Here is a 44,860-nt window from a genome sequence, read left to right as displayed (position 1 = left end):
TCCAAGCAGATCGGTGATACTCTCTCATCCCACGTGGATGAGGGGGTTGACGTGCCTGTTCCTGTCGGGACCTACTACCGGATCTCTGAGGACATGGTGGGGGACGCCAAGGGCGTGAAGCGGCAGCGAGAAGACTGCCTGAACCTCGCCCGGCTCCGCCGCTGGGACCCAGTCCAGTACGAGGACAACGACCTGTCGGCCTACAAGCCCACTGTCGTGCGCCCCGACTTTGAGCAGATGCTGAAGGATCTCGATGCCGGGATCATCAAGGGCATTGTCGTCTATGACCTGGACCGCTTCACCCGCCAACCGCGGGAGCTGGAGCGCACCATCGAGATCTACGACCGGCACCCCGGGCTGATCTTCGCCAGCCTTCAGGGCGACATCAACCTCATGACCTCCGACGGGCGCACCATGGCCCGCGTCTTGGTCGCCTTCGCCAACAAGGCCAGCGCCGACACGGCGCGGCGCGTCAAGCGCAAGCAGGAGGAACTTGCCGTCACTGAGGTCAAGCTCGTCCACGGCGGCCGTGTCCCGTACGGCTGGATGCCGGACGGGGAGACCGCCGACCCGGAGGCCAAGAAGGAAATCCTCAAGGCCCACGAGCGCATCATGGCCGGCGACCGAATCCACGAGATCCGGGATGACTGGCTGGCCCGGGACGTGATCCCCAGGTCCCGAAGCGGCAAGCGCTTCGGGAAGGACGGGGGCCTGCAACACTCCACTGTTACGCGCGTACTGACCAATCCGGCTCTCGCCGGGATCAAGGTCTACCGCGGGGAGGTGCTCCGAGAGGAGCACGGCAGCCTCATCAAGGGCTCCTGGGAGGCCATCTGCACACCTGAGAGGCTGGAGGAGGTCACGGCGGAACTGGAGGGGCGCACGCCCCCCCGCAACCCGAACGTGACCCCTTACCTGCTCTCGGGCATCGCCCGGTGCGGCAAGTGCACCGGGCCCATGCGGGGCCAGTACCGCAAGGACCGCAAGGGCAACCGCGTCCCCGCCTACTGCTGCCATCAAGAGAAGGGCGGCTGCGGCGGCATCAGCCGCAAGGCCGAGCCGATCGACGAGCTGATCATCAGCCTCGTCCTGGCGGACGAGGAGCGGGTGAAGTCCAAGGTCACCACCAAGGCCCCCACCTGGGAAGGCGAGGCGGAACTAGCCGAAGTCCAGGGCGAGATCAGAGAACTGATCCAGGCCAAGAACGACAAGAAGATCAGTGTCTCTACGCTCATCCAGCTCATGCCTGACCTGGAGACCAAGCGTGACCGGCTTCTGGCCGAGCAGCGCCGGGCCAGAGCAGCCCGGCGTACAGCTGAGGTCATTTCCACAGCCAGCCGGGACGCCTTCGATGCTCTGCCCACCATCGAGCGTCAGCGTGCACGCATCCTGCAGAGCATCCAGGCTGTGATCATCCATCCAGCCGGGAAGGGAGCGGGACCCAAGTTCAACCCGGACTTGATTGAACCCATCTGGGCCTGAGCCCAGAACACACCAAGAGCCCTCGGGAACTCCCCGGGGGCTCTTTGCATGCCCGGAGGGGGCCATGACCAGCAAAGACGTCAGTATCGGACGCCATCCGGCGGAGGCGGGAGTCCGTCCCCCGACGGAGGAGGAGCGGATCTTGGGCCAGATCGAGCGGGGCGAGGTCATCGCCGGCCCCGAGGGGGCCCGCAGGATCGCCGCCATCCACCAGGCCGCTTACGGGGCGGTCTGGGATGAGTGAGCCGGACTGGAAGGCCGATCTCCGGTCGATCGTGGACTTCTGGGTGGGGGGCGACTCCTTCCTGAAGGCAAGCGCCCTCAGCGACCTCATGCCCCACATCGAAGCCGCGTACAAGCGTGGCCTGGAGGCGGGCCGGAGCCGGGACGGCAGCCGCCTGGTGCAAGAGAACGAGCGGTTGCGCCGTGAACTGGAGCTGGCGCACCAGAGCAAGAGAAGAGAAGCGATATGTCCATCGTGCCTGTCTGCCCTGGATGCGGCCGGGTCTACCCCTGCGTCTGCGGATGACGGGAGGAGCGGATGAGATGGCGAGCGTTGGCGTTCTCCCTTGGCATGGGCCTGGGCGTCCTGATCGGGACCCTGTGGAGATAGAGCCGCTGTACGACCCCGAGCGGCGTTGGCAGGACCGCGGCAGCTGCCGGTGGGCAGACCCGGAGATCTTCTTCGCGGGAGGTCCGCAGCAGGTCAGCAAGCGCCCCGCGAAGACGGTTCTTGCCATATGGGCCGAGGCCAAGGAGGTCTGCCAGAAGTGCCCCGTGCTGCAGGAGTGCAGGCGGGACACCTTGGGCGAGGAGTTCGGCGTCTGGGGCGGGCTGGACCAGTGGGATCGCTTCCTTCTGCGCAGGAAGCTGCCGAAGCAGGCCATGCGCTGGCCGGCTGAGAAGCGCTTGGCCTGGGGCCAGATCCTGGCCGAGTGCCGCGATGGCGGGATGCTCTGGAAGGACATCACCCGCCAGACGGGCATCACTCTCAATCTCGGCGAAGAGCTGGAGAGCGAGTGGCGGGCTCACCACGAGGCCCTGCAGAAGCAGGCCGCGGCCAAGGTCGTGGACCTGCCCCTGCCCGAGTTGGACGACAGGCAGCCGGGCTTCCCGGACCAGCCCGGCCGGGCTCATGCCTGGGTCCGCCACAACGGGCGGATCTCTGACGGCTGGTACCGGGGCCAGACCGATGACGGGGCCTGGTTCTTCATCACCACGTACTCCGGCCGCGGCAACGTCAACAAGTGGTTCCGGGCTGAGGACGTGCGGCTGTACCAGCCGCAAGCGGTCGTGATCCTGACCTACGAGAGGAGGCCCGACCATGCCGGAGACTCCGCAGCCTAGGGCGCCCGTGCACATCTCCCACAGCGCCAGAGAGACGCTCACGCGCTGCGCGAAGAGCTACTTCCTTAAGTACCTCGCCAAAGCTCCCAAGCGGCCCGCCCTGTGGCTTGCTGGAGGCTCCGCCGTGCACCAGGTGACGGAGGTCTACGACCTCAACGTCATGGCTGGCGGCGAAAAGCTGAACGTCAAGGCCGCCTGGGACACCTGCTTCGACTTCCAGCTTTTCGAGGCTCGCGAGCGCGAGCCCAACGAGAACATCTGGGCCAAGTCCAGCGCTGAGCCCATCGAGGTCTGGCGGACCATGGGCCTGGGCTTCGTCCGGTCATACATCGACTGGCGCGAGCGCTCCCCCTGGGAGATCTGGACCACACCCGACGGCGAACCCGCCATCGAGCTGGACGTCTCCGGACGCCTGCCTGGCTGCCCGGTGGAGATCAAGGCGTACCTGGACCGGGTCTTCTGGGACCCGGTCTTCAAGAAGCACTGGATCGTCGACCTCAAGAGCGGCAAGAAGCCGCCCAAGAACGCGGACCAGTTCGGCACGTACTCCGCCCTGCTCAAGGTCAAGTACGGCTTGGACGTGGACATGGGCGTGCCCTTCATGAACCGCAAGGGCACGGTCGGTAAGCCCTTCGACCTGACCGAGTACACGCCCGAGTTCGTGGGCGAGATCTTCGGCAAGGCGTGGGAGGACGTCCAGGGCTACCTGAAGTCGGGCCAGTGGCCCGCGGACCTCTCGGACTGCTTCCTGTGCGACGTGAAGGCCGCCTGCGCGGTCATTGGCGGACCTCTGGCCCCGCAGTACGACCCGGCGAGTCCGGGCCATCCATCCAACACCCCCTCTTACTGAGGAGAGGCATGCATTTCCTGTTCATCGTCGGCTTCGCCCTGATGGCGGTCGGCTTCCTTCTGCTGTGGTCCGATCGCACCCTTCGCATCTCCGTGCCGGTCTCGGCACTGGGTGCCGCCGTCCACGGCGTCCAGTACGCCCGTGAGGGCACCTGGGGCTGGGCCGTGCCCGTGGGGGCCATGGCGGTCCTTGTGGCCGTCACGTGGGTGTACAAGCTGCGCCAGGAGAACTGATGGACCCCACCGCATTGCTGGGGCCTCTGGCCCTGGCATCCATGGCGCTCGGCTACATGGCCGGGCGCCTTTCTCTTGTCTCCATGGCGCTGCTCTCGTCCGAGAAGGACGAGGAGTACGTCCCGCTGGACGACCCGCGGCGAGACCCGGGCTGGTGCCACACGCACGACATGCACCGGGACGACGAGGACGAGTGACCAACTGTGACTGCGGCACCTGCTGCGACGCGTGCGGCCATTACCCGGGCTGCATCCGCTTCGAGGTGCCCGAGGAGGACGATGCCGATCCTTAGCCTCTGCACGGGCTATGGGGGGCTGGACATGGCCGTTGAGGCCCTGACTGGTGACAAGGTCGCTTACGTCGCGGACAACGACGAAGCGGCCTCTCTTTTGCTCGCGCACCACTACCCCGAGGCGCCGAATCTCGGCGACATCGAGACGTACGACTTCACGCAGCTGTACGGCCTGGTCGACAAGGTCGTGGCCGGCTTCAGCTGTCAGGACATCAGCAACGCCGGCGGAAGAGAGGGCATCAATGGAAGTCGGTCCAAGGTCTGGAAGGACGTCTGCCGGGCCATACGCGATATTCGACCTGAGTACGCGTTCCTGGAGAACGTCGGGGCGATCAGGTCGCGGGGCCTCAACGTCGTCGCTGAAGACCTGGCCAGCGTCGGGTATGACCTCTGGTGGACGACTCTTCGAGCTTCCGACGTGGGAGCCGCCCATATCCGGCTCCGATGGTTCGGCATCGGTGTTCCCCACGCCGACCGCCAATCCCTGGCGGTCGGGCGCCTCGAACCTGCACGGGGTCAACTCCAGGCCGCTGAACGAGGTGGTCTTGCTGCTGAAGACGCCCACGGCGCAACTGGGCCGCAACGGCTCAGCGCAGCACCCGGACAAGCGTCGCGGGGGGGGGCATGGCCCAACCCTCGACGATGAGGTCTCCTTCCTTCTTCCCCACGCCGACAGCGGCGGACGGGACGGGGGGCCCGGGGACGAGCCCGAGCCGAAAGGGGGGCATGAACCTCCGGACAGCCGTTACTCGCCTACCGAATGGTGGGGCGAGTACCTGCCCGCCATCCGGAGATGGGAACGCCTGATAGGCGTACCGGCTCCGGCCCCGACGGAGCTGGGACCACGTGGGGGCCGTCGACTGACGGCCTCTTTTGCTGAGTGGCTGATGGGCATCCCCGGTCATGTCACGGACGTGCCGGGCCTGACCCGCGCTCAGCAGCTCCACAAGATCGGCAACGGCGCCATGCCTCAGCAGGCGTACGTGGCCTATGACCACCTGCTTCACCAGATCCACGCACTCCGTTCGACCGAGAAAGAGGCAGCATGACGGACACCATGCCCGAGCAGACCACCGACGAGCAGGACTGGACCGGGCCGGAGACGGACGCCACCTACCCCGAGTTCCCCCAGAACCCGCACAACCACCGCTACACGATCTCCATCGACGGCCGCGGCCCGATGCTCGTGGTCCGCGCCAACACCGCGGCCGAGATCACGGCAGCGTCCGAGGAGCTGGAGAACGCTGAGGTCGGTGCGGCCATAGGCCGCGCCTGGGCCGCCTTCAAGGCCGGTGCGGCTCTGGGCAACGGCCTGGGCGCCACGCCTGTGGGCGCTTCCCCGGCCCCCGGGGCCGCTCAGCAGGTCGCCGCGGGGTACCCGACCCCGGCGCCGGTTCCGCCAGCCATGCCGGGCGTCCCGGGCCAGGCCCCCGCGGCCTGGCAGAACGCCGGGGCCCCGACGCCTCCGGCTCCGCCGGCCCAGGCGCAGACCCCGCCGGAGTACGCGCAGTCCGGCTGGTACCGCCTGAACGTGCCCTTCAAGCAGAAGGGCGTGTTCGACGGCATCACGGCTCAGTACCAGATGAGGAAGGGTCGCCCGTCCGAGGGCGGGCAGTTCTCCTTCAACAAGGCGGACAAGTCCTGGTACGTGGACCCGCGGTACGCGGGCGCCTTCGACCAGTTCCAGCCCGTGCCTGCGTAATTGGTGCATTGCCCCTCCATCTCCCTGGGCGTCACACTGGGCGTTCCAGGGAGGGGAGAGGGACATGGCATCACGATCAAGGAAATACACGACACGCGAGGCGGACCCTACGGGCCGCTTCCGTCCGCCCATGACCAAGGAGCAGGAGCAGCGCGCAGCGGAGCTTCTGAAGGCCATCTCAGGGCCTTCCCCGGCTGAGCGCTACCGCTCGCCGGACAGCAAGCACGGGCTGCGCATGCCGCCCGCCTTTTCAGCGAGCGCCGTCCTGGTCTTCTTCGGAATCATGCTGTTCCTCTGGCTCGACAGGATCACGATGTAGATGCTCACGCTTTCGCGTTCTGTGACGCGGGCGGCCAGTGGCAAAGAGCCACTGCCGCCCGCTTTTGCGTCCTGGGTCAGCCAGGGAATCAAGTTCCGCCGGTCCAGCGTCAGCATGCTAGCCGGGGTACCCGGCTCCCATAAGACCCGGATCATGCTCAACGCCGTTGTGAACATGGGCGTCTCGACGCTCGCGTTCTCGACGGACAGCGATCAAGACACGGTCAGCTCCAGGCTTCTGGCCAAGGCAACGAACACGCCCACCGCGGTCACGGAGGAGTGGCTGAGGACGGAACCGGAGAAGTGCGCGCGACTGCTCGCGCAGTACGACTTCCTTCGCTGGGATTTCCGCCCGGACCCGAGCCTGGATGACATCTGGCACGGCCTGTACGCCTACCACGAGGCCGAAGGCCGGTACCCAGACCAGACGGTCATCGACATCGCCTCGGACGTCGGTCACGACACCGGGGATGAATGGGGGTCCCTCCGGGACCTCATGCGCCAGGCGAAGGTCATCGCCCGTGAGACGGGCACACACCTGCTGCTCGTACACCATGCCTCTGACAGCGAGCGCACCAAGAGGCCCTGTCCCAGGCGCTCGGACATCCACGGCAAGGTGGCCGCGATTCCCGAGCTGATCGTTACGTGCGGCACGACCAACACGGGCGACCTGCATGTGGCGTGCGTGAAGAACCGGCACGCCAAGGCGGACGCCGACGCCAGCAATCACTTCCCGATGCATCTGGACGCCGCAACGTCGCTGGTCGGGGACTACATCGAGCGGCCCCACGCCCCCGCGTACGGGGGCTGGGGCCAAGACCAGCACGAATACGCAGAACGAGAGGAGGGCTGGTGATGAACTGGCTTACCCGGCACTGGTGGTCCATGTGGTGGCCCGTCCGCATCGTCGAATGCCCGGACGGAGAGCCCGTGGTGATCGAGGTATGGCAGCGGCACTGCCGCCTGTGCAGGGCCCTGGATGAAGCAGAGGTGGTGTTGTCGTGCGCGTCATCGTGACCGGTTCCAGGGCCTTGAAGGACGAGGCCGCCGTCTATGACGCCCTCTGGGGCGTCTACCAGGAGCACGGGCCCTTCCAGCTCGTGCACGGCGCCTGCTCCACCGGAGCGGACTTCTACGCCGAACTGTGGCACCGGATCGCCGGTCGCGGACTCGGTTGCACCGAGGAGAAGTTCCCCGCGGCCTGGTCCACCCGCGGCAGAGCCGCGGGGCCTGAACGCAATGAACGGATGATCGAGGCCGGGGCCGATTTGGTCCTGGCCTTTCCCTTGCCCGAAGGCTCGGGCACGCAGATGACGATGCGCCTGGCCCGTGAGGCCGGCATAGAGGTCAGGGAGTACGGCCATGGATGAGATCAGGTGGGAAGAGCCACCGCGGGTTCACAGCTACCCCGGGGGCGGCAGGGGCAGGCATGCCGAGATCGCCGCTCAGCTCAAGGAGCGGCCTGGCGAGTGGGCGAAGGTCCTCACCTTCGCGAGCTCCGAGACGGCTCGCAGTATGGCCTATTCCATTCGATATGCGGCCAGGCTGGCCGCATATCGGCCCGCAGGAGCCTTCGAGGCCGTCTCCCGCAAGGTCGACGGCGAGACCTGTGTGTACGCCCGCTACGTGGGCGAGGGGGGCTCATGAGCGACAACCATACGGGCTTGCCCCACGACCTGCCCCGCAGGTTCGCCAGGGCCCGGGTCTACAAGCAGGGTCGTTACTGGACCTGGGAGCACCGCTGTTCCGACAGACCGGTATCGACCCCGGTCGTCGGGTATCCCGAGATGACGCAGCCCACGGCCCTGAAACGGGCCCTGTTCCACCTGACGTGGTGCGCATGAGCACCTACACCGCCCTGTGCGTGGGCGGCCCCAAGGATGGCCAGTGGCTAACCGTCGACCGCCGCACTTTCGAGGTGGCCGAGCTGCCGAAGATCGAGTTCACCACCGCCATGACGGACGCGGTGATTGAGCCGTTCGTTCGACACGTGTACCACGTGGATAACTTCGTGGCGTTCGGGTTCGGCGTCTGGATCGCCGTCTGCGAGCGGCAGTTTACGGGCTCCACGGAGCGCAACAGGGCCATCTTGCGCGCCATTCTGCAGCGCGACGTGGCAGCCCAGATGGGGGTCCTGTGAGCAAGAGCAAGGCCAGAGGCACCGACACAGAGACCAAGGTCGTCCGCTACCTGCTCTCCGAGGGCTTCTACAAGGCCGAACGCCGCGCCCTGAAGGGCAAGGAGGACCAGGGCGACGTCACCGGCATCGAGGGCGTCTGCATCGAGGTCAAGGGCGACCGCTCCAACAAGGTCTCTGCCTGGAAGGCACAGACCGTCAAGGAGGCCGGGCACGCCGGAGTCGGCATGTACCTTCTGGTCGTCCGCGTGGACTACAAGCCGGTAGAGCGCTGGGAAGTGCACGTCCCCTGGAACCTCCTGGGTAGCGACGGGATGCGCTTCGGCGGGGACCTGGAGGACTGGCAATGGGTGCGTATGGATCTCCGACTCGCGGTCGACCTGCTGAAGGCCCAGGGCTACAGCTGATCCCCATCTCGCCCGTCCTCGCCCATTACGGCGTCGACCTGAACGAGGGGCGCTGGGGCAATGAGCTGGTCTGCTGCCCCGTGCACGGCGAGCGCCGTGCGTCCATGTCCGTCAACACCGAGAAGGGCGTAGCCCACTGCTTCGCATGCGGCTTCGGAGGAGGCGCACTGAAGCTGATACAAGCAATGGAGGGCTGCGACCGTGCAGACGCTCAGCGCAGAGCAGAGGAGATTCTTCGAGCTGGCGGCTTCGACGTACCAAGCCGATCTGGCGGCCGATACCAACGCCCTGGCGTATCTGGCGAGTCGGGGGTTCAGTCCGGAGGCCGCCGCTATGTGCCGCCAGGGCGTCGTTCGGAGACCGCTGGCCGGTCATGAGCAATACCGCGGCCGGATGGTCCTGACGTACCAGACCCCGGCCGGCGTGGTGAACCTCCGCTTCAGGTGCATCGACGAACGATGCGTGAAGAACGAGCAGGGCCAGTACCTACATACCGTCGGCCTGGCCGAGCAGCACGAGGGGCACCCGAAGTACCTGTCCAGCGAGGGCGCCGGAGGCAACCTGTACGGCGTCCTGGACCTCAAGAAGGACTCGCCCTTCATCTGCGTGACCGAGGGCGAGATAGACCGGGACACGCTGTCCGTCCTGGCCGGTCTGCCGGCCGTGGGCGTGCCCGGCGTCGACACCTGGCAGAAGCACTTCTCGCGCTGCCTTGAGGACTTCGAGGTCATCTACGCCTTCGGCGACGGCGACAAGGCCGGAGGCAAGTTCTCCAACTTCCTGGCCCGGGAGACCCGGGCCCGTCCCATCCGCATGCCTGCGGGCGAGGACTGCAATTCGATCTACGTGAAGGAGGGGGCCGGTGGCCTCCGAAGACTCATCGAGTGACTGCCACCCCGGCAGGGATGGCGAGCACTGCCCCGAGCACGACCCGTGCTGCTACTGCGAGAAGCCGAACCCAGGGCCTGAGTGCCAGCACCCCGACAACGACCCGTGCGACCGCTGCCTGATGCCCAAGTCGTATTACATCCCGTGCGGCTGCGGGCACGTTCAGGGCGAGCACCGCACCTTCATGGAGGGCGGCTGCACGAACTGTCGGTGCAAGAGCTTCGCCCTGCCTCCCGCAGAGCCGCCCCTGACACCCGAGGAGGAAGAGGAGCTGCCCGAGGACGGGGAGGACACGGCGCAGTATCACGTGGTCGACGGTACGAAGTACCTCTGCCACGAGGGTGACCACTACTGCCCCAAGCCGCCCCAGCCCGAGCGGCGTCCGCCGCTGGCCGTGGACTACTCGGCCGGAGGCCACCCGTACCAGGTGCTGGTCCCCGGGGACGCCACGGTCTGGGCCGTGGATGGCGCCCTTGTCATACGCCACCACGGCTTCCCGGTTCTCGGGATCACCGCCACCACCCCCTTCCGACAGGAGGCCAGAAATGGCTAAGTACCGCGTGCCACTGAACGGCTACGCCTATGCCACGGTCGTGGTGGAGACGGACGAGACGGACCCCGAAGCAATCGTTGAGCTTGCCTACGAGGAGACCCCGACCGACGTCTGTGGGCACTGCAGCGGATGGGGGCAGACGTGGTCTCTCGAAATCGGAGACGAATGGAGGGCGTCCCGCAAGGAAGACGGCACCCCGGAGTTCTACGAGGAGAGCGCCTGATGCTGAAGCTGAAGCCGACCACCAAGGCCGCCAGGTTCGTCTACGACGATGGCGCCATGACCGTCTCCTGGCTCGTCAGCGCCTCTCTAGAGGGCGATGAGCTGGTGGACATGCTGCGGCGCATCGTGGGCTTCTACGACGCCCAGGCGGGTCCCCCGCCCCTCCCACAGCGCATCCCTGGCATAGCTCTGGGCATGGCCCAGGAGGCGCACCCGCGCATGGTCCAGGTCACGGAAGAGGAGGGCATGGCCCTCAAGGCGTCTGGCGCAACCAACGTGACCAACGGCTGGGCGACCACCGCAGGGGTCGTGCCTCCGGCGCCGGAGATCCCCGCGGACCGTCAGGGCGAGTGGGAACTGATCCCGCCGGGGGAGGGGGAATGAAGCTCGGAGACGTTCCCCCGCCGTCCTGGCGGACTCGGATCGGGAACGCCCTCTACGAGGGCGCCAAGTGGCCACCGGACCAAGTCAGCTACTTCCTGGACCAGCTCTTGACGGAGCATGCCCACGAGCTGGCGGAGAAGATCCGCAACTCGGAGGAGTTGCGGGACCTGACCGACGACCACATGAGCGACTGCAATGCCGCCGCTGACCTGATCGACCCGGAGGTGTCTGACAATGGCGGATGACGCTCCCGAGAGCCCTAAGCCCGGTAAGCGCATCGTGGTGCGCGTCGATGTTGGCATGGCCCGCGATTTGGCCGTGCTCATGGCGGGCGGAGCCAACGTGTCTGACGCTGTCAGACGAGCTGTCCGGCGGGATGCCGACAATCAGCGCAAGCGCTGGCAGACGCCAGACAGGAAGGCGGCCAATGGCTGACAAGGAGTTCTTCTACGTCCCCGGCGTGGGGCAGTTCCCGAACGAGGAGACGGCCAACGATGCGGCCGAGAGGCACGCGGCCAAAGCGGACGAAGAAGTCGAGGTCTGCCGCTGCACGGAGACCGTCATACGCCGCTACCGGCGCAATATCACCGTGATCGCCGAAGACGTCACGCCGGCGTGAGACGATAGGCAAGCGCCCCGGACCCGGACTCATCACCCGGACCTCTCCCCGGGGCGCACCCCCAATGCTCCTGGTGCGCAGCGCCAGGCCGTAAGGCCTCGGAAACGTGGTCCACCAGGAAAAAGGAAGCCCCCTCCTTCGGGAGGGGGCCCTTTTTTTGTGCCCGCGCGAAGAGGGTTGCGCGGAGCACTGCTACCACTCCAGAGACTACCCGTCCCCTGTGACAGTCGTGTCACAGAGTGTCTGTGTCTTCACGCTTCGCCAACGCCTTCAGCACACCATCTTCTATCCGCTTGTCCAGTACACCGTTGGTCTGCTCCTGGATCTGGCCCAGCACCTGGTCCTGCTTACCCAGGTGCGTCATCAGGAAGGCGGCCCCGAGGACGGGGCCGATCAGCGTGACGAACTCCGCGGTTGCCTTGCTGAATATCGACAGCACCACGTACCCCGCCACCGACGTGACGAAGATGCCCAGCTGCAAGATCTTGTTGTTCATTCAGTCCTCCCTTAGGGACGGGGGCCGCAGGCGGTCCAGTGCCTGGGCCGTTGGTTTGTCGAGCACTCCCGTCACGGGGAGGTTGAAGAGCTTCTGTACGCCTCTCAGAGCGCTCTTCGTGGCGTCGTCCATGACGCCGGTCTCATCCACGCTCAGCGCCCGCTGAGCGGTCCTCACGGCGTCCCTCTCGCCCTCATTGGCAGGGGAGATGATGACGCGGGTCGGAGGCCACATCAGTGGCCGCCACAGGGCCAGTGCCAGGTGCCGCCGCGCTTCTTCTCGGCGTGGTGCACGACGGGGATGAACTCCTGCGAGCCGTCGGCCGCGAAGCACTGAACGGCGACAGTCACGGGCTGACCCAAAGGCTCCTGCACATCCACCACCAACGCCGCATGGCAGCGGCTCTGGCCTTCGTGCCACAGGTGGACGGAGTCCCCGACGTCCGGGTCTCGCTCCGCCTTGTCCGACGCCTGCCGGCGTGCGTAGGAGATGAAGGGCGCCGGGTCGTACAGGTCGTCCTTGTCGTGCTGGATGAGTTCGTATTCCACGTCTGTCCTTATGCGGTGATCACGTCGGCGATGGTGCGCAGCTCCACCCAGAGCACGCCGCCGTAGTTGGACTTGTTGGAGCCCGGCTGGGCGCCCTGCTCAAAGCGGTAGTCGTCGATGACGACGAGCCAGCTCGTGTCGTTCTTCAGGTCTTGGAACATGACCGCATCGCCCCGGGCAAAGACCTGCTCGAACGCTTCGAGCCTGGCGAGCGTGCGGCCTTCGAAGCCCACGGTCTGACCAGAGCGGGTCTGCTCCTTGTCGAAGCACAGCAGCGGGATCGTGAAGATTCGCTGCCGTACGGCCCCTGGCATGGCTTTCAGCTGCCAGGCGTTGACCTCTCCGCCCTTGGTGGTGTCCGTGGTGGAGCGGGCCAGGGACAGCTTCAGCTGAACCCATTCGGTCGCCGCGGAGGGTGCGGCCATGACGACGTTCTCTATGGTCGCGGTGCCGCCCTGGGACACCGTGAGGATGGAGGTGTCCGCCCCGCCCGGGTCGATGACGGAGACGCCCACAGAGCCCCATAGGGGGCTCGGGGTCTTGACCGTGACGAACTTGAAGATCTTCGGCTCGATGGTGTTGTACCGGACCCGGCCCGTCTTGAGGTAGCCGGACGCTTCCAGCGTCGTGGCGCTCTCCAGGTAGGAGCCCTGGCCGACCACGGCCAGGACCATGCGGTCGCTGTTCCCGAAGTTGGTCACGCCCGTGACCTCGCCGGCCTGCTTGGACTGCAGGTCCGTGGCGTACGCGAAGCGCACAGAGGGGGAGACGTCCCCGGACTGCAGCGGCTGGCCCAGGTCCACCCGGTACAGCCCGCTCTTGGCCTCGATGGCGTTCGTTGCCGCGACGAAGAAGAACCGGTCATAGGCCGCCACGGCCTTGACGCCCGAGGCGTTCTCGATGAGCAGGGGCCCGTACTGGATGTCGCCGTTATCGTCGATCTGCCCGACCCTGAAGCCCCTGTTGGTGCCCAGGCCCACGAACGTACCCAGGTACGTCGTCATGGCGTGCACGATCTCACCGCGCGGCAGCTGTGCCGCGAGGACGCCGCCCGAGGAGAGCACCGGTACGGCGCCTGTCGTGTCCAGGCCGAACTTGTAGATCGCGCCCTCGGAGCCGGCGTAGCCGGAGGCGTAGATGGCGTTGGTGCCTTCAGCGAAGTCCGTGAAGGTGAAGTTCGCATTCAGGTGCGTGAAGCGCAGGTTCTTCGCCGGGGTGTTGTCGCACTCATAGACCTTGTTGTCCAGGGCCAGCATCAGGCGGCCCTTCACCCAGCGGCATACGACAGCGGTCGTGCCCGTGGTCACGAACGCAGCGCCTGCGCCGTTGCCGGCGCCCTTGTAGACGTTGACGTTGTCCGCGGCGAAGTAGTTCGTGCCGTCGCTCGTCAGGCTCCTGATCACGTTGGCCCCGCCCCACGTAATCGTGGTGATGGCGGAGCCTGTGTCGCTCTTCAGCACGTTGTTGACGGCCGACCAGTAGCGGTCGGTGCCGTCGTTCCAGCCCACGACGTGGTGGACGTTGGCGGTGCCGTCGGCGATGCGCAGGGAGGTCTCCCGCAGCAGCGTGAGCCTGCCGTTCACCCACGGGTTCACGCCCACGCCTTCGGCGTAGCGGATGGCGAACTGGTTGTCATTGGAGGGGTCCTGGTACAGCAGGCCCTGCCCGCCGATGAAGGTGCTCTGCGAGCGCAGCCACCAGGAGGCCAGCGACTGTTCCCCAGGGATCAGCTGCTGGTCTGACTGGTCCTTCTTGATCGGGGCCCCGGCCCGGGTCATCTTCCGCTCGTCGTTGATGGCGGAGAGCCACGGCATGCCGCCCAGGGCGAAGTGGTACTGCACGCCATCCAGAGCGAAGGAGGACGCGGCAGTGGCCGTTCGCCCTGAGAGGGGGAACGGTATTCGGCTGACGATGTCGGCCATGCCTGCCCCCTACTCGATGACGGCGAACCAGTTGAAAGTGGTGGTCGAATTCGTGTCGCGCCAGCAGTTGATCTGGAATCCGGTGGTCGTTTCGCTCTGGACTGCCCAGCGGATATTGGAGTTGTTCAGGTCGGCCGAAGCGCTGCTTGCCGTAACGATTACGTTCGGCACGGACGGCATCGCCGAGGAGAACGTGACGGCCACGCTCGTCTGGCCTGGAGTGCCGCCAGGGGCGGGAGTGGTGGCCTGACCTGTGCGAAGGTTGGCGGCGCTGACCTTGCCCGTGATGGCCGCAGCCCCGCCCACGGTCAGGTTGCCGTTCGCGATGAAGTTGTCGTCCGTCTTGAGGGTGTCAGCCGCCGAACGGTACAGGTTGGTGTCCTGGATCGCGCTGCCCGGACCCCACCACATCTGTCCATCCGCTCTGGCGAACCAGCGGGCGTTTGCGTCGCCCGACACGCGCGACTCGTACTGGCTGTCCGAGGCTGCGGCCCTGGTACCTCGCACCAGGTTGGCAGGCTTCAGCTCGCCAACGATCGCCAGGGCGTCGTCGGTCTTCAGCTCGTTGGCGGCATCGCGGTACAGGTTGGTGTCCGCAGTGCCAGACCCGGAGGACCACAAGAGCTGGCCGTCCGCCCGGATGGCCAGGCGGTTGTTGCTGTCTCCGCTCACCGTGGTCCGTAGCGCGACGTCGGTACCCACCGTCTTCAGGAACAGCGGCGCAGACGTACTGAAAGTCGGCCCGCCCGTGAAGAGCGGGGCACCGCTGAAGGTGGGGTTGCCCGAGAGGGTCAGGTTCCCCGAGAGGGTTGGCGAGCCCGTGAAGGTGCCCGACAGGGCCCCGCCGTTGACCGTCGGGTTCGTCAAGGTCTTGTTGGTGAGCGTCTGCGTGGAGGTGGCGCCCACCAGGGCGCCGGTAACCCCGTGCACGTCCGCGGTGGCAGCCTCGTGCGTGCGGAAGTCGGTGAGGTCCACCGAGTTGACCACGTGGCGTACGACGGCACCCAGGCTGTGGCTCTGGGCGCTGGTGGAGCCGAAGCCCCGCTCCACGGTGAGAGCGGTTCCCGCCGCGGCGGTGACCTTCACCAGCTCCTCCGTCGCCGCGCCGTAGTCCACGGCCAGGATGTACGGGAAAGAGCCCGGGAAGCCAGTGGTGGCGCCCACGGTCATGGACGTGGCGCCGGCCGAGATCGACCCTGACAGAGTCGTCTGTATGGCCGTGTTGGAGTAGAAGAAGGCGTTGGGCATCAGGACCCCTGGAACGTGGCGTAGTTGGGCAGCTCTGCGAACATCAGCGCTCGCTCCTCCTCCAGACGCTCCGCATACAGCGAGGCGTACATGCTGACCACCTTGGTTGCGGAAGTCTGGGCTACGAGCGGGGCTCGCTCCGTGGCTTCCACGGACTGCTGCTGCAGCCGTGCGGACTCCAGCGCCGGGGCAAGCCGCTTGCAGGCGGCCCAGACCACCAGGTCCGAGATGCGGTCGGCGAAGCCGGTGACGGTAGCGAAGTCGTCGGCGTTGGCGCCCAGAGTCGCCGGAGCCTTGGCGTAGACGATGCGTACGGCCTGGCCCGGAGTGACCGCGTCGAAGAGCTGAATGGACTTGCCCGAGGCGAAGTCCGCGGTCCTGGCCCGGGGGTTGTAACGCCAGTTGGGCATGGGCTGGGCGACCTTGGACGGCCCGACAGTGCGGGCCGTGACGTACCAGATGTCCTTGCAGTCGCTCGGAAGCTCGTATTCGGCCTGTGCCGAGTTGTAGGTGATCTCAGTCGTCGCGAAGACGACCAGATGCGGGTACAGGGCCGTGATGGCGTCGTTAATGGCCTCTTTGATCCGCGCCCGGGGGAAGGCGGGGTTGGAGGTCACCAGGGCGTTCGTGGCGTGGCTGGCGGCCGTGGTGCCCTCGTAGCCGCGGCCGTTGGTCAGACCCATGACAGAGACGACGCCCGACTGGACGTCGTACGCCTTGACCAAGATCAGCTCATCGTCGATCTCCACCAGACCCCGGGACAGATTCGTCACGGTGCCCGTGTCACATGTGAAGGTGGTTGCCGAAGCGGTCATGGCCCCCGACAGCTCGCTGACGGACTCCTGGCTCATCGTGAAGCCCAGCAGCTGCTGGCGCACGCGCTTAACGAGCTGATCGAAGGTCGGCATGTCAGACTGCCTCCGCTCCCGCAGGCATCGGAGTCGCCTTGTTGAAGTCCTTGCCGTACGCGGCCCCTGCCGCGTCCGAGGCCTTCAGGGCGGCCGTGATCTGGTTGAGCTTGGTTCCATCGGGCTGGACGCCCTGCTTGCGCGCCTGGCGATACAGCTCCAGCTCGGAGTCCCACCGCTTCTGGGCGGTGGCGTCCCCGCCACCGATCCCGCAGTACGCAACCTTGAGGTTCGCGGCACGCGCACAGGCGCCCCAGGAGGCGTGGTCCTGCGTCGGGCAACCACTCCGGCACATCAGTGCCTCCCCCGCTCCTGCATGCCCTCAGAGCGCGTCTGAAGGCCCTGCGTGGTGCGGTCCAGGATCGGCTTCTCGTCCTGGTTGGTCAGCGTCTTGTTGCCGCCGTCGCCCTTCGGGCACTTGCTGTCGTGCGCCATCACGCACCCCTCCTACGGGAAGCCTTCTTGGCCGCTACAGCCTTACTGGCCACGTTCTTGGCCCAGGGCGGCGCACCGGCCGCCCCGCCCCTGGTGCCCGGGGAGCCGGGCGCCTTGGGTGCAGCGCCCTTCTTGACGGGCGCCGGAAGCGTGGCCTTCTTGCCGGGCGTCACCGGCAACGCCTTCTTCTTGGCGGGAGCGGGCAGGGTCGTCTTCTTGGCCGGCGCCCTCTTCGAGGCCGCCGCCGGCAGGGTCGTCTTCCGTGCTGCCATTTCTGTCTCCTGTGGACTAGCTGACGAGGTTGTTGCCGGGGTTGGTTGTGCCGCCCGCCCAGTCGGTGGCCGGGGTGCCAGGCAGAGAGAGCGCAGTTCCGCCCGGCCAGCTGCTCCCCGACAGGTCGTTACCGATGACCATGCCGCCCGTGGCGGATGCGGTGACCTCGATGCCCAAGGCGCTCACGCCGTTGCGCAGGACGGTGTTGGCCGTGATGCGGGGGCGTAGCGAGGTCGACGTGGCGCGGATTCCGCTACTGGTCACGCCCCACACCCGGTTCCCCGTGGCGGATATGTCGCTGCCACCCGCGATGAGAATCCCGTGGCTGCTCCCACCCTGGACGAAGTTGCCGCTGGCGTGCCCTCCGGTGCAGGTATCCACGCCGATTGCGGTCCCGCCCGCGGAGACCGTCTTGTTCCCGGTGACGAGGGGGGCCACGCAGCTGATGACGTAGATGCCGGAGGTGCCGGGGCTGATTGCCTGGTTGCTGGCTACGGTCGGGTTGGATGCCTGCGAGACGAAGATCCCGGTGGCGGTGCCACCGGTCACGGTGTTGTCGGCGATGTGGACGCCGGTGGGCTGAGCGGCACTGAAGCCGGAGACGCGAATGGCGTTCGCGGAAGCGCTCGCCGGGCCGGCGACGACGTTGCCCTGAACGGTCACGTACTGGCAGGGCATGTTGTACCCGGCCACCGCAGGATCGGGGCCGGTGATCATGATGCCCGTAAGGCCCGTACCGGAGATGACGTTGTCCGCGATGACGGCGTTCTTCCAGGCGTAGGCCCGGACGCCCTCCTGGGCGGTGCCCTCGATGCGGTTGCCCAGCACCTGGATACCGTCGGCCCAGGCGCCATTGACGCTGGTGTGAGAGCCCACGGCGCGGCCGAAGGCCGGCAGGCGGGTGCCCGCGCCGAATGAGCAGCCCTGGACCAGGATGTTCTTGCAGGGCGTGTTGTCGTTCGCCCCCACGATGCCGGAGTCCGTGATGGCCCAGTCGATCTGGATCGCCTCGGACCAGGGCCGGCTGGCGTCGCCAGTGTTGTCGCGGAACCCCTCGAAGCGGCAGTTGAGGATTCGTACAGTGTCGCAGGCGTTCACGTCCATGGCGTGGGCCGATGACACGTTGGTGACCTTTGCGTCCCGCACCGTGATGTTGCGGGCGTGGCCGAACGTGAAGACGTTCACCGTGTTGGTGACCGTGCCGGTAACGCCATCCGAGGCGTTGCCGTCCCAGGTGCCCCCAGCAATCGTGATGTTGCTGGGGCCGTTGTAGACGGTGAAGGACTCCGCTGAACCGAAGTTCCGAAGAATGCCCTTGTTGCCGATCGCCTTGACGGTAGCGCCGTAGGCCCATACGACCGTGTTGTCTTTGGGCACCAGGTAGTCGGTCACGCAGTAGGTGCGCCCGGCCGACAGGAAGACTGTGCCGCCGCCGGCATTCGTGGCCGCATTGAGTGCGGCCTGAATCGCCGCGGTGTCATCACTGGCGCCATTGCCTACCGCGCCGTAGGTGAGGACGTTGAAGACCTCGGCGCTCAGGTTGGTGGTGATCTGAGACTGCAGGTCATCCAGGGCCGCGTTGAGCGCCGTGTCCCAGCCGTGCTGGCCTCGTGTCGGCTTGGTGACCATGTCATTCTCCGTAAGCGCCGAAGCCGTAGCCGCCCCCGCCGTACCCGTTCTCGGGGACAGCGAAGTTGGACTCTGTTACGCCGATGCCGGCCGCGAGCAGCGCGGCCTTGGTGGTGTCGTCCACCTCGTACTCGTGGCCGCCCATGTACATGGCGGGGGCCGACGCTGCGATCTCGTCCTGGGTAGGAAAGCGGGCCGTCCTGTACGTGCCAGGCGGCCCTTCGAGGATCGAAATCCCCCGAGCCAGCTTGACCCGGTAGAACAGCGGGTTTTCCCAGGACGCCGGCCCCTCATCAACCGTGGGGGGCCGGAACGTCCAGGTAGCCATCAGCTGGCGTTGATGGTGGAGGTCGTCTCGGCGCGGATCAGCGCCTCTTCGCGGTATCGGGCCCAGCCGGCCACCCCGTACCAGCCGAGAGGCCGGAAGCGAGCCAGCTTGTCGACGATGGGACCGGCGACGATGTGGAACTCGTCGGCCACGGCCTCCGCCAGGGCCTGCTGGCCCGCGTAGTACGTGCGGAACCGGCGGACCGTGTTGTCACCGGTACCGGCGTCCACGGCGTTGTAGCACCGGGGCGACTCGATGTAGAACGCGCCCTCGTAGGCGCCGATCTCACCGGCCCAGATGTTCCCGGCGGCCGAGTAGTTGTGCGGGTCACGCCAGGCAGCCGCGCCGGTCTCGGCGCGCAGGTCGTGGGAGACCTCCGGGTGGATGGCACACCAGTACAGCGAGCCCTTGCGGGGCACGGCCTTGTTGGCCCGCAGCTTGGCCGTAGCCAGGCGCGCAATGGCGCTGTTGAAGCTGTCCGTGGCCGCCATCGTGGTACCGACCGGAGTGGTTGCGGTGCCGTTGGTGACGTAGGAGACCGTACCGGCCTTGCGCTGGATGACGTTGGTGCCCGAACGCAGCACGGTCTGCACGATCGTGTCCACCGAGTCCGCGGCGTTGAACGCCACAATGTTGGCAATCGCCGGGTCCACGTCGGTCAGCGAGTACAGGAACAGCTTCCGGGTGCGCAGCACCGGGTTGCCGTACTCGTTGAGTGTGATCGTGACCGTGGTCGGGTTGCCGACGGCAACCGAGTCCGGGTCGGTGGTCTCGGTCAGCGCCGTGGTGGCGGTCGCCAGATCCTGGTACCGCTCAAGGACGATGGACCCGCCGGGGGCGGTCGCATCGACGGGCCGCTTGTCGGCGACGGCGCGGAACATCGGCTGAGAGCGCAGTGCGAACTCAAAGGTCTTGTCGTACGCGGTCTGTACCGCGTTGGACATGGCTGAAGTGTCGGTGTAGGCGTTGGCCATGGCCTCTCACCCCCTCCTGGGGTGCCGTAGGGACGGGAGAGGTCAGGAAGGCATTCCCCAGTCGTAGGGGTTGCCGTGCGACTGCATCAGCTGGGCGAACTGTTCGGGCGTCTGTGCGGCCCTGAGGGCCGCTGCCAGTTCGGCTTCCGTGCCCTGCGGGGCGGCTACGCCCTGCGTGCCCTGCTCCTGCATGCGCTGCATCTGCTCCTGACCGTCAGCCGGAACGGTGGAAGTCGGCGGACCCTGGGGGGCCTGCTCGCCCGGCTGCTCGCCCTCGGGGGAGAGCTTGGCCAGGGCGCCGCCGTTGGCGGTCAGCCATTCGTCCAGCTGGTTCGGGTCGCCGCTGAACAGGCCGGCGGCCTGCGGTGCGTAACCCTTCGCCTTGAGTGCGTCTTCGACCTGGCCACGCTTCTGAGCTGCCTTCAGGCGGTCGTTCTCCGCCTTCAGCTCCTGTACCTGTCCCGAGAGCTTGGCCAGTCCTTCGCGGAACCACTTGGGCCCCTGCTGGCTCTCTGTCTCGCCCAGGTCCGGCATTGCGCCGGTCTCGTCGTAGCCGAAGCTGTACTCACTCACTGCGCACTCCCGTTCGTCTACGCGGCCTGCTACGCCTCCGGGGGAAGGCTTCGCGCTCCGCTACCGGCCTTATCCGAGGACGGGGCCGGTCGGTCCGTCGGTGCACGACTGTAAACCCAGCTAGCAGAAAAGTGCTATCACCTTCCCTTTCCGGGGCAGCACAAAGCCCCCGGGGAGAGGTCCGGGGGCTGAGGCAATCCGCCGCTGTGCGGCAACGCCCCTCCATCACCAGCCGGGCGTGACTCCGGCCTAGTCGGGGCGGCGCACGCCCTGGCTCCAGGATGCCGGTTAGGCGTGCTACGTCTGAGAATAGCCCGCGTTCAGGCCCTGGATGGAGGAACCGCGGGAGCCTGCGAACTGGGCCCGCTCCTGGGACTTCAGGCGCTTGCCCTTCTCTGAGGCGGATTCCTTGCCGCCAGTGGTGGCGCCAGGCGTGAATAGCTCTTGCTCCGCCTCGCGTTGGGTCCACGTGGTGCCGTAGCGGCCCGCGATGCCCAACATGGACTCAAAGCCCTCAGAGATCTGCGCGTAGGCCTGTTCGGCCTGGTCGGCCGTGATCCCGAGCGTGGCGTAGCTCTCCAGGTCCAGGACGTTGGCGCCGAAGCCCCGGCGGATGGCAGCGGCGCCGATTGCCCCGGCAGCTGCCTGCTTCTTCAAGATCGGCTCAGCGCGCTTGCGGTCCAGGAAGTACGCCGTCAGGTCGCTCTCGTTGATGCCGTACATCTGCCACAGGGCTTGCTTGTACTGCGGGTTGGCCTGGCCGGTAGCGGCCACGGCCATGTCGACACGACCCTTGATCTCGGTCGGGCTGACGTCGTCAGCTATCCACCGCGTGAAGTCCGCGGGGTTGTCGTAGAAGCCCTTCGGCAGCCCAGCAGAGCTGAGCACCTGCCGGTATGCGGCCTCCGTGGCCAGGTAGTCGGCCGGATTGAGCACCGCCAGGCCCGCCTTCGCGCGGGCCTCGTTGCCTGCGAAGCGGGTCTTGTACTCCTTGGTGTCCTGCAGAAGCAGGCCGATGGTGTCGGCCCCGTACCCCTGCTTCACGTAGTCGTAGATCTTGCCCGCGAGGCTCCCCAGGCCGTACTGGCCGAACAGGGATTTGAGCGCCAGGAAGGCGTCCCGGTTCTCACCGCTGAGTAGCTTGTCGTACTCGCCGCCGGTCTCGTAGACCTTGTTCTGGGCGGCGTCCAGCTTGGTCTGGGTGGCTGCGCGCCCCTTCTCAAGCCTGGCAATCTGCGCTTCGTACCACTTGACCTTCGTCCGGTCCTTGCCCGCCGCCTTCATCTTCTTCTTGTATGACGCAATGGCGGCATTCTGCGTCCTGAGGCTGCTCTGCTGCTTGGCAAGGTCTGACTTCGCCTTGGTGAGGGCAGCTTGGTCGACCTGCCCCGGGGCGGGCAGGTCCAGCTCATCCTGGAACTCGTCGGGAACTGTCTGCTCGACAGGCGTCGTCATAAGTTACTCCTCAGTACGCGAGGCCGAAGTCCTTCGCCACCTGGCGAGCGACACTCATCATCGACTCCCTGGCGTTGTTGGTCTTGCGCCACAACGGGTCAGCCCTGACTGCGTTCTCGAACTCCCACAGCGGCATCTGCGTGCCCGCAGCTGTCCCGCTGGCAGGCTTCGAGGTCATCGCCTTGGCGACGTGCTTGTCGAACAGATCCACGTCCGTCTCGGGCAGCTCCAGGAGCGTGGACAGGCTCTTGATGTACGGGGCGGCCAGGTCCATGACGTTCTGGCCGGCCAGGATCTGGTCCTTGTAGGCGCCGTATCGCGCTGCAGCCTGCGCGCGGATCTTCGCCTCTTCCGTCTCCAGCGTGGTCTTGCCGGAGACCACGGCCACGGCGTTCTTCTTGTACCAGTCCTGGCTGTACTTCATGCCGTTGAGATACGCCAGCTCATGGAACTTGTCGAAGGCCTCGCCGGCCTCGCCCCACATGATGCCGTCGTGCAGGGTGGCCTTGGTGCCAAGCCAGTCCTTGATCCGCTCATCGCTCCAGCCCAGGGCGAGCGAGTTGTAGATGGCCGACTTCAGCAGCTTCGAGGACTTGCCGCTCTTGATCTGGCTGCCCAGGCCGACGGCCACGGCCAGCTGGTTGACCTTGTACTGGGCCTGGGCCCACTTCTGCTTGTGGGTCGCGGGGTCGGTGAACTTGGTGGTGATGTACTTGCGCAGGCTCGAAGACTGCGTCTTCCACCACTTGCTGTTCTTCAGCTTCGCCTGGAACTTGGCGGCCGACCAGCCGCCGCTTACGGCCTGGTTGAACAGGCTCTTCAACTCCTTGGAGGAGTTGATCAGGGCGGATGAGAGGCCGTACTGCTCGGCAAGCTCGTCCTTGTCCAGCGCCACCTTGACCGGGCCTCCGCTCGTGTATCCGCCACCACCCGTGCTCTGGCCCGAGTAGCTGCCCGCCCTGGCCATCACGCTGTTGACGTACTTGTAGACGGGCGGGTTGCCGTAGGTCTTGTTCGGATTGGACTGGCCCGAGTACCACATGGCCGCCGCCCCGCGGGCGCCGTACTTCTTGTAGTAGCCGCCCAGCACGCCGCGAACCACGGCGTCCTGTGCCGCCTTGTTGTTCAGGAACTGCTGCGGCGTGAGCCGCTTGCCGTAGTACTTCGCCGTCCAGGGGCCGACGTTCGGCGCGAGCACCTGGTAGCGGCCATACGCACGCCCGTAGGGCGTGGGCGGCCCCACGGCGCTGTAGTTGCCGCCGGACTCCTGCTGAGTCAGCGACCACAAGAACGCTTCGAATCCCGGATCGGCCATTTAGAACCCCAAGCCCATGTCAGCCAGTACCTGGCGCCCGATGTTCATCGTCCGCTCCGCCGTGCCCGGCGTGCGGCGCCAGGACGGGTCATTGCGAACCGTCTGCGTGAAGGTCGCGAGGTCCATCGGCTCAGGCTGACCCTGCGCGTTCGTCCGGTTCAGCGCTGCCTTGATCTTCGGAGAGAAGGCGTTGACGTCCGTCGCGGGAAGGCCCAGCTCCTGGGCCATCACCTGCACGTACGGCTGCGCCAGGTCCTGAAGCGCGGCGCCCGCCTTGATCTGCTCGGCGAAGGCCGGGTACAGCCCGGCCGCTTGCTCACGGATGCTCGCCTGGATCTTCTCCATGGTCGTCAGCCCGCGCACGATGTACTGCGCGTTGTTCAACACGCTCTGCTCGGTGACGCTGACGCCGTTCTTGTACGCCTCTTCCTTGATGGCCTTGGCCGCCTGGCCGGCAAGGCCGCCCAGCGTCTCGTTCTCCCCGAACTTGATGTACTGGCCCAGGAAGTTCGTCACCTGGGCCTCCTGCCACCCGAAGTGGACCATGTTCTTCGCCAGCTGGTCGACGTTCTTGTCCGAGAGGATCGCGCCGGACTTCACGGCCATCTGGCGGGCCGCCACGCGGGCGGCCTCCATCTGGGCCTTGTAGGTGGCCGGGTCGGTCTTGGAGAGCAGCTGCGCTTGGCGGGCGGTGGAGCTGTTCTGCTTCCACCACTTGGAGTTCTTGACTTCAGCATTGAACTTGTCCGCGGTCCACTGCTCCGCCACGGCGCCCTTCAGGAGCTTCATCAGCTCCGGCTGGGACTTGAAGAAGGCGTACGACATGCCGTAGGTCTCCGCCAGCTCGTGCGCGTCGAGCCGTGGGGCGACCTCCAGGGCCTCACCGCCGCCGGATGTGGCAGAGGCCGAGACGCCGGAGACCCGGCGTCCGCCCATCCACCGGTCCATGTAGTACCCCTCCGCGAGGGAGGAGACCTTGACGCCCTGGCCGGGGCGGGGGGCGTGGATGAACTTGCCGCCGCCCATGTAGATGCCCACGTGGTCAGGCCCCGACCGCTTGCGGTCGGTGTCGAAGAAGACCAGGTCACCGGGGCGCAGCTTGTTGGGCTGTACGGAGGCGCCCACGTTGATCTGGTTGTAAGTGACCCGGGGCAGGTTGATGCCGTGCTGTGCGAAGACGTAGGAGACCAGCCCCGAGCAGTCGAAGCCGCTCGGGCTGGAGCCGCCCCAGACGTACTGCACGCCCAGGTACTTGCGTGCCAGGTTGACGATGTCTTCTCCGCGCGCCATGGCTTACTCCGGGGCTCCGTAGATCAGTGACTCCAGGGCGTTCTGGTAGGTGGTCACGGCCTGGTGAACGCCGTACTCCTTCTTGCCCTTGATCTGCTGCTCCCCGATGTACGCCTTACCCTCGGCCGAGATGCCGCCCGAGGACTGGGTGGAGCTGGACAGAGCCTGCCCGGTGTCCATGTCGTACTCCGTCGTGGTCGTCTGCACGACCGGGTTGCTCTGCTCCGCGGAATGCAGAGCGGACGCGAAGGCGCCCAGCTCGCCGGCCCCGGGGTCGCGGCCCATCATGTTCTGGAACAGCTGGGTGGCCACGGAGCGGGCCGTGTCCGGGTCGGTCAGATCCACCCGGGTGTCCGTCTGCTGCGCCTTGCCGTCACCCAGGTACTTGCCCGGCCCTACGTACCGGCGCTCACCCGTGGCGGTGTTCACCTCGAACACGCCCTGCTGAACCCATTGGGAGCCCTTGCCGCCGCCAGCGGCGCTGACGTAGGACGCCATGATGTCGATGGGGGTAACCCGCTTGCCGGCGGCGCCGTAGCGCGCCGACTCCTGGACCAGCTTCTTCCAGAGCTTGCTGGCCTCCATCGCCCCGTCGCCCAGCTTGAGCTGGCCGCTCAGGATGCCCTGGGCCAGGAAGTCGCTCTGCTGCTTCTGGGACCAGGTGAAGAAGTCCTGGTAAGCCTCCTCCTCCGTGGCCCACACGGCCCTGGAGGTCCGAGGCGCCCGGCCCGCCCTCTCGTCTACGGCCGTGGCCGGCCCTCGGGCCTGCCCCATGTAGACGTACGCGCCACCTCCCGTGGCGCCGGTGCCCGACTTGAAGCGGTCCGCCCCGGCGGCCTCGCCGCCTGTTCCACCGCCACCCGCTGCCCGGATTGCCACTAGGCCACCTCCTCCTCTTCCTCATCCGCCATGCCGGCTATCTCCAGCGCATCCACGCCCAGGTCCCTGGACAGGTAGCGATGGAAGAGGTCTCCGAAGCGGGTGTCTTCTTCGACCAGAGTGTCTACGAAGCGGCCCCACTGGGCTGCCAGGTCGGCGTTCGACTTGGCCGCCAGCGTCTTGGCGCCTCCGGCGGCGTCACGGGCCAGCAGCTCCTGCAGCAGGGCCTGGCGCCCGCCCAGGTACTCCTGGAGCTTGCGCAGGTCGGTACGGCTCGGCTGCTTCGCGAGGTCCGACCGCGCGATGGCCGTCAGGTTGGGAATCATGCGGTCGTACTTGCGGACGTCGAAGGTGAAGAAGTCCTTCGACCACTCCTCGTTGTAGTACGGGTTCCTGGAGCCGTCCGGGTAGGTCGGTTCCGAGTACAGCGACGTGTACGAGCGCTTCTCGTCAAGCAGGTCTTCCGCGCCCGGGTCCTGGAAGGAGTTCAGGCCGCGCTTGTGCAGCTCGGCCGTGACGCGGTTCATCATCTGCATGTACTTCGTCCAGCCCAGACGCTTCTGGTTCTCCTTCATCGCCTCGTCGGCGCTCATCCGGGTGCGCTGCATCTCCGCACCGCCGGGGATCAGCGGCGTGGAGAGCTGGTACGTGTACGCCTCCGGCGAGAAGGGCCCGTTGCCCTCGGGGCCGACGATCAGCGCGGCCAGCTCCGGGTTGGCCGCGATCAGGTCCGCGTACTGCTTGGTCAGCTCCACGGCCCGCTGGGTGGCGGGAACGCCGCCCACGTTCTCCGTGGTCGCCTGCGCGAAGATGAAGTGCGACTCTCCGAAGCGCTTCAGGTACTCCTCATCCGCGCTCAGCGGGTTCTTTCGGCGCAGGGCGTTGTACTGGTCGCGGAAGAACTGGTACTTGTCCGGCTTCTGCGTGGCGAAGGGCTGGGTCCAGGCCGAGACGGCCGACCAGAGCCAGTAGCTCTTGGTGCGGTCGGCAATCTCCTGCGCCGATGGCATCGGCTTGCCGAGATTCGCGTGCTCATACGCGGCCTGCTGCATGATCTGCAGCTTGATGCGCTGGTACCGCTCGTCGCTCGTGTCCCAGGCCGTCAGGAAGTTCTTCGCGTACTGCGGCAGGGCCTGCTGGGCGAAGGTGTCCGTGAGGTTCCCGGGCGTGGGTCCGAACGGCAGGACGCCCATGTGCCGCAGGATCTCGGCATCCTTGGGCTTGTCCTTGACGAGCAGGCTCGCCGGGATGGATACGATCGGCCCGGTACCCGGGTTGAACCACGGGTCACCCTGGGTGATCATGTTCATGGAGTCCTGGCTGATGGACCAGTTGCCGCTGGAGTCCATGCCCCAGACCTTGCCGATCGGCCCGTTCGCGATGAACTTTGGGACTCGGGTCATGATCCGGCGCTCGCCCTTGGGGACGAACTTCGGGACGAGCTTCTTCGCCTTCTCGTCCCAGACCATGACTGTGCCGTCGCGCTGGACCTTGTTGCCGTCCAGGTCCTGCATCCAGCCCCAGGAGATCGGGGCGTTGAAGAAGATCGAGGCGTACCCGACCGTCTGGGGCCGGTCGGCGATGATGCGGGCCCAGCGCTGCCACGCCTCGGTCGTGGCCGCGAAGAACGGGCTCATGAAGCGGAGCATGGACGCCGCGTCCGAGCGGTGCGCGATGTCGAAGACCAGCTTGCGCGTGTCCTTCAGGGCCAGGCGCCGGGCCGTCTCTGCCAGCCGGTCGGCGTCCTTCTGGGAGACCTTGGCGCCCTGCTTCAGCTCCTGACTCGTCAGGTTGCGGGCGTGGCCTTCGTAGAGCTGGTTGAACAGCGGGTGGCGTGACATGCGGTCGGCCGGGATCGAGGCGGCCCACTTGTACCACCAGTCAATGACCCGGTCCACGCTGCGGCTGGTCGCGTTGGAGCCGGCCAGAGCCTCCCCGAGGTTGGTCGTGTGCACGAGGGAGGGGCCGTAGCCCACTTTGGCCATCTCGGTCAGGTATTCGATGTCGGCCTCACCCTTCAGGGCGGCCTCCCGCAGGCCGCTGCCCGGGGGCATGTACTCGTTGACCTCGTGCCAGACGCTCTGCGCTATGCGCTCGTTGGTGTCGTACTGGATGCCCAGCCGCTTGCGGTACGCGCGCCCCTGGGGCGTGTGTGCCAGCCAGTGCGCCATCTGGTCAGCGGACTCGCCCTTTGCTGCCTTAAGGGCAAGTTCGTCCTGCATGATCATGTGGTTGATGGCCTTGTTCCAGGACTCCACGTACAGCGAGGGGTTCTGGGGGTACGAGATCGGCGCTGCGTCTTTGTGGTTGTAGCTCTTGATCAGGTTGGAGTGGATCAGCTGCTTGTTGCTCTGCAGCAGCGTGCGCAGGCTGTCATCCGCGCTGATGAGCTTCATGTAGTACTCGCCCTGCTCGCCGGCCAGGGCGGGGGGCAGGACCACGCCGGGCGCAGCCTCGATCTCCTTGTAGAGCTGCGAGGACTGGCGGAAGCCCTTCAGACGTACGGCCTTGGCGGCCTCAGCGTCCGTGAGGCGCGCGGTGCGCTGTGTGTTCAGGTCGTTCAGCAGGTCATCGAGCTGGGCCAGCTTGGTCTTCTTGCCGGCCGAGTGGCCAGCGAGCCGCTTCTCAACGGTCTTGGCCTGGGCCTCCAGCTTGGTGACCAGCTGCTGCATGGCTGCCAGCTTGACCGTGTCCGCGGGGTCCATGGCATTCAGCTTGTTGCGCGCATGGCGGGCCCGGTCCAGGGCCTTCCTGTAGTCGGCCCGGTGCACGGCCTCTCGCTGGGCAACCTCGGTCCGAAGCGCATCGGCCTGCGGCTTGAGAGCCACGATCTCGCCATCTGCATACTTCATGCCCTCGCGGGCCACGGCCTCCCGGGCCTCCGCCCTGGACGCCGCCTTCCAGTGGAAGAGGTTGGTTGCCAGGTTCTTCGTCCCGTACCCGGCGCGCACGACCATCGCCGCGGCGCCCACGCGGGCCATCTGCCCCACCAGGTCATCCCCCAGCACGCGGGGGATGTAGCCAAGCCGGAAGAGCGTGGTGAACTTCCACAGGTGGCTCATGAAGTCCAACCCGTCAAGGAGCTTGTCCGGGTTGCCGATGAAGTCCTTCGTGCGCAGCGCCTTGAGGGCACTGCCGTGGCGGACAAGGGTCCTGTCCAGGGCCTGGAGGTCGATAAGAATGTGGTTGTTGGCCAGCTTCGTGGCGAGGTTCGGGTGAACCTTCAGGTTCCCGTCGGCGCCTACGAATTCGTCAACCAGTCGCTTCGAGTCGGGGAAGTTCACACCCGAGTACCGGCGCATCTCCTCCTGACCCCGGGTGATGTTCGCCCTGTACTCCCGGTACAGGGCCTTGGCCTCGTCGGAAGTGAACCCGCGCCTCTCGGCGACCGCCTTGACGCCGTGGCCCTCGATCTCGTCCAGGATGGCCAGGCGCTGGCCCTCGGTGGTGGTCTGCAGGTACTTGTTCAGGTACTCCTGGCGGATATCCGGGCCAATGCCGGGGATGCGGGCCAGGTGGCCGCGTAGCTCGTCAACGGCCTCCGGGTGGATGTCGTCCACCGCGATGATGCCGTTAGGGTGCGCCTCCTTGAAGGAGCGCACCATGGTCAGCGAGTTGCCGAAGAAGTCGCTGCCGTACGCCCGTGAGGCAACGATGGCGGGCTCTCGGTTGCGAGCGGTCAGGCTGCCCAGGGCGGGCCCGGTGCGGTAGCTGGCTTGGGCTGCCGTCCGCCGCTCCGCGCGGCCGGTTGAGTAGCGCGTCAGGTTGATGGCGTCCAGCTCGCCATAGTGCTTCAGCATCGCGTCGTACCGGGCGGCCAGGTCTTCATCCGCGGCAATCCGCCTGCGCAAGATGTCCTGCTGCTTGGTGACCATCTCCAAGGCCCGCGGGTTGTTCTGTGCGATGACGCGCGGAAGGGCCTCCAGGTTGATGGCGGCCAGGCGGGAGCTGTCCTGCACCAGGCGGGCGGCTGCCACCTCGTTCCCCGCCTCCAGCTTGGCCCTGGCCTCGATGTCACCCAGGGTCGTGCGCAGGAAGAGGTTGACCTCTTCCGGGCTCTTCAACTTCGAGATGATGCCGCCGGCCCGGGGACCCAGCCCCGACTTCTTGAACATCGAGAGATTGTTGATCAGCGCAGGGTTGTCCTTGTTGGCCCACAGGAACTCCTGCGTCTTGGCCATGGTGGAGCTGGCCATCAGCCTGCTGATGTCCTCGCCGGACCACCCGCCCTTGGGGCGGGGCTTGACCACCGCGGCCGTGCGGATGCCGCCGGCAACCTTCATGCCCAGGATGGTCGGGTCCAGCCACCAGCGGGCGGCAAGGTCCGTAGCGCCACTGGCGAAGGTGAAGAAGGAGACGTCACGCCTGATCTCCTCAACAGCCCGGTTGCCTACGATGGGCAGCCCGGCTTCTCCAAGGATGCTCTGCTGCTCGTCCTCGCTCAGCTTGTCCCAGCCGGGCGGCAGATAGGCCTTCGGCGGGGTGGCGTACAGCGGCCGGCCCTTCAGGATCTCCTCGACTTCGCCGTGGTTGGCCCAGAACGCCTGGCCAGGGCTGACGTGCTCGGCAACGTCCCACGCCTTGCCCCAGGCTGACGCCTTCAGCAGGTCGCCGAAGTTCCCGTTCTCCGCGTGCGTGCCCTGGAGCAGGAACGTCGACATCGGCTGAGAGACGCCGTTGTCGTACAGCCATGCCATGCCGTGCAAGGCTCGCTCTAGGCCGTGCCCGACAGGCTTGCCGATGTTGCGAGAGATGACGTTGTTCGGCTCGGCCGGGGTAGCCCGGACGGGAACCCGCTCGCCGTTGACCGTCACGTACTTGGTCGGGCCCTGCTCTTTGCCGAATACGTTCTCGTCGACCCAGTCTCCGGCGTCGCGGAGCGCGCCACCCTCGCCGAAGATGTCGCTCAGGAACCCGCCGAACCCGTCGCCCATCAGACCTCCGGCTCAGCGAAAGACATCTCTGAGGGATAGACGTCGATCGGCGTCGCAGACGCCTGCAGCCCAAAGGCGAGGTCATAGCCGACGTGGTTGGCGTTCGGACCATGCATGGCCATGTCCACGGCCAGGGCCGGGGCATCCGCGAGGAATCCCATGTAGTTGCCGATGGTGTCCCACCAGTCCATCAGGCCATCCCCTTCAGCATGCGGACGAGATTCCGAGCCGCCTTCGAGCTGCCGGGCTGGTTGGCCATGTGCTCGAAGACCGGCAGGTACGCAACCAGTCGCCGCATGTCGTCGTCCGGCTGGTTCGGCAGGCCCAGGGCCTCCAGCCCCGGACCGTCGCCCAGTTCGGCACCGGCCGTCACCGGAGTCTCCGGCTCCTGCGTGGGTGCGTCGAAGCCCACCAGGTCCGCGGTCAAGTCCGCGGCCTGAGGGGCGCCGACATCCCCGCCCGGCGACGCTGAGACCGGCGCAGCCTGCTGCATCTGCTCCAGCGCCTGGCGCTCGCCGTACGCGCCACCCGAAGGCGCGCGCACGGGCTGAGACGACCCGCCGTCGGTGCGCCTGGAAAGCGCACCCGGCCCGCTGACGGGGGCCGGGTTGCCCGGCTGCCGATATCCGCCGCGGGCCATGGCTCAGTGCGCCCTTCGCGAGTCGCTGCTGCTGGTCGGGCTCGGCTTCGAGCCGAGAGAGGTCGTGTTCCAGCCCGCGACGTTCGGCGTCACGGTGTTGCCGTCGGTGTCGCCGGAGTTGGAGCCCTGCATGGGCGTCTGCGTGTTGGGGCCGATCATCGAGCCCTTCAGGCCGGCCATGGGCTGGCTGCCGCCCTCGTGCATCGGGTCGCCCGCGAATCCTTCGCTCACTTCTTGCTCCCTGTCTTGTGGTCGCTGCAGTACTTCGTAGGCCGTGGCCCCTTGCTGACTGCCCGAGGATTCGTGCAGCCGTCCGTGATGCACTCGCTCTCGCGCGTGCTGTGCCGGTCCACGGCCTGACAGCCAAGCCAGTGCGTGGCTTGGCCGTTCTCGGCCGGACGGCCGCAGGTTCCGCAACTCATGCCGGAACGCTCCGCTTCACTGAGGCGGACGCCGTCGGGCGCCCGGAGCTGGTGAGCCCTGCGAGCAGGCTCATGACGTCCGGCTTACCGCCGGGGCCCATCTGGGCCTGGCCGGGGGCGATGCCGCCCGGCATGCCCGTGGACGGGTTGATGCCGAAGGGCACCCCGGCGCCCTCTTCCGGGGTGCCCGGCGGAGCCCCGCCCGCGGACGTGGGGGGCGCGGGCTGGGGCTCCGGCTGGAACGCGGTCAAGATCGCCTCGTGCATCGGCATCTTTTCCCGCAGCTCGATGATCTTTGCTGCCTGCGTGAGCAGCATGGTCGGGTCCATGCCCTGCTGGGCCATGATCCCGACGCTGGAGAGCAGGGCGAAGATGCCCTGCTTCAGCGCGTCTACGGTCTGCTCCTTGTCCACCTCGGCCTGGAGCATCGACACGTCAATGTCCATCGGCAGCTGACGCTGCACGAAGTCCCGCGAGACCAACTGGTCGCCGCGGAGCTGGAGAAGGAAGATCAGCGCTTGGTTCGGGTTCATGCCGGAGGCGAAGCCGTAGCTCACACTCACCCGGAAGTTGCCCTTGATGTCCTTCTCGGGCGTGTAGGTCTCCTCGAAGGGAGTCCCGTTGATAACGCCGCTGATGGACTTCTTGGCGTCCGGCCAGAACTTCTCATCCATCTCGAAGGCGAGTTCTAGGGCCTGTTCCAGCGCGTGCCCGATCATCAACTGGCCGGTGGCCACCTGGATGTCGTAGCCGCCGTTCAGGGCGTCCACGCCCCGGCCGGTGATGATCGAGGCGTCCACGTCGCCGGTGGCGCTGGCCGGCGTGCGCGTGCCGCGCATGACCTCGGCCGACAGAAGCGCATCCTGCTGCCAGGCCGCCTGCGGCATGTCCGTGCCCACCCGCCGGATCTTCTCCGGGGAGTTCGTGCGAATCACGGCGTCGTCCCCGAAGGGGATCTTCTGCACGTCCGTCGGGATGGCCAAAGGGGCCCTGACAGTCTGCTGGGTGGCTTGCAGGCCCAGCATCGCCATGCGGTTGCGGGCCAGCATCGGCCACACGACGTCGTCATACTGGCCGCGGTCCTGGTCGTCATACGACGGCTTGCGGGCGACCGCGACGGGGACCTTGCCGAACGTGTTCGGCGTCTCCATCAGCACGAGGTTCTTACGCTCGGGCATGTAGAGGACGTATGACGTCGCGTCGCAGAACTTGACCAGCTCCAGTTCCGTGTCCCCGGTCACCTGCTGCCCCATGGGCCGGTCCCGGCCCAGGATCGCGGTCTCGTGCTCGGGGAACTTCGCGGCGAGCTGTCGGGCAGGCTCGCGCCAGACCTTGGTGTACGAGCGGACCCGGCCGTTCAGGTCGTACTCCACGTATGACTTCATCGGGTTGTCGATCCGCAGCCGCGGACGGCCCTCGGTGAAGTCCGCGTCCACCACGATCGGCATGGACCCGTACGTGAGGTACCAGTCGCAGCCCTGCGGCATCTTCGCCTTCAGGTTGCTGTCGATGATGTACGAGTACGCGATCTTCGTCTTCTTCGCGACGAACTTCTTCGCCCGCTCACTCGTCATCACGCCCGAGGCGCAGTTGATCGACGGCAGCGGCGCCAGGTTCTCCGCCAACTGCCGCGCGGACGTGTCGATCAGGTTTGCGGTGATCGGCCGCGGCCAAGCGTCCGGCATCGAGCCCGGCGCGATGTTGTCGATCTTCTGCGCGCGGGCGTCGTAGATCGTCTGGTGCCGTGCGTCCCGCTCCTGGGCGTCACGGCGCAGCGCCTCGACCCGAGCCGCGATCTGCGCGATATCTGCCATGACCACCTCCTGCGAGGGCGAAATGTACGGCCTGTCCAGCTACTTCTGCGAGCGCAGGGCCTTCACGGCGGCCTCCAGGGCCGCTACGCGCTGCTCTAGCGTGAGCTTGACCGCCGTGACCACGCCGCCCCACTTGCCGGCTGGCAGGGCCAGGCATGCGGCGATGTCCTTGCGGAACTTCAGCATGTCGATCCCGCGGGGGTCGACCTTGCCCGGCTGCCACTCCTTGTGGGCGATGGCGGACTTGGCCGTCCAGCCGTAGTGGCGCAGGATCGCGGCGTTCGCCTTCACCATGGCGATGTACTGCTTGGCGGGCCACGGGTCCTTGCCGTCTCCGAGGTTCTCGCACTCGAAGCCATAGAAGTGCGCGTTGCCGTCGGTGTTCGCCTCGTTGTCCGCGGGCGGGTAGTCGCCGTAAGACTCGAGTTTCACGGCCGCCAGCACGTCGTCATCCCCGAGGCCGGCGTGATTCGCCCGGCCCGCCGAAGTCAGCCACACCGTGCCGGACTTCGTGATCACGCCCTGGCACAGCGGCCCCGGCAGGGTGGAGTGGCCCTTATAACACAGGGCTACGACATCGACCCCCGGACCGGTCGCAGTGTGGTGCGTCATGGTGCCGTTGATCGGGCCCCAGGCGCCCTTGTGGTTGCGGTTGTGCGTCCGCCAGCTCCCGTACTCCTTGACCGTGCAGCCCTCCTTCTTGAGGACGGCCAGAAGCGTGTCCGGACTCATGGGTGGTGCCATGTCAGGCCCCTTCGGTATGGATGACCAGCTTGAATTCCGCGAGCGTGACCCGCCGCGGTACGTCGTCGTCGTGCGCGACAAGCAACCCGAGTGGCGTGCTCGGGTGCACCTTCATCTGCCAGACCTTGGTGAAGGACTGCATGCCGCGGCTTGGCGGCCGGTGATCCGTGGCTGTCGAATCGGGCGGGCCGTACAGGCCCAACGGGTCACGCGTGAAGCGGTCCCTCAGTTCGACGTATCCGCCCGGCTCCCACTGGATCATGGCGCTCAAGAAGCCCCAGCCGGGGGCGATCGGCCAGATCAGCCCCGAGCGGTCATCGGCGCGCCAGTCGGTGACCTGGCACCCGTCGGGCTGGGCAGCCTGGTGCATGCGGTGCTCGTCAAGGGACTCGGAGGTCCCGAACGGGAAGCGGAGGACGTGGTATCGGCCATCGTCCGGGACGGGCTGCGGGCTTTGGGTCTTCAGTGAGCAGACGAGCATGGCTACACCCCGAAGATCAGGTGGGAAGCCAGCCAGGCACAGAACCCGGCAATCACTGCGATGCCCACGGGGCGCCACGGCCGCCGTGGGTCAATGCCCGCGAGGCGGCGCAGGAACGCTGACAGCGTCCGCTCCCTGCGCAGCAGGGCCCGGCCCTCCAACACGACGAAGGTCGCGCCGGCAGCGGCCAGGGCGACCGCCCAGACTCCGTCAGTCACCATCGAAGGCTCCCGTCCCACGCACCCGCACCCTGCTGCTGCAGGGCGAAGTCAATGTCCACGACCATCTGGCCGGCCTGGTCCCGCTCCGAACTGAACTCGTTGCTGTTCACGTGCCAGCCGGAGAAGTCCGACACCATCAGCTCCCGGCAGCGGATCTCGGCGAACCACAGGGCCATCACGGTGTCCGTCAGGCCCTTGGTCTCCGGGAACCACGAGCACAGCTGCTCGATCAGGGCGCGCACGCCCTCGGACTGCGTCTGTGACGGCAGGCGGATCAGGTTGTTGCCGCCCTGCCAGCCGTCGAACAGCGTCGCCATGGACGCCACACCAAAATCCGGGTCCCACTTGTTGGAGTTGGTGTGGTGCGGGCTGATCAGGCAGCCCCGAGCGGTCAGATAGCTCTTGATGTCCTGGTCCTGCGTGATCGACGCCTGGTAGGCGTTCTTTTCGATCCTCCACTCAGTGATCGAATAGCGCTCCGTCAGGCGCTTGATCTCCGCGCGCATCTCGTGCGGCGGCATGCCCCGCTTGTTGACGACGTCCAGCACCCACCGGACCCCGGTCCGGCGGTCCAGGCCCATGACCACCATGGCCGTGCAGCCCGCGGCGGCTGGGTCCAGTCCGGCTATGACGAGAAGGCCGTCCATGCCGTACTTGCGGTGCTGCGACTGACCGTCGAACATCCGGCCCGGATAGCGGGCCCGGTCGATACAGCCCTGCACGTCTGCCTGCTTGAAGACTGCGTCATCGGCCACCTGGTCCTGCATGTAGACCATGGACCAGTTCCGCGGCGTCATCTTCCGCCGCTTCCTGGCCAGAGCCTCCCCGTGCCACATTGGCCACAGGCCATCCTTCGGCCAGCCCTGGGCCTCGGCCTGCTTGCGCGCCTGAATGGTGACCGGCGGCCGGTTGGTGGCCGGCCACAGCGTCTCCCAGTCCTTTGGATCGTCGGCGAAGTTGAGAACGGCCGGCTGTGTGAGGTACGTCCAGGGGCTCTGCCCCTCGGAGTAGTACTGCGGCTTCAAGATCTCCGAGTACAGGTCGACCGTGGCCATGCGCGTACCGATGAGCAGCATGCGCCCACCGACGTCGGCGACACGAGAGCCGACGATGTTCTGAATCCAGTCGATCTGGGCTTCAAACTGCTGGTGGTTCGTGTTGTCCACGCAGTCATCCATGATGACCAAGTCGGTACGCGTGCCGTAGATCTGGCCGCCGATACCGACGGCCTCCACGGTGTACTCCTTCTCGCCGGAGTCGGCGCCGGCCACACGGATCTGCGTGGAAGACCACGTGGAGGCGCCCTCGGCGTACCCGCCGGGCGGCCCGAACGCCTGCTGCAGGTCGATGTACGACTCAGACTCGGCCAGGCGCTGCTTGATCGAGAACAGGAACTTCGCGGCCATGGACTGGGTCTTGGACACCAGCAGGATGCGGATGTTCGGGTCCTGCACGATCCGCCACACCACGTAGTTCACGGTCAGCGTCGTGGACTTCGCGTGCTCCGGCGGCGTGTTGACCACGATCTGGTCCTCATCGCCGCGCACGTACCGCTGCGCCGGGTGCAGGTTCCTCGGCTCCCGACCCTCCAGCAGGTCGTACCACTGCAGGTGATGCGTGAAGAGCTGGGTCTTCAGGTACCGCTCACAGAACTCCGGGAAGTCCGGGACCTCTTGCTTCGCGCCCTTGGCCTTCTCGATGTTGCTCTGCAACGCCCGGTCGATCAGGTCCCGGAAGTCCGGGTCTGTCTTGCGGTAGTAGTCGTACGTGGAGCGCACGCAGTTGGCCTGCCGGCACCCCTCTTCGATGGTGTGCCCCATGCGGACCGTCGCCAGGATGATGTTCTTGCGGTCCTGGCTGGACGCCTTGCTGATCCGGCGGTCCCGCGGCTTGGCCAGAGACCCGTCCTTGTTGACCGTCAGGCGGGCCATCAGTCGTCATCCCAGGCGACTTCGGCGCGCAGCCGGGTCTGCGCAAAGTCGAGAAGGCCCATGAGGCGGTGATGCGGCACCTGGCCGCCCCCGTCAGGTAGAAGGGTCCCGACCTGAGTGACGTGCGTGCCGTCGCTCTCGTAGCGCTGGGTGGACGTGATGACCAGCCATTCCGTCAGTACGCCGTCCCCGCCCTCCAGGCGGTTGACGTCGTCCACGGCTTCAGCGAGACGCCTGTACGCCTCGTTCTTCTCGAAGCTCACGGCCACCTCCCCGCGCCTGGGGCCCCTTGGGGGGCCAACCAGCGGGCGAGGGTACGTGCGCTAGCACATTTCTGCTATCGCTTGTAGGAAGCTACAAACGCCTACGGAAAAGTTCGTAGGAAAATACGAACGGCGACACGCCGTAATGGATCGCGGATCTCAAAAAACGCCAGCTAAGCTCGACCCAGCGAAGCTCGACCGGAAGGGAAAGCACCTCCCGGCCTCGCTTAGCGGCGGACCAAGTCCGCAGCAGACGGCCCAAGGCCGTCAGCCCAGCTCAGGCCCCCTCCCGGGGGCCTTTCGCATGCGCGGCGCAAGGCCGCTCCCCAGCGGCCGATAAGCGCCGAAGAATGGGGCCCCAAGGGCCCAGCAGAGCCGACTGAAGTCGGCTCAGCACTGGGGGGTTTGCAGCAGATCTCTGGTAGGAGACCAGAGATCGGGGGCGGAGCTGGTTTTAACACCTCGGGGTCATACGAGGTGAGAAAACCTGCAGGTGAGAGGCACTTGAGCTGCCGAGAGAGGCAGCTCCGCCCCCGATCAGGGGAGGGGGACACTCCCGACCCTGATGGGTCGCTCGGTCCCCAGCACTGCTTACCCATAGCCGTGTGCCTCTCGGCACACACATGCAAGGCACCCATGGATGGACCACTGTTGTGGTCCATAGCTGTGCGGCCCAAGAGGACAGGCCGCACCCATGGGAGCGCCACTGATGTGGCGCTCTGCTGTGCCTCGGGAGCAGGCTTCGCCTGCCTCCCTCACCACCGCCGCATGTCTTCCCGCCAGCCCCTCCGGGGCGTACGGCGGAAGGGGGAGTCGAGCCGCTGTGCGGCTCCCTGGCGGCCTATGGCCGCCCGCTGAGCTCTCGGCATGGATGGCTGCGGCCGAGACCTCAGCTGGGGCGCACAGCCGCAGCTGAGGGCCGCATGGCTGCGTGCGTCGTCGAGCGCACGCCAGAGCCCTGTTTCATGATCGTCTTCTATGTGCCGGCGGAACCGGCCATTCCATGATCGTTTAGCCCTCACAGTGGCCCATCAGGCCACATAGATGACCGTCTGTAACGCGCAGTGTGCCATGTGCATATGACATCGATGCAGGTAGCAGCCATGGGCGCGCTCCCATCGCGACACACCTTCACGTTTCCCTCACACGCGGAGTAACCGAGCCCAGAACCATGAAGATGGTCGTTCGAATCTGTTCGATCGAAAGTTTCGATAGGCAGGCAACCCTAATCACTGCAGGTCAGCGCAGGGTTCAAAAGAATCTTGAAAAACCTTGCTGAACCCTATTGACCAGAACGCTGGTCACCGCCAATCTGGTCACACGCCACCAGGGAGCACCGCAAACGCGGAGGAACTGGGAGGTACCGAGCGGCCGGTTTCACAGGCCGTTCACACGCACCGCTCGGCTGGCTTACATGCCCCCGAAGCGGACAACTGAACAGTGATCCACCCCGAGGACCGTTAGGGCCTTAGGCGATTGACGCCGATAGCGGGTGGTGCGGAGACCGGGCCTCACGGCCCCACGGGACCGCACAAGCTGGCTCCCCTGGCTTGGGCAAAGGGTGAGCGGTAGGCAGCAACCGGGATGCTGCGAACGGCTCTTAGAGAGCCACACAAAGCCACGAGGACGGGCCCTCACGGGCCCGTCGCTCGTCATGTGGGCACGGGCGTTACCCATCCGGGGAGTTGGACGCTCACAGCGTCCGTGCCTGCATGATGAGTGATGATCATGGTTCGGCCGGCATTTCCAGGAGAGGGGAAATGATCATGGACGTACAGCAGCACACGGAAGAGGGCACCACCTACCGCACGGGACAGGCCGTGCAGCGCGTGGACTACGAGAACGACGGGACGCCTGCCTACTTGGGGCGGATCACGCGTATCGAGATCGAGAACGATGAGGCCACGTACTGGATCACGTGGGAGGGTGCGGCACCCGACCCGCACGGTACGTACGCGTTCAACCTGATCTGATCTGCCGGAGCATCGAGCGGCCCCGTGGTGCCACACGGGGCCGTTGGCTTGCTCTTACAGAACAGAGCACATGCCGTGCATGGGGTGCCACCCAGCACGCATGCAGTGATCACACTGGAGAGGCAGTGATCATCATGGAGAACTACGGAACCATCTGGGTGTGCGTGGACTGCCTGATGCACCACGCGAACGGCGAGTGTGGCTCGTGCAACGGCCTGTACGGTCCGCACGACGAAGAGCCGCTGAGCGCCATTGAGGCGCCGTACACCGTGGCCATGGGCATGGCCTACGAGGAGCACGCGGAAGACTGCGAGACGCGCATTCAGGGCGGCGCTCCGGATAACTACGAGTGCGACTGCGAGACCAACACCTACAGCACGTCGCAGTGCGAGGGGTGCGGGTCGTGGCTGCATGGCGAGCGCCACGCGATGACGCTCTTCAAGGACTGACCATCCGCCGGAGCATCGGAGGCACGTCACGTACGTGCCTCCCTTTGCTCTTACGGACGAGAGCACGCGCATTCCTGGGTGCCACCAGGGGCGCGCGTCAATGGTCGCTACTGGAGAGGCACCGACCATGCTGCAGTACGAGAACGACGACCGCGCTATTGCCCGAGTGATCGCATCCCTGTCTGAGGGAGAGACGATCGACCACGGCACGGCCCGCGCCATTGCGGCGCCATACAACGACTACCGCACCGAGCACTTTGTCTCCACGGGGTACATGCCCCAGGGTGACGCTGAGTGGCTGATGGAGGCCATCTGCCGCGGTGTGGACCAGACGGCACTGGACCGCGACCGCGAGGCACTGGGCGCCCTGCGCGTATACCTCAGCGAGCGCGAGGAGAACGGCGACACCGGTCGCGTGGACGGCTGGTCCGACATGTGGGTGGCAAAGCATGTCGACTACCCGCACGAGCCGGGACGTCTGTACGACTGCCCCGCATGCGAGTCGGAGTGCCACTGCATCGAAGAAGAAGAGCCGTGCGTTCACTGCTCCGCTCAGTTCGAGGGGGCGTGACCATGATCTTCCCCGAGACCGAGATCCGCTACGTACCGGGCGCGTCGTTCGCATGCTTCAAGCGTCCGATCATCTCGCCCGATGGCGAGACCGGGCCGGAGTGTGGCGCTGAGATCGTCATGCATGGCTTCTGGTGGTGCGCGCAGGTGTGCCCGTCATGCCTGGCGAACTACTTCACCAGCGGCGCGAGCAGCCAGCACATGGGCCTGGACACCGCGGGCTTCTACCCTGCGGACACCGCGGCCCGCGTCCGCGAGACGATCGCGGCCAACGGCGGTCAGTACGTGCCGCAGTTCTGATCATCCGCCGGCGCAGGCCGAGCGCATCCCCTCGGGGGTGCGCTCCCTTGCTCTTACGGATGAGAGCACAGAGCCCCGGGGTGCCACCCGGGGCTCTGCTACGGCGCACACACCTTGGAGAGGCAGCGCCATGGAGATTGTCTACGCGATCGGCGATGAAAGCTACCGCCGACACATCGCGCTCAACGGCACGGAGACGCTCTGCAGGAAGGACGCGGGAGGTCACGTGCTCGGGGCGCTCCCTGTCAACTGCGACGCATGTCGCACGGAAAACGGTCGCCTGATCCGCCGCAGCATGGATGGGGGCGAGTGATCATGGCCGAGAGGATCAGGCTGCAAGCCGTCGGCTGGGCGCCAGCCGACGAGGTCCAAGCGCTGGAGGTGGGCGACTGGATCATGTGGAACTTCGGCAGCACGTCCGAGGTAACCAAGATCGAGACCGTGTCGCCCATGTTCCTGCTCATCTCGCTCCAGTCGACGAAGACCGGAGAGAGGGAGAGGCCACGCAAGCTGAAGAGGACTTCGCTCGTGGCCCGCGTGCCGCGCAAGGGGGGCGAGTGATCATGGTCGACACCGCCGAGTACGGCTCATCCCAGCTAATCAAAGAGGTGGGCTGGAGGCTGAACAAGGAGATCACGCGAGAGGCGTACCTGAGGGACCTGGCGTACGCCGAAGATCTCCGGTTCTCCGTCCATGAGTGGCGCGGCGAGGACCGCGCCGGCAAGCCCATGGTCATCTCGTGGGTGGCCACACCGAACGGCGCGGCTCTGTCCGCGTACGAGATCACGGGGCGGGCGTGAGCATGGACTGGGCTGTGTTCGACAAGAACGACAAGCGTCTTGCTGGCCCCTACGACGACGCCGCGGACGGTGAGATTCGGGCGGAGGTTGAGGCCCGACAGTTCCCGGCGGACGTCGGAGCGTGGGCCGCACCGGTCTGCGACTGGCACCCGCAGGTAGCCCGGGAGAGCTGCTCCGGATACCCCCACGACTAACCCTGACGCACCAAGCTCCGGCCAAACCCCCCGGCCGGGCATGAGCGAGACCCCCTGTTTCCCGGGAGAAGGGCAGGGGGTCCACTCGTGCACCAAGCCCCCGGCACCCCCCCGCCGGGCCCCGAGAGCCCCTGCCCACCCTCCCCAGGGCAGGGGCTCTCCCCTTCCCCTAGTCCGTGCGCTCAGAAGTCCGCATGCCCGATGTCTGCCTCTCCACAGACGGGCGTGCGGGCCTCTGGCTCGCACGGGCCAAGCCATGACCTACGGAGAGGTGGACCTCATGGCGAACACGGAGTTGCTGCGCAAGACGCTGCAGCACATCAAAGACAACCCCGAACAGTGGGACCAGAAGCGCTGGCACAAGGACTTTGCCGGCTGGTCCCTGCGTCTCGGCATCCCGGACGTCAAGGTCAACACCGACGCCGACGGCATCGAGACCCTGTACCAGGGTGACGACCGCGTATGGATCGACGACATCGCCACCAAGGCGGAAGAGCTGCTGCAGCTGGACCGCGGCCAGGCCATCCGCCTCTTCTGTGGCGCCAACACCATGGACGACCTCTCGGCCCTGGTCGACGAGTTCGCGACCTTCGGCTGAGAAGGGGGCCGACATGGCCCAGACGCGCGTACAGAAACCCCGCCGAGTGACTGACAAGCGGCGCCTGGCGCGGGATGATGCGCCAGAAGAGCAGGAAAGGCCGGAAATCCGGGAGGACATCCGGCACTGGTTCAAGGAGAGGTGAACCAAGCCATGCTGACGGCTGAACAACTGATCAGGCAGTTACGAGCCCCCGACCAGACGGGCATGGGGCGCGTCGAGAGCGCCGACGCCGGCGCGTACAACCTGGATCGCCTGGCGTCGCTCGACGCCGCGGCGCAGACCATCCGGGTGTGGGATAGCACGGTGATCCCCGGCAACCTTCAGACGCCCTCGTACTCGGGCGCGGTCATCGAGGCCGCACACCCCAAGCTGCCGCACTACGAAGTGCGGCGCAGGGTCGTGCTCAAGGAGCAGCGTTCCAGGGCCTTCCTGAAGCGCACGTTCGATGAGCGGCTGAAGCAAGCCTGGTTCGTCATCGGAGAGCGCGCCATCACGCAGTGCATCCATGGCGAGATCGACGCCCATGGGCTGCAGCTCTGGCACCTGCTCAGGCTGGGTGCTCACGCCAAGGTCGTGATCCAGGTACTCCCCGAGAAGAAGGTAACGCCGGGACTGGCGGACCAGTTCGCACTGTATGGCCTGGACGAAGGTCACCGCGTTGGCTACGTTGAGACGATCATGGGGTCTTGGTACTCCACACGTATCGACGACGTGGCCAAGCTCCACTCCACATTTAGCGACATAGCGAGTGAGGCCATGTCCCCCCTGTCGACGGCGCACTTCATCCGAGAGGTTCTCAGCTCATGGCGGAGCGAAAAGAAGGAGTCACCCGAAGGTACCGAGGAGGAGACTTCTTCTTCTCCTCGTACAGCCGGGCAGGTGACGACTGCATTGGAGTCGCAGGATATGGCGCGGACGCGTCACCGGATGGAGCCGTAGCCATCCTGGACTCCAAGCGCCAGGACGGCCCCGTCCTGGAGGTCACACAGGGCGCCTGGAGCGCCTTCCTGGCGTACGCCAGGGTGTAACCCCCCCGCACAGACACGAAGCCCCTCCGGCGCCGATCGGAGGGGCTTCGTCATGCCTCGCCCTTGTGGGGCGGGAAGAGCGTCACGGCCGACGGGCCGTGGCTGGTGCATTGGGGTAGCTCCCCGATGTCGGACGGATAGCTCAGTGGCAGAGACCCCGGGTGGGGTGACGTGGGTTCGATTCCCACTCCGTCTACGGAACCATGGCAGGCGCCACGAGGAACGCCGTGCAGCCCCTTCGGGCAGCTGCATATCCCGAAGGGACGGCCAACACCTCAGCGCGGGCGATGAGCCCTCACAGGTTCCGGTGAGTTTCGCTCCAACCACGAAGATCTGCCAGGAGGAGCCGTAAGGGTCGGGCCGGCCTGAACTTGATCAATCGGCCACCGCGGCCCCGCCCATCCAGGGCGGGGCTGTCTCTCTCACTGGGGGGTGAGGAATGGAACAGACCAGACAACCAGCACACACGTTGCCACCGTAAACGATCTTCTCTCACATATTCCGCACCGGCCGGCGAGACGACGGGCGCCCTGCCCCCACCGGGGCGTCAGCCAGATCGCACTGAAGGACCCGAATTCGGAAGCCCAGTACGCCAGTTCGCGCACGGAAGTGGTGGGAGTGGTAACCGGGAGTGTCCAGTCTTTTCCCTGACCGGCGCAGTCCGGACACATTCGGTTAAGTTTCCGGCAACAAAGCACCAAGACGGGGTCCAGACCTCTGGTCATGCCTCCACACTGGGCCGTGCTGCCAAGGACAACCGAAGAGGGATCATGCCACCGAGGAAGAAGATCGACTTGCCAGACCACGTCAGAGACGCGGTGCTCGCCGACGTGAAGATGGACTACGAACAGGCCATCAACGCCGACGAGCGCTCAAAGATCAGGATCTACCTTGCCACCGAGCAGGGGCTGAGCACGTACGAACTCGCCGAGGAACTGAGCGTCAGCCAGTCGGTGATCAGCAATTGGAAGCGCCAGGGCGAGGAGGCATACAAGCGCCGTGAGCAAGCACGAGATCAACAGCTTGGCGAAGATCCTCTCAGACCCGGAGAACTCTTCGCGCACGGCTGAGGAGATCGCCGAGCTGTGCATCAGTGCCCTTGACGACGCCAGATCAGCGACTCACCGCCTGGCCGTGGTCGGCCAGATTCGATTCGGGCCCCAGGAACCCACCCACACGGTGGTCCTGGGGCCTTTCCGCGCCCCGCTGCTGTTGCGGGACGAAGACCGCTTCAAGGCCGCTCTGGAGCGGCCCTGCACGGCCGCGAGGGACGCAGGCGGGCACCTCGCCTGGGATGCCAAGACCGGCCGCGGGCAGGGCCGCTTCCTGCTGGCCCCGGCGTTCATGAAACCCCGGGACGCCTGGGACTTCTACCGGGGGGCCGGCCCGGCCGAGACCATCGTTCAGGCTCTCGCCGAGGACCGGCCCCAACACCTTGGGCCGGCGTGCATCTGCGGCCTGAAGGACGCCATGGCGTGCCAGTTCTGCGGGGACCCGTACGTACGTCACTGCCCCCTGCACGAGCCGGGGGCCGAGATACACCGTTGCCGCAAGGCGGCATGACCCCGCCCTTGTGGGGCGGGAAGGAGGGGGACATGCAGGACGGAATATCCGCCGAAGAGGCCGGCGCCTGGCTGCGCAAGCACCTGGCGTCGGCGCCGGAGCGGGATGAGTTGTGGTACCGGCGAGTGCTCAACATCTATGGCGCACCGGCCGATTCGACAGAACCGCTTGTGCCCGAAGCGCCCGCAGCCTAGGGTCTGTTACATGCGCTTGCTTGAAAGAACA

64 protein-coding genes, 1 tRNA gene and 1 pseudogene are annotated in these 44,860 nt (G+C 66.4%); 38 read left to right on the top strand and 28 right to left on the bottom strand.

Annotation, left to right across the window (positions count from 1 at the left end):
* Nucleotides 1–51 precede the first annotated feature (51 nt).
* The 9 genes from H1D24_RS38420 to H1D24_RS38380 all read left to right on the top strand — a co-directional run bounded on the left by H1D24_RS38420 (nt 52) and on the right by H1D24_RS38380 (nt 5,906).
* Complete coding sequence (locus H1D24_RS38420) at nt 52–1,482, top strand: recombinase family protein (protein ID WP_181662388.1); 1,431 nt, start codon at nt 52–54, stop codon at nt 1,480–1,482.
* Between the two features lie 64 nt (nt 1,483–1,546).
* On the top strand, nt 1,547–1,726 hold the full coding sequence (locus H1D24_RS38415; protein WP_181662387.1) for a hypothetical protein: 180 nt from the start codon (nt 1,547–1,549) through the stop codon (nt 1,724–1,726).
* A gap of 359 nt (nt 1,727–2,085) precedes the next feature.
* Nucleotides 2,086–2,829 (top strand): WhiB family transcriptional regulator, encoded by a 744-nt coding sequence (locus H1D24_RS43270; protein WP_309484604.1) that lies wholly within the window; start codon nt 2,086–2,088, stop codon nt 2,827–2,829.
* Nucleotides 2,807–3,679 (top strand): RecB family exonuclease, encoded by an 873-nt coding sequence (locus tag H1D24_RS38405; RefSeq protein WP_181662386.1) that lies wholly within the window; start codon nt 2,807–2,809, stop codon nt 3,677–3,679. Before H1D24_RS43270 ends, H1D24_RS38405 begins: the two co-directional genes overlap by 23 nt.
* A gap of 8 nt (nt 3,680–3,687) precedes the next feature.
* Nucleotides 3,688–3,912: a hypothetical protein gene (locus tag H1D24_RS38400; protein ID WP_181662385.1), complete on the top strand. Its 225-nt coding sequence runs from the start codon at nt 3,688–3,690 to the stop codon at nt 3,910–3,912.
* Nucleotides 3,912–4,109 (top strand): hypothetical protein, encoded by a 198-nt coding sequence (locus H1D24_RS38395; RefSeq protein ID WP_181662384.1) that lies wholly within the window; start codon nt 3,912–3,914, stop codon nt 4,107–4,109. Before H1D24_RS38400 ends, H1D24_RS38395 begins: the two co-directional genes overlap by 1 nt.
* A gap of 81 nt (nt 4,110–4,190) precedes the next feature.
* A complete protein-coding gene (locus H1D24_RS38390; RefSeq protein ID WP_181662383.1) occupies nt 4,191–4,850 on the top strand; it encodes a DNA cytosine methyltransferase in 660 nt (219 codons plus the stop codon).
* A 241-nt stretch (nt 4,851–5,091) separates the two neighbouring features.
* The gene (locus H1D24_RS43265) at nt 5,092–5,253 is read left to right on the top strand and encodes a hypothetical protein (RefSeq protein ID WP_181662382.1); all 162 of its coding nucleotides are present in this window, start codon (nt 5,092–5,094) and stop codon (nt 5,251–5,253) included.
* On the top strand, nt 5,250–5,906 hold the full coding sequence (locus H1D24_RS38380; protein WP_181662381.1) for a hypothetical protein: 657 nt from the start codon (nt 5,250–5,252) through the stop codon (nt 5,904–5,906). Before H1D24_RS43265 ends, H1D24_RS38380 begins: the two co-directional genes overlap by 4 nt.
* Before the next feature lie 201 nt (nt 5,907–6,107).
* Here the strand turns inward: H1D24_RS38380 and H1D24_RS38375 are convergent, their stop codons facing one another.
* Nucleotides 6,108–6,341: a hypothetical protein gene (locus tag H1D24_RS38375; protein ID WP_181662389.1), complete on the bottom strand. Its 234-nt coding sequence runs from the start codon at nt 6,339–6,341 to the stop codon at nt 6,108–6,110.
* Between the two features lie 37 nt (nt 6,342–6,378).
* Here H1D24_RS38375 and H1D24_RS38370 point away from each other — a divergent pair, with 37 nt between their 5' ends.
* The 14 genes and pseudogenes from H1D24_RS38370 to H1D24_RS38305 all read left to right on the top strand — a co-directional run bounded on the left by H1D24_RS38370 (nt 6,379) and on the right by H1D24_RS38305 (nt 11,434).
* A complete protein-coding gene (locus tag H1D24_RS38370) occupies nt 6,379–7,080 on the top strand; it encodes a P-loop NTPase family protein (RefSeq protein ID WP_374064607.1) in 702 nt (233 codons plus the stop codon).
* A complete protein-coding gene (locus H1D24_RS38365; RefSeq protein WP_181662379.1) occupies nt 7,080–7,241 on the top strand; it encodes a hypothetical protein in 162 nt (53 codons plus the stop codon). Before H1D24_RS38370 ends, H1D24_RS38365 begins: the two co-directional genes overlap by 1 nt.
* A complete protein-coding gene (locus tag H1D24_RS38360) occupies nt 7,226–7,594 on the top strand; it encodes an SLOG family protein (protein ID WP_181662378.1) in 369 nt (122 codons plus the stop codon). The genes H1D24_RS38365 and H1D24_RS38360 overlap by 16 nt, the downstream gene beginning before the upstream one ends.
* Nucleotides 7,587–7,871: a hypothetical protein gene (locus H1D24_RS38355; protein ID WP_181662377.1), complete on the top strand. Its 285-nt coding sequence runs from the start codon at nt 7,587–7,589 to the stop codon at nt 7,869–7,871. Before H1D24_RS38360 ends, H1D24_RS38355 begins: the two co-directional genes overlap by 8 nt.
* A gap of 193 nt (nt 7,872–8,064) precedes the next feature.
* The gene (locus H1D24_RS38350; RefSeq protein ID WP_181662376.1) at nt 8,065–8,364 is read left to right on the top strand and encodes a hypothetical protein; all 300 of its coding nucleotides are present in this window, start codon (nt 8,065–8,067) and stop codon (nt 8,362–8,364) included.
* Nucleotides 8,361–8,768 carry a hypothetical protein gene (locus tag H1D24_RS38345; RefSeq protein WP_181662375.1) on the top strand — a complete coding sequence of 136 codons (408 nt, stop codon included), beginning with the start codon at nt 8,361–8,363 and terminating at the stop codon, nt 8,766–8,768. The genes H1D24_RS38350 and H1D24_RS38345 overlap by 4 nt, the downstream gene beginning before the upstream one ends.
* Nucleotides 8,708–8,929: pseudogene (locus H1D24_RS44315) on the top strand (CHC2 zinc finger domain-containing protein); the annotation flags it as partial. The gene H1D24_RS38345 and the pseudogene H1D24_RS44315, both read left to right, overlap by 61 nt.
* A 40-nt stretch (nt 8,930–8,969) precedes the next feature.
* Complete coding sequence (locus tag H1D24_RS38335; RefSeq protein ID WP_258564661.1) at nt 8,970–9,656, top strand: toprim domain-containing protein; 687 nt, start codon at nt 8,970–8,972, stop codon at nt 9,654–9,656.
* Nucleotides 9,631–10,209, top strand: a complete 579-nt coding sequence (locus H1D24_RS38330; RefSeq protein WP_181662372.1) for a hypothetical protein — start codon at nt 9,631–9,633, stop codon at nt 10,207–10,209. Before H1D24_RS38335 ends, H1D24_RS38330 begins: the two co-directional genes overlap by 26 nt.
* Entirely contained in the window at nt 10,202–10,432 is a 231-nt protein-coding gene (locus H1D24_RS38325) for a hypothetical protein (RefSeq protein WP_181662371.1), read from the top strand. The genes H1D24_RS38330 and H1D24_RS38325 overlap by 8 nt, the downstream gene beginning before the upstream one ends.
* The gene (locus H1D24_RS38320; RefSeq protein WP_181662370.1) at nt 10,432–10,815 is read left to right on the top strand and encodes a hypothetical protein; all 384 of its coding nucleotides are present in this window, start codon (nt 10,432–10,434) and stop codon (nt 10,813–10,815) included. The genes H1D24_RS38325 and H1D24_RS38320 overlap by 1 nt, the downstream gene beginning before the upstream one ends.
* Nucleotides 10,812–11,060 carry a hypothetical protein gene (locus H1D24_RS38315; protein WP_181662369.1) on the top strand — a complete coding sequence of 83 codons (249 nt, stop codon included), beginning with the start codon at nt 10,812–10,814 and terminating at the stop codon, nt 11,058–11,060. Before H1D24_RS38320 ends, H1D24_RS38315 begins: the two co-directional genes overlap by 4 nt.
* Complete coding sequence (locus tag H1D24_RS38310) at nt 11,050–11,250, top strand: hypothetical protein (RefSeq protein ID WP_181662368.1); 201 nt, start codon at nt 11,050–11,052, stop codon at nt 11,248–11,250. Before H1D24_RS38315 ends, H1D24_RS38310 begins: the two co-directional genes overlap by 11 nt.
* Complete coding sequence (locus H1D24_RS38305) at nt 11,243–11,434, top strand: hypothetical protein (protein WP_181662367.1); 192 nt, start codon at nt 11,243–11,245, stop codon at nt 11,432–11,434. The genes H1D24_RS38310 and H1D24_RS38305 overlap by 8 nt, the downstream gene beginning before the upstream one ends.
* A gap of 232 nt (nt 11,435–11,666) precedes the next feature.
* Here H1D24_RS38305 and H1D24_RS38300 read toward each other — a convergent pair whose 3' ends face one another.
* From H1D24_RS38300 to H1D24_RS38170, 27 genes are all read right to left on the bottom strand, one after another.
* Entirely contained in the window at nt 11,667–11,930 is a 264-nt protein-coding gene (locus H1D24_RS38300) for a hypothetical protein (protein ID WP_181662366.1), read from the bottom strand.
* Complete coding sequence (locus H1D24_RS38295) at nt 11,931–12,107, bottom strand: peptidoglycan-binding domain-containing protein (RefSeq protein WP_181662365.1); 177 nt, start codon at nt 12,105–12,107, stop codon at nt 11,931–11,933. It lies immediately after the preceding gene.
* A gap of 56 nt (nt 12,108–12,163) precedes the next feature.
* On the bottom strand, nt 12,164–12,478 hold the full coding sequence (locus tag H1D24_RS38290) for a hypothetical protein (RefSeq protein ID WP_181662364.1): 315 nt from the start codon (nt 12,476–12,478) through the stop codon (nt 12,164–12,166).
* Nucleotides 12,479–12,486: 8 nt separating this feature from the next.
* Nucleotides 12,487–14,400: a hypothetical protein gene (locus H1D24_RS38285; RefSeq protein WP_181662363.1), complete on the bottom strand. Its 1,914-nt coding sequence runs from the start codon at nt 14,398–14,400 to the stop codon at nt 12,487–12,489.
* A gap of 9 nt (nt 14,401–14,409) precedes the next feature.
* Nucleotides 14,410–15,648 (bottom strand): H-type lectin domain-containing protein, encoded by a 1,239-nt coding sequence (locus H1D24_RS38280; RefSeq protein ID WP_181662362.1) that lies wholly within the window; start codon nt 15,646–15,648, stop codon nt 14,410–14,412.
* Entirely contained in the window at nt 15,648–16,556 is a 909-nt protein-coding gene (locus H1D24_RS38275) for a phage adaptor protein (RefSeq protein WP_181662361.1), read from the bottom strand. The genes H1D24_RS38280 and H1D24_RS38275 overlap by 1 nt, the downstream gene beginning before the upstream one ends.
* A 1-nt stretch (nt 16,557) precedes the next feature.
* Nucleotides 16,558–16,851, bottom strand: a complete 294-nt coding sequence (locus H1D24_RS38270; protein WP_181662360.1) for a hypothetical protein — start codon at nt 16,849–16,851, stop codon at nt 16,558–16,560.
* A complete protein-coding gene (locus tag H1D24_RS38265) occupies nt 16,851–16,991 on the bottom strand; it encodes a hypothetical protein (RefSeq protein ID WP_181662359.1) in 141 nt (46 codons plus the stop codon). The genes H1D24_RS38270 and H1D24_RS38265 overlap by 1 nt, the downstream gene beginning before the upstream one ends.
* A complete protein-coding gene (locus H1D24_RS38260; protein WP_181662358.1) occupies nt 16,991–17,263 on the bottom strand; it encodes a hypothetical protein in 273 nt (90 codons plus the stop codon). Before H1D24_RS38260 ends, H1D24_RS38265 begins: the two co-directional genes overlap by 1 nt.
* A gap of 16 nt (nt 17,264–17,279) precedes the next feature.
* Nucleotides 17,280–18,893, bottom strand: coding sequence for a right-handed parallel beta-helix repeat-containing protein (locus H1D24_RS38255; RefSeq protein ID WP_181662357.1), 1,614 nt, complete (start codon nt 18,891–18,893; stop codon nt 17,280–17,282).
* Nucleotide 18,894: 1 nt separating this feature from the next.
* A complete protein-coding gene (locus H1D24_RS38250; RefSeq protein ID WP_181662356.1) occupies nt 18,895–19,221 on the bottom strand; it encodes a hypothetical protein in 327 nt (108 codons plus the stop codon).
* Entirely contained in the window at nt 19,221–20,195 is a 975-nt protein-coding gene (locus tag H1D24_RS38245) for a N4-gp56 family major capsid protein (RefSeq protein ID WP_258564659.1), read from the bottom strand. Before H1D24_RS38245 ends, H1D24_RS38250 begins: the two co-directional genes overlap by 1 nt.
* Before the next feature lie 42 nt (nt 20,196–20,237).
* Nucleotides 20,238–20,768 (bottom strand): hypothetical protein, encoded by a 531-nt coding sequence (locus H1D24_RS38240; RefSeq protein ID WP_181662354.1) that lies wholly within the window; start codon nt 20,766–20,768, stop codon nt 20,238–20,240.
* 297 nt (nt 20,769–21,065) lie between these two features.
* On the bottom strand, nt 21,066–22,223 hold the full coding sequence (locus H1D24_RS38235; protein WP_181662353.1) for a hypothetical protein: 1,158 nt from the start codon (nt 22,221–22,223) through the stop codon (nt 21,066–21,068).
* Nucleotides 22,224–22,233: 10 nt separating this feature from the next.
* Complete coding sequence (locus H1D24_RS38230) at nt 22,234–23,538, bottom strand: hypothetical protein (RefSeq protein WP_181662352.1); 1,305 nt, start codon at nt 23,536–23,538, stop codon at nt 22,234–22,236.
* Nucleotides 23,539–24,828 carry a C40 family peptidase gene (locus tag H1D24_RS38225; protein ID WP_181662351.1) on the bottom strand — a complete coding sequence of 430 codons (1,290 nt, stop codon included), beginning with the start codon at nt 24,826–24,828 and terminating at the stop codon, nt 23,539–23,541. It abuts the gene before it with no gap.
* 3 nt (nt 24,829–24,831) lie between these two features.
* Nucleotides 24,832–25,707, bottom strand: coding sequence for a hypothetical protein (locus H1D24_RS38220; RefSeq protein WP_181662350.1), 876 nt, complete (start codon nt 25,705–25,707; stop codon nt 24,832–24,834).
* Entirely contained in the window at nt 25,707–30,641 is a 4,935-nt protein-coding gene (locus H1D24_RS38215; RefSeq protein WP_181662349.1) for a hypothetical protein, read from the bottom strand. The genes H1D24_RS38220 and H1D24_RS38215 overlap by 1 nt, the downstream gene beginning before the upstream one ends.
* Entirely contained in the window at nt 30,641–30,832 is a 192-nt protein-coding gene (locus tag H1D24_RS38210) for a hypothetical protein (protein WP_181662348.1), read from the bottom strand. Before H1D24_RS38210 ends, H1D24_RS38215 begins: the two co-directional genes overlap by 1 nt.
* Entirely contained in the window at nt 30,832–31,185 is a 354-nt protein-coding gene (locus H1D24_RS38205; protein ID WP_181662347.1) for a hypothetical protein, read from the bottom strand. Before H1D24_RS38205 ends, H1D24_RS38210 begins: the two co-directional genes overlap by 1 nt.
* Nucleotides 31,186–31,284: 99 nt before the next feature.
* The gene (locus H1D24_RS38200; protein ID WP_181662346.1) at nt 31,285–31,512 is read right to left on the bottom strand and encodes a hypothetical protein; all 228 of its coding nucleotides are present in this window, start codon (nt 31,510–31,512) and stop codon (nt 31,285–31,287) included.
* A gap of 187 nt (nt 31,513–31,699) precedes the next feature.
* Nucleotides 31,700–33,517, bottom strand: coding sequence for a hypothetical protein (locus H1D24_RS38195; RefSeq protein ID WP_181662345.1), 1,818 nt, complete (start codon nt 33,515–33,517; stop codon nt 31,700–31,702).
* Between the two features lie 39 nt (nt 33,518–33,556).
* Nucleotides 33,557–34,261 (bottom strand): peptidoglycan recognition protein family protein, encoded by a 705-nt coding sequence (locus H1D24_RS38190; protein WP_181662344.1) that lies wholly within the window; start codon nt 34,259–34,261, stop codon nt 33,557–33,559.
* A 1-nt stretch (nt 34,262) separates the two neighbouring features.
* The gene (locus H1D24_RS38185) at nt 34,263–34,631 is read right to left on the bottom strand and encodes a hypothetical protein (protein WP_309484603.1); all 369 of its coding nucleotides are present in this window, start codon (nt 34,629–34,631) and stop codon (nt 34,263–34,265) included.
* A gap of 113 nt (nt 34,632–34,744) precedes the next feature.
* Complete coding sequence (locus H1D24_RS38180; RefSeq protein ID WP_181662342.1) at nt 34,745–34,963, bottom strand: hypothetical protein; 219 nt, start codon at nt 34,961–34,963, stop codon at nt 34,745–34,747.
* The gene (locus H1D24_RS38175; RefSeq protein WP_181662341.1) at nt 34,957–36,894 is read right to left on the bottom strand and encodes a phage terminase large subunit family protein; all 1,938 of its coding nucleotides are present in this window, start codon (nt 36,892–36,894) and stop codon (nt 34,957–34,959) included. Before H1D24_RS38175 ends, H1D24_RS38180 begins: the two co-directional genes overlap by 7 nt.
* A complete protein-coding gene (locus H1D24_RS38170) occupies nt 36,894–37,157 on the bottom strand; it encodes a hypothetical protein (protein ID WP_181662340.1) in 264 nt (87 codons plus the stop codon). Before H1D24_RS38170 ends, H1D24_RS38175 begins: the two co-directional genes overlap by 1 nt.
* A 1,760-nt stretch (nt 37,158–38,917) precedes the next feature.
* On the opposite strand from H1D24_RS38170, the gene H1D24_RS38165 reads away from it, so the two are divergent.
* From H1D24_RS38165 to H1D24_RS38095, 15 genes are all read left to right on the top strand, one after another.
* Nucleotides 38,918–39,130 (top strand): hypothetical protein, encoded by a 213-nt coding sequence (locus H1D24_RS38165; protein WP_181662339.1) that lies wholly within the window; start codon nt 38,918–38,920, stop codon nt 39,128–39,130.
* Nucleotides 39,131–39,255: 125 nt separating this feature from the next.
* Nucleotides 39,256–39,579 (top strand): hypothetical protein, encoded by a 324-nt coding sequence (locus H1D24_RS38160; RefSeq protein WP_181662338.1) that lies wholly within the window; start codon nt 39,256–39,258, stop codon nt 39,577–39,579.
* Between the two features lie 127 nt (nt 39,580–39,706).
* Nucleotides 39,707–40,150, top strand: coding sequence for a hypothetical protein (locus tag H1D24_RS38155; RefSeq protein WP_181662337.1), 444 nt, complete (start codon nt 39,707–39,709; stop codon nt 40,148–40,150).
* A gap of 2 nt (nt 40,151–40,152) precedes the next feature.
* Nucleotides 40,153–40,449 (top strand): hypothetical protein, encoded by a 297-nt coding sequence (locus tag H1D24_RS38150; RefSeq protein ID WP_181662336.1) that lies wholly within the window; start codon nt 40,153–40,155, stop codon nt 40,447–40,449.
* A 130-nt stretch (nt 40,450–40,579) separates the two neighbouring features.
* Entirely contained in the window at nt 40,580–40,762 is a 183-nt protein-coding gene (locus H1D24_RS38145) for a hypothetical protein (protein WP_181662335.1), read from the top strand.
* 2 nt (nt 40,763–40,764) lie between these two features.
* On the top strand, nt 40,765–41,010 hold the full coding sequence (locus tag H1D24_RS38140) for a hypothetical protein (protein ID WP_181662334.1): 246 nt from the start codon (nt 40,765–40,767) through the stop codon (nt 41,008–41,010).
* A gap of 2 nt (nt 41,011–41,012) precedes the next feature.
* Nucleotides 41,013–41,249: a hypothetical protein gene (locus H1D24_RS38135; RefSeq protein ID WP_181662333.1), complete on the top strand. Its 237-nt coding sequence runs from the start codon at nt 41,013–41,015 to the stop codon at nt 41,247–41,249.
* A gap of 14 nt (nt 41,250–41,263) precedes the next feature.
* Nucleotides 41,264–41,443 (top strand): hypothetical protein, encoded by a 180-nt coding sequence (locus tag H1D24_RS38130; RefSeq protein WP_181662332.1) that lies wholly within the window; start codon nt 41,264–41,266, stop codon nt 41,441–41,443.
* A gap of 256 nt (nt 41,444–41,699) precedes the next feature.
* Entirely contained in the window at nt 41,700–42,041 is a 342-nt protein-coding gene (locus H1D24_RS38125; protein WP_181662331.1) for a hypothetical protein, read from the top strand.
* Nucleotides 42,042–42,182: 141 nt separating this feature from the next.
* Nucleotides 42,183–42,983, top strand: a complete 801-nt coding sequence (locus H1D24_RS43260) for a DUF5753 domain-containing protein (RefSeq protein ID WP_309484602.1) — start codon at nt 42,183–42,185, stop codon at nt 42,981–42,983.
* A complete protein-coding gene (locus H1D24_RS43855; RefSeq protein WP_309484605.1) occupies nt 42,935–43,072 on the top strand; it encodes a DUF397 domain-containing protein in 138 nt (45 codons plus the stop codon). The genes H1D24_RS43260 and H1D24_RS43855 overlap by 49 nt, the downstream gene beginning before the upstream one ends.
* A 131-nt stretch (nt 43,073–43,203) precedes the next feature.
* Nucleotides 43,204–43,268 (top strand) — tRNA-OTHER (locus tag H1D24_RS38110).
* A gap of 574 nt (nt 43,269–43,842) precedes the next feature.
* Nucleotides 43,843–44,142, top strand: a complete 300-nt coding sequence (locus H1D24_RS38105; RefSeq protein ID WP_181662328.1) for a transposase — start codon at nt 43,843–43,845, stop codon at nt 44,140–44,142.
* Nucleotides 44,072–44,635 carry a hypothetical protein gene (locus H1D24_RS38100; protein WP_181662327.1) on the top strand — a complete coding sequence of 188 codons (564 nt, stop codon included), beginning with the start codon at nt 44,072–44,074 and terminating at the stop codon, nt 44,633–44,635. Before H1D24_RS38105 ends, H1D24_RS38100 begins: the two co-directional genes overlap by 71 nt.
* Nucleotides 44,636–44,667: 32 nt before the next feature.
* Entirely contained in the window at nt 44,668–44,829 is a 162-nt protein-coding gene (locus H1D24_RS38095; protein ID WP_181662326.1) for a hypothetical protein, read from the top strand.
* The last annotated feature ends 31 nt before the right edge of the window (nt 44,830–44,860 follow it).

This window comes from Streptomyces himalayensis subsp. himalayensis, assembly GCF_013778455.1.
Taxonomy (GTDB): domain Bacteria; phylum Actinomycetota; class Actinomycetes; order Streptomycetales; family Streptomycetaceae; genus Streptomyces; species Streptomyces himalayensis.
This window is presented reverse-complemented; position numbering and strand designations above follow the sequence as displayed.

Bases quoted from the DNA above. Each gene is read 5' to 3' on its own strand.
- H1D24_RS38415 (WP_181662387.1), top strand. From the start codon at position 1,547: ATGACCAGCAAAGACGTCAGTATCGGACGCCATCCGGCGGAGGCGGGA.
- H1D24_RS38405 (WP_181662386.1), top strand. From the start codon at position 2,807: ATGCCGGAGACTCCGCAGCCTAGGGCGCCCGTGCACATCTCCCACAGC.
- H1D24_RS38400 (WP_181662385.1), top strand. From the start codon at position 3,688: ATGCATTTCCTGTTCATCGTCGGCTTCGCCCTGATGGCGGTCGGCTTC.
- H1D24_RS38395 (WP_181662384.1), top strand. From the start codon at position 3,912: ATGGACCCCACCGCATTGCTGGGGCCTCTGGCCCTGGCATCCATGGCG.
- H1D24_RS38390 (WP_181662383.1), top strand. From the start codon at position 4,191: ATGCCGATCCTTAGCCTCTGCACGGGCTATGGGGGGCTGGACATGGCC.
- H1D24_RS43265 (WP_181662382.1), top strand. From the start codon at position 5,092: ATGGGCATCCCCGGTCATGTCACGGACGTGCCGGGCCTGACCCGCGCT.
- H1D24_RS38380 (WP_181662381.1), top strand. From the start codon at position 5,250: ATGACGGACACCATGCCCGAGCAGACCACCGACGAGCAGGACTGGACC.
- H1D24_RS38375 (WP_181662389.1), bottom strand. From the start codon at position 6,341: ATGCTGACGCTGGACCGGCGGAACTTGATTCCCTGGCTGACCCAGGAC.
- H1D24_RS38370 (WP_374064607.1), top strand. From the start codon at position 6,379: ATGCTCAACGCCGTTGTGAACATGGGCGTCTCGACGCTCGCGTTCTCG.
- H1D24_RS38365 (WP_181662379.1), top strand. From the start codon at position 7,080: ATGAACTGGCTTACCCGGCACTGGTGGTCCATGTGGTGGCCCGTCCGC.
- H1D24_RS38355 (WP_181662377.1), top strand. From the start codon at position 7,587: ATGGATGAGATCAGGTGGGAAGAGCCACCGCGGGTTCACAGCTACCCC.
- H1D24_RS38350 (WP_181662376.1), top strand. From the start codon at position 8,065: ATGAGCACCTACACCGCCCTGTGCGTGGGCGGCCCCAAGGATGGCCAG.
- H1D24_RS38325 (WP_181662371.1), top strand. From the start codon at position 10,202: ATGGCTAAGTACCGCGTGCCACTGAACGGCTACGCCTATGCCACGGTC.
- H1D24_RS38320 (WP_181662370.1), top strand. From the start codon at position 10,432: ATGCTGAAGCTGAAGCCGACCACCAAGGCCGCCAGGTTCGTCTACGAC.
- H1D24_RS38315 (WP_181662369.1), top strand. From the start codon at position 10,812: ATGAAGCTCGGAGACGTTCCCCCGCCGTCCTGGCGGACTCGGATCGGG.
- H1D24_RS38310 (WP_181662368.1), top strand. From the start codon at position 11,050: ATGGCGGATGACGCTCCCGAGAGCCCTAAGCCCGGTAAGCGCATCGTG.
- H1D24_RS38305 (WP_181662367.1), top strand. From the start codon at position 11,243: ATGGCTGACAAGGAGTTCTTCTACGTCCCCGGCGTGGGGCAGTTCCCG.
- H1D24_RS38300 (WP_181662366.1), bottom strand. From the start codon at position 11,930: ATGAACAACAAGATCTTGCAGCTGGGCATCTTCGTCACGTCGGTGGCG.
- H1D24_RS38285 (WP_181662363.1), bottom strand. From the start codon at position 14,400: ATGGCCGACATCGTCAGCCGAATACCGTTCCCCCTCTCAGGGCGAACG.
- H1D24_RS38280 (WP_181662362.1), bottom strand. From the start codon at position 15,648: ATGCCCAACGCCTTCTTCTACTCCAACACGGCCATACAGACGACTCTG.
- H1D24_RS38275 (WP_181662361.1), bottom strand. From the start codon at position 16,556: ATGCCGACCTTCGATCAGCTCGTTAAGCGCGTGCGCCAGCAGCTGCTG.
- H1D24_RS38270 (WP_181662360.1), bottom strand. From the start codon at position 16,851: ATGTGCCGGAGTGGTTGCCCGACGCAGGACCACGCCTCCTGGGGCGCC.
- H1D24_RS38265 (WP_181662359.1), bottom strand. From the start codon at position 16,991: ATGGCGCACGACAGCAAGTGCCCGAAGGGCGACGGCGGCAACAAGACG.
- H1D24_RS38260 (WP_181662358.1), bottom strand. From the start codon at position 17,263: ATGGCAGCACGGAAGACGACCCTGCCGGCGGCGGCCTCGAAGAGGGCG.
- H1D24_RS38255 (WP_181662357.1), bottom strand. From the start codon at position 18,893: ATGGTCACCAAGCCGACACGAGGCCAGCACGGCTGGGACACGGCGCTC.
- H1D24_RS38250 (WP_181662356.1), bottom strand. From the start codon at position 19,221: ATGGCTACCTGGACGTTCCGGCCCCCCACGGTTGATGAGGGGCCGGCG.
- H1D24_RS38245 (WP_258564659.1), bottom strand. From the start codon at position 20,195: ATGGCCAACGCCTACACCGACACTTCAGCCATGTCCAACGCGGTACAG.
- H1D24_RS38235 (WP_181662353.1), bottom strand. From the start codon at position 22,223: ATGACGACGCCTGTCGAGCAGACAGTTCCCGACGAGTTCCAGGATGAG.
- H1D24_RS38230 (WP_181662352.1), bottom strand. From the start codon at position 23,538: ATGGCCGATCCGGGATTCGAAGCGTTCTTGTGGTCGCTGACTCAGCAG.
- H1D24_RS38225 (WP_181662351.1), bottom strand. From the start codon at position 24,828: ATGGCGCGCGGAGAAGACATCGTCAACCTGGCACGCAAGTACCTGGGC.
- H1D24_RS38215 (WP_181662349.1), bottom strand. From the start codon at position 30,641: ATGGGCGACGGGTTCGGCGGGTTCCTGAGCGACATCTTCGGCGAGGGT.
- H1D24_RS38210 (WP_181662348.1), bottom strand. From the start codon at position 30,832: ATGGACTGGTGGGACACCATCGGCAACTACATGGGATTCCTCGCGGAT.
- H1D24_RS38195 (WP_181662345.1), bottom strand. From the start codon at position 33,517: ATGGCAGATATCGCGCAGATCGCGGCTCGGGTCGAGGCGCTGCGCCGT.
- H1D24_RS38190 (WP_181662344.1), bottom strand. From the start codon at position 34,261: ATGGCACCACCCATGAGTCCGGACACGCTTCTGGCCGTCCTCAAGAAG.
- H1D24_RS38185 (WP_309484603.1), bottom strand. From the start codon at position 34,631: ATGCACCAGGCTGCCCAGCCCGACGGGTGCCAGGTCACCGACTGGCGC.
- H1D24_RS38180 (WP_181662342.1), bottom strand. From the start codon at position 34,963: ATGGTGACTGACGGAGTCTGGGCGGTCGCCCTGGCCGCTGCCGGCGCG.
- H1D24_RS38175 (WP_181662341.1), bottom strand. From the start codon at position 36,894: ATGGCCCGCCTGACGGTCAACAAGGACGGGTCTCTGGCCAAGCCGCGG.
- H1D24_RS38165 (WP_181662339.1), top strand. From the start codon at position 38,918: ATGATCATGGACGTACAGCAGCACACGGAAGAGGGCACCACCTACCGC.
- H1D24_RS38155 (WP_181662337.1), top strand. From the start codon at position 39,707: ATGCTGCAGTACGAGAACGACGACCGCGCTATTGCCCGAGTGATCGCA.
- H1D24_RS38150 (WP_181662336.1), top strand. From the start codon at position 40,153: ATGATCTTCCCCGAGACCGAGATCCGCTACGTACCGGGCGCGTCGTTC.
- H1D24_RS38145 (WP_181662335.1), top strand. From the start codon at position 40,580: ATGGAGATTGTCTACGCGATCGGCGATGAAAGCTACCGCCGACACATC.
- H1D24_RS38140 (WP_181662334.1), top strand. From the start codon at position 40,765: ATGGCCGAGAGGATCAGGCTGCAAGCCGTCGGCTGGGCGCCAGCCGAC.
- H1D24_RS38135 (WP_181662333.1), top strand. From the start codon at position 41,013: ATGGTCGACACCGCCGAGTACGGCTCATCCCAGCTAATCAAAGAGGTG.
- H1D24_RS38125 (WP_181662331.1), top strand. From the start codon at position 41,700: ATGACCTACGGAGAGGTGGACCTCATGGCGAACACGGAGTTGCTGCGC.
- H1D24_RS38105 (WP_181662328.1), top strand. From the start codon at position 43,843: ATGCCACCGAGGAAGAAGATCGACTTGCCAGACCACGTCAGAGACGCG.
- H1D24_RS38095 (WP_181662326.1), top strand. From the start codon at position 44,668: ATGCAGGACGGAATATCCGCCGAAGAGGCCGGCGCCTGGCTGCGCAAG.